Source organism: Methanoregula sp. (assembly GCA_026625165.1).
Lineage (GTDB): Archaea > Halobacteriota > Methanomicrobia > Methanomicrobiales > Methanospirillaceae > MVRE01.
Genome location: CP112999.1, coordinates 1,609,906 through 1,663,772 on the forward strand (window position 1 = coordinate 1,609,906; position 53,867 = coordinate 1,663,772).

The following is a 53,867-nucleotide window of genomic DNA, read 5'->3' on the forward strand; positions in this document are numbered from 1 at the left end:
GCTCTACCAGATCCCGGTCAAGGAGGGAGGGATGATTCAGGTATCATTCCAGAAGAGTGACGGATCAGGAAATCCCCTGGCAGTGGAGCTCTACAAGGACGGTACCCTTATCAAGAGCGATAAGACTGCAGTTCCCAAAGGTGCCGTCGATTTATTGGTCGACTTCAAACCCCCGGCCACTCCCACGGTAAAACCAACCAGCACCCAGACCGCGGTCAATACAACTGCAACCCCGACTGTAACCCCCACAACCTCCCCAACCGGGAATGTGACAACAGTGCAGACCACAACACCTTCATAAACTTATCCCTTTTTATCTCAACGGTAATAGATACTCTGCCGGGGCCGATCCTCCGATATCTTTTTTCCGGCGCGTCCCCGTTTTAAAAAGGACTTATCATGCAGGACTCACATTTTTTGATAAATGCCCCCCTTTAAGCCATTGGCATCGCTCATGCCGTGGTTAAAGCTAGTTTCAGGCTCTTTATCGTTTTTATCGTCGGCTTCTGTTATGTTCCGGTCGCTATACTCAACGAGCCCCGTGGGAGGTCCATTTGTAATTCCCGTGAGTATAGCAACGCTCGTCATTGTATTTTGTGTCTGACTCCTGGTTGGGGAGATTAAAAAAGATTAGGGTTTTTTCTCCTGCTGTTGGGGAGCAGGAGATGTCGCTGCATTTTTATTCTTTTTCCAGCGGTAGATACCATAGGCAGCACCGCCAATGATAATGAGGGGGAGGAACGTGAAGAAGAGGATGATCAGTGCATCGATCATCCCGAGGAACCCGCTGATCCCTTCGTTGATCGCGGTCACAAAGGAATGCCCGGTTTCGCCACCGACCGGCTCGGGCTCCTGCAGGTTCACGGTTATTGTGGAGAGGTCGATCCTGCTGTTGAGGTACCGCATTCTGCCCTCGATCCTGTCCAGCGCGGTCTGCACCTGGTTGATCTGTGCCTGGATTTTGATGACGTCCTCGATTTTGTCGGCCTTCTTCATAATCTGATTGTATTGCGCGAGCTGGTTCTGGTAAGAGGTCTTCTGGGCCTGCAGGTCAACATACTCCTCGGTCACGTCCTGTCCGGAGGTCGAAACGGATTTTATTGTACCGACCGCCTTGACACCTTCCATGGTCGGTTCAAACTGTTCCTGCGGGACGCGGATCACGATTGTTGCAGAGAGCCGGTTGTTGTAATTTTTCTGGATGTTTGAAGACGAAAGGTACCCGCCTTTCTGCACCGCAAGCGCTTTTAACGCATCAACAGATGCTACAACGTCTTTGACTTCAATGGTTGCGGTCCCCGTCTTGACGATTTTTGTCTCGATACCAGTGCCCGGGACGGTGGCGGTATCGCCGGATGCCAATAAAGCGGGAGTGGGGATTGCCATCGGGTACGGGGCAGCAGCTTTCTGCTCGGAAAGCCCCTGCCAGTTTGAGTCCCCCACACTCCCCGCTGATGACGTCCTCTGGTTTGGCACTACGCTGTCTGCAATCCCCATGCAGCCGGTGGCTGCGACAGCACAGCACACCAGAATGAGTGCGACAAGTTTGTAGTTCATACCAATCCATCAACTGCCGGAATATATAGTTTCATGGTAAACTGCGAAGGAATTTGCAGTTATAGGGAGATATATAAAAGCGATCTGCAGGAAATTTCAGCGGTTTGCGGTTCTCCTTTGGGATGTGCATATTTTTACCAATTTGGTGATCGGGCTTAAATAATTCCTAGGAGATGTACCTGTGGAGACAGATGATGCCAGAAAATACCGTACCTGAAAAACCGGAAGGGGCCGAAGAGATAGAGAAAGGCGGACTTGAGAGCATGGTCAAAGCGCTGCAAAACAGCACTGACCCGCAGGTCCGGCAGTATGCTGCATACCTTCTCGGCGAGGCAAAGAACCCGCGTGCCATCCGGCCGCTGATCGAGGCACTTGCAGACTTTGACAAGTCTGTCCGGGAGCAGGCAACACTCGCCCTCTCCACCATTGGCAAGGCAGCAGTCGAACCACTTACCGCTGCGATGAAGGAACCAAAATGGGAGACACGGTACCGGGCTGCGGAAGCGCTGGGAAAGATTGCTGATGAAAAGGCAGTCAAGCCGCTGATTGCAGCGCTCAAGGATAACCGCGACCATGTGCGGTACATGGCAGCAAAAGGGTTGCGTGAACTCGGTGATTCCGATGCGCTCGAACCCATGATCATCCTGCTCAAGGACGAGAACAAGTATGTCAGGATGATGGCGGTGCGGGCACTTGGGGGTATTGGCGGGAAAAAGGCAACCGCAGCTCTTGAGAAGGCGCTTGAAACTGAGAAGAATGCGCAGGTAAGGGAGACGATCTCCGAGGCGCTGCAATAAGAAAAAGGATTAGGATAGAGCCCTATACCTTTTTTATCGTATCTTACTGCCCGGCTCTACCTGTCGTAGCGGCACGAGCAGCGAAGCCGCATCCCCTGCCGCAAGGATCATCCCGTTGCTCTCCACGCCGAAGATTGTTGCGGGTGCAAGGTTGGTGACTACGACAACATCTTTTCCGACTATCTCGTCCGGGTTGTAGAACTGCTGCATGCCGGCAACAATCTGGCGTTTTTCCGGACCGATGTCAATAACCAGTTTTAAGAGCTTGTTTGATTTTGGCACTGGTTCACAGGACAGCACTTTACCTGTCCGAATGTCCAGTTTCTGGAATTCCTCAAATGTAACCACAGGGATCTTCTCCGATTTTTTGTCTGCTTCTTTCACGCGCTTCTGGAGCAGGGCGTCGAGCTCTGCAACCTGCGTATCCTCCATTCTGGTAAAGAGCGGTTTTGGTGCCGGGATACCTGCCGCCCTGATCTTCTCTGTTGCTTCAGAGATCGGGTGACCTGCGAGTGCATCTGAATATCCCAGCATCGCCCAGCACTCCTGCGCTTTTGCAGGCATCACCGGTTCGATAAGAAGGGTGACGGCTTTGATGAGCTGGACGCAGTTTTTAATCACCTGTGCGGCAGCGGCACGGTCGGTTTTAATTAGTTTCCACGGGGCATTGCCCTGCATGTGCGTATTTCCAAACGCCGCAAGGCCCATGATTGCGTCTATCGCACCTTTGAATTCATAGTCCTGCATGAAGCCATGGACCGATTTTGTGCATTTCTCAATTTCAGCGATGATTGCGGGGCCGGCTATTCCTTCTGGTATCCCGCCAAATTCCTTGTTAGCAAAGAAGAGGGTGCGGTACACGAAGTTGCCAAAGATGTTGACCACTTCGTTGTTGATCCGCTCGCCAAAGACCTTCCACGAGAAGTTCAGTTCCTTGGTGTGGTTGGTGTACGAGAGCAGGTAATAGCGCAGGTAATCAGCGGGCAGGCCTTTGTCAAGGTAATCGTCATTTGTCCAGACCACATATCCCCGTGACTTCGAGAACTTGTGGTCGTCCACCTTCACCATCCCGGATGCAACAATCGCGTACGGCACGCCATAGCCTGCTCCTTGTAACAGTGCCGGCCAGAAGATACAGTGGTGGTAGATGATGTCCCCACCGATGAAGTGCGTAACCCGGTTGTTGCCGCACCAGTATTTCTTCCAGTCATTGCCGGTCTTTTCTGCCCATTCCTCGGTGAACGCGATGTACCCGATCGGGGCATCCACCCAGACATACACGACGAGATCGTCACGGCCGGGGAATTTCACGCCCCAGTCCAGGGTCCGGGTTATACACCAGTCATGTAGCTCCTCCTTAATCCACCCGATTGCGTAATTCTTTGCATTGGTGGTGCCTTTCACCGTCTCGAGATAGGGGAGCAGGAAATCCTTGAACCCGCTGAGCCTGAAAAAGTAGTGCTCCTGGTCCCGGAACTCCGCTTTTGTACCGCAGACTTTGCAGACCGGTTCTTTTATCTCGCCGGGTTCCAAGTGCTTGCCGCATCCCTGATCGCACTCGTCCCCACGGGCAGCAGCTCCACAGTGCGGGCAGACCCCTTCGACATACCGGTCGGGCAGGAACCGCCGGCATTTCGTGCAGTACGCCTGGTGGACGACCTGTTTGTACACATACCCCTTTTTGATGAGCGACCCGACGATTTTGGTTGTCCGGTTCTGGTTGGTCGGGTCATCGGTCATGCCAAAGTGATCAAATGTGATTCCCATCCGCCTGAATGTCTCGTCAAAATGCCGGTGGTATTTTTCTGACAGTTCCCGCGGCGACACGCCTGCCTGCTCCGCGGAAACAACGATGGGCGTCCCATGGTTGTCAGACCCGCACACAAAGACGACCTGCTCCCCGGCCCTGCGCATGTACCTGACGTAACAGTCGGCTGGTACATAGGTGCGCAGGTGTCCGAGGTGGCAGGGCCCGTTGGTGTACGGGAGCCCGCAGGTGACGAGCAGCGGTGGCGTGTTCATGACTAGGTTTTTTGATTCTGATGCGTAATAAGATATGACCATGGTCAAACGGCGGCCCCTTCCGACGCGGGCTTTTGGAGCAGAACCGGAAACACCTGATGTTCCGGCGCTTGCGGAATGGATTGCAGAGAACCGCGGGAGGTCCGGCGACCTTATCTCGTTCCAGCTGGACCAGTCGCTCATACACCAGATCTCTGCGGGAATAACAAGCCCCTGTGCCGGGGGAAAATTTTACAAAGACCGGGTAATGAGCTGCCTGATCGGTGTTGACAACACAACTGTTGTTGACGATATCGCGGTTCAGGGTGAACTGGTGAACAGCGATGCACACGCCATTGCATCACGGAAGAAGAACATCTGGTGTGCACTTCCCGCCCCCCACGCGCTCGGGATCACCGATGATTATTACCATGATGAGAACGAATGGCACGACGCGATCGCCAGCGCATACCGCACGCTCATGCGCTCGATGCGTGATGGGGGGATCAGCGGGCATGTGCTGATCTGTGAGACAGCCGGCGAGGTGGAAGTATCTGCTTTCACACGGCAGAAGGTATTCTTCTTTGTACAGGATATGGGCAAAAAGAGCCTCGAAGCCCTGATGGGATACCAGCGGCAGGTTGCGGTGGACAGGAGCCATCTTCCCTTGGTCTTTGACCTCATAAACGAGTACGAGCTCAGCCAGCTCATCATCCTTGACCCGGACAAGAAGTCGATCACTCTCGCTCTGTCAGAGTTCGATCCGGACCAGATCATCGCCGGAGGATATTGTACCGGAAACAGTGAGGAATACTGGAAAAATCTCGTTGCAGCTGCAGGATATACAATCTGATCCTCCCCAGGACCATAGTGCACGGCTAATGCACTTCGGCTATGTTCACAAACGTATCGAAATGCCTGCTCTTTTTTATCAGCCAGAATACAAACCGCTCGAGAACAGAGAAATTGAACGAACCGCCCGCAGCATTGGGATGCCCCCCGCCGGAAAACTCCCGTGCGATCAGGTGACTGACAGGTGGGACTGATCGCAGGGAAAACCTCCCGTCTTTGCCTATGATAACCTCGATGTCAGTCTTTTTCTGGTCACGGATAAAGTGGGCCGTCTCGCTCGGGTACCCATAGAGCGGTGCAAACGCGATCCGGTATTTTTTCCCGAGAATTGTCGTATGCTTGAGGCTCCGTTTCATCATCGCATCCATCTCAGCTTTAATCTCATTATACTCCTGCACAATCATCTCGTCAGAGAAAACACCGGCAAGGAGGCAATCGCGTACATGGTCCCGGTTCTTTTTACGCTGGAGCACCTGCCCGAGCACAGCTGACCGGGGATCGCGGTGCTTCCATAAATCATAATCGCAGACAATGCGTGCAACCTCAGCCGCAACGGTATTATCCGGCACGAGATCGGATGCCACAATGCCTGTAGCGCAGACAGCTGTATCAATATGGAGCAGCGCGACCTCTTTTTTCACCCGTGCAACCTCGTCGTCCCGCCAGCGGTGATGGTCCCGCCATTCCACCCGCCAGCCGTTTGACCGGGCATGGCCTGCGATGTGCTCGATCTCGCGGTGATACCCGAGGTCTGATATGGAGAGCCGGTCGCCATTTCCTTTGCAGGACGCGACCAGAGAGAATAACGCAGGGAACCTGCCCACCGAGCTCCAGATGGTAAAAACCCCGTCGCTCCCGTAATTCATACGGTGGACCGCGTCCGCTCCCACCGCATCAAGGTCGTTATGCGTCAGGTGGATAACGTGTGCAGTGCGGGATGAAACCGCATTTGCCAGAGCTGGTTCATCACCGTGAGGACTCTTCGGGAGCGGCATTGGTTAATACTGACATCGCGTCACATAAAAAAGAACGGTCACCGGCCATACCGGTAACTACTAAAAACAGATCATTTATTAATCGCGAGGGATAACATCTGTACTCCTGCCCTAGTAGCTCAGTTTGGGAGAGCGCTAGACTGAAGATCTAGTTGTCCCCGGTTCAAATCCGGGCTGGGGCATCAGTTTCGTATCCCCATCCAGGCTATTACTCTGCTTATCCGTTCATTCTCCCTGCACCCCGCCAATAATGTTATAAATGGCCGGTCACAATGCAATAACCAGTGAAACCCGTATGTCGAGTGAAACTCTTATCAGAGAACTGTCGGCTGAACTCAAAGAATTCCTTTCCGCCCAGAACGTGATGGGCCAGCCTGTTGATCTTGGCGAAAAGGTTGCCATCCCTATTGCCCGGTTCGGATTTGGGCTTGGTGCCGGCGCCGGGCAGGGAAAAGACGGCAACGGTGATGGTGCCGGCGCGGGTGGCGGTATCGAGCCGGTGGCGCTCATCATCCTGCACAAGGATGTGAAAGGTCCTGAAGGTGTCCAGGTCATGTCCTTAAAAAAAGACAGCGCCATCGCACAGGTCATCTCGGCTCTGGGTGAATCGCTTGCCCCACAGGTCATCGATGCGTTAAAAACCGTAAGTTCAGGACAAAACCGGTCCACTCCGGCAAAGAAAGAGGAACTCTGACGGGTATTCACAGGATCGGATGGACCCCGTCATTCTTGTGATCTACCTGTCCGGGCTCCTTGCCGGACTCATCCTTTTTTCAATCCTTGTACTCTGGCTTGTCCCGGTCCGCGTTTTCATCCGGTACCGGTACGATAGAGGACGGCAGGATCTTGAGGCAACGGCCCGGTGGGGGATCATCGCCATCCGTTCGACAAAACGCGCGGGAAGGTCGCAGACAGTCCTCCTTATCTTCAGCCATGTCCTGTTTTCATTTGACCGGAGACCGGAAAAAAAAGAGATAACGCCACCCCCTTCCTACAGGCCAGCGGACATCCGGGCTGCAACGGATCTTGTCCCGGTTATCCGCAACCTTGCAATGCCCGCCATCAGGATCGGCAGCGTTCTCTGCCGCATGAGCAGGTTTGAGCGGTGCAATGGGAGAGTGCGCATCGGGCTGGGTGACCCGGCAGCGACCGGCATGCTCTACGGGAGCTACTGGGCTACGCGGTTTGCATTCACCGCTTCCCACATCTGCATAGATATGGAACCGGTCTTTGACCACGAGGTACTGGCAATCGATCTCTCGGTCAGGTACCGGATTGGCCAACCCCTGCGGATCCTTCTTTCAGCAGCCCGTGAACTGCTCCGGCCGGATGTGCGGGCCGGAATTACAGCCCTCCGGAGTGCGGGTCTGGGAGCCCTCGTGACATGACGCCCGAATTAACGGTTGCAGCACCGGTTACCATTGGGAAACGAGTATTTTTTCCACTCGTCCGCGAGGAGATTATCTGCAGTGCACATGGTGCAATTGTGTCGAGGAGCCCTGCCGCACTTCTATTTTCCGATGATGACCAATGGTTCTTTGTGCCCTTTGATGAGGGCGTTTTGCCGGATGTTGTCAGAGATCGTCTACGATAAATAATTCTGAACCTGAAAACCGATATCGAATTTTTTATAAAGGTAATCCCCACACTATACTATGCCATGCTATGGCATAGCATAGGGGTATTTCCATGAAAGGTTCAATAAAACTGTCAGTTTTTCTCGTAATTATCGTTCTCCTTGCGGTATTGTGCGCCGGCTGCACACAGCAGGCGCCGGTGTCTGCCAAGCCGACAGAGATCAAGGTCGGCGTGATCGCATCGCTGACCGGCCCGGCCAGCAATGTCGGAAAGAACATGTGGCAGTCCGCGCAGGTTGCAGCGGACGAGATCAATGCCAAAGGAGGCGTGACGCTCAAGGACGGAACAAAGATCCCGCTTAAACTGATCGTAGGTGACGACGAGTCCACCCAGCAGGGGGGACAGAAAGCGGCGACCAAGCTGATCACCGATGACAAGGTGGACATCCTTGTCGGAGGGTACTCAAGCGCTGTCACATCTGCATATGAACAGACCATCGCAGAATACAAGGTACCGTTCATCGTTACCGGCGCTTCAAGCCCGATCATCACCCACCGCACGGACATCGATACCAGTTACGTCTTCCACCACTGCCCGACAACCGACAGCTATGGGATGTATACCACGATGTTCATCGACCAGATCATCCGGCCTGCGGTCAATAAGAAGCTGAACGCTGCTGCCGACCGCCCGTTCCGGCTCGCACTCATATACCAGGACACGGCCTTTGGCAAAGGGGTGCAGTCCGCGGTGAACAATACGATCACAAAGGACAAGCTCAACATCGCGCTCGTCACCCAACAGAGCTTCAAGATGGGTGAAAGCGATTTCAGGACACCGCTGACCGCAATCAAAGCTGCAAATCCCGACGCAGTATATATCGCGGCATTCCCGAACGAGGGAGCTCCGCTCATCACACAGGCGCGGAGGGATATCGGGCTTGACACGATCTTTTTGAATGTTGAGAACAATGACAACGCCCAGTTCTACAAGGACCTCGGGCAGTACGGGGAAGGCGCCATCATTGAGAGCCGGTTCTCACCCTACACTGCTCCCGTTGGCGCGGTAGCTGACTCACAGGCAAAGTTCAAGACAAGCTACAATGCGAAGTGGGGCACGTTCCCGGACATGATGGGCGCATCCACCTACGAGGGCATCTATATTGCAGTGCAGGCGGCCGCGAGTGCCGGGACAAACGACAAGGCAACGGTCAGGCAGGCGCTTGTCGACCTGAGCATGCCGCAGGTGATCGAGGCGATGAAAGGCGGCACGATATCGTTTAATAAAGACTTCCGGGAGTCGCAGTTCGACCTCTGGATGGAGCAGCTGGCATTTGACCAGAGCGTCGGTGAATGCAGGCCGAAGATCGTATGGCCTGATAACCTCAAAGTAACTGAGTTTGTCCTACCATCGTGGTACAAACCCGGCAGCGCATAAAAACCCATCCAAGTCCTTTTTATTTTCCGGCGACTGATTAGCTTACAGGAGAAGATACGGTGGACGTTGGGATCCTTCTGCAAATACTCTTCTGGGGGATCTATGCAGGCTGCATCTACATCCTGCTTGCCACCGGCCTGAACCTGATCTTCGGTGTCATGAAGATCGTGAACTTCGCCCACGGCGAGTTCCTCATGATCGGCGCTTATGTAACGGCAACGGTCTTTTTTTTAACCGGCATCAACCCTTACGTGATCATCCTCTTCTCCATGTTCGCCCTGATCCTGATCGGTGCCGTTGTTGAACGGCTCTGTTTCCGCCCGATTCTTGGCACAGGCAAGCTTAATGAGATCTTCCTTTCGATCGGGCTCATCTACATCATCCAGAATGGCGCAGCTGTGATCTGGGGGGACGAGTGGCAGAGCGTCAAGAGCCCTTATGAGGGCGTAACTGTCCCGCTCGGATCTCTCACGATACCACTGGATTACATCATCATCATGGTCGTGACTGCCGCAATCCTTGTCGGACTGTACCTTTTTTTGAGAAGGACAAAGACAGGGCGGGAGATGCGGGCGACCAGCCAGAACCGGAAAGGGGCGATGCTCGTGGGCATCAATGTCGAGCGGATGGATGTCATGAGTTTTGGTATCGGGTGCGCTCTTGCGGCAGCTGCGGGCACCCTCTGGGTAGTGAGCGGTCAGGTATTCAACCCGTACATGGGCTCCATACCCGCGGTCAAAGCATTTGCCATCATCATCCTCGGCGGGCTGGGAAGCATCCCCGGTGCAATTGTCGGTGGCCTGCTCTATGGCATTGCGGAAAACGGGGCTGCGTATTTCCTTGGCGGGGTCTGGAAGGACGCGATCTCGTTTGTCATCCTGATCGTTGTACTAGTGATCCGGCCGACAGGACTGTTCGGGGAATCAGGAGAGTGAAGGGGCTATGATATTTGACATGCACAGGCTGGCCCGGTACGGGATAATTGCCGTGATTGCTCTTGCCCTTATCATGCCTTTCGTATCCGACAGCATGTACCTTCTCAATCTCCTCTCCCTGATGCTGATCTTCATCATCTTTTCCTCGGCATGGAACCTGCTCGCCTGTTCCGGGCAGGGATCGCTGGGACATGCAGCGTTCTTTGGAATTGGCGCCTATGCCTCGACGCTGATCGCAGTAAAGAGTGGGATTTCTCCCTATGTGACGATCTTTTTTGGGGCTGCTGTCGCCGCGTTCATCGGGATCCTGATCGGGCTTACCTGTGTCCGGCTCAAGGAATGGTTCCTTGCCATGGTCACGTTCGGATTTGCGATCATCGTGCAGACCATCACCGTCAGTATCCTCACCCCGCTCACCGGTGGCTGGGATGGCATTGCATCCCCCCGCCTACTCTCCCCGTCAATTCCCGGTTACCAGCTGATCGAGTACTACTCTATCCTCGCGATCGCGATTGCTTCGGTCGTCTTCATCTGGTATATCATGAAATCCCGGATCGGGCTTGCCTTCTCCGCGATCCGCGAGAACGAGCTCGAGGCCCGGGCGTCCGGAGTAGATCCCATGCGGTACCGCCTCCTTGCATTTGCTCTCTCCGCGTACCTTGCCGGTATCGCCGGGGCACTTGAAATTCACCACATCGGGTACATCACGCCGGAGATCTTCGGAGTCGACCTCTCGTTCTGGCCGATCACCTACGTGATCCTCGGGGGCCTTGGCACAATCGCCGGCCCGGTGATCGGGACCGTAGTCCTCACCGTCATCTGGGAGGGGCTGAAGATGGCCGGGCTCACCTTCTCGCGGTACATCATTGTGGGTGTCATCCTGATCCTTACAATTATCTTCCTGCCAAAAGGGCTTGTGGACCTCCCCAACCAATTGCCGAAATGGCGGGAGGCATTACAGAAGATGCGGGGTAGAATTACCGGTTTGCCGGGGAAGGAATAAGGTAAACTCTGTTAATTTTTTTGCGGTTGTGACCTGGTACGCATGCCGTTAATGAATCCGTCAGGTCACCTTTTCATCTGGTTCAGAAATGGACGGTTGTGACAGGATTTTATTGCGCTAGGGGGTTCGTGGTTCTTCAGGATCACCAGAACTGGAATTATGGATTTGGCACTCACAGCATCAGATTCCGGCCAGGGTTATCCGGGGGCATAAGTGAAATAAGCCCATTTCAGGCTCCGTTTCCCCTGTTTTCAGGATTCGGCAGCCAGGTTTTCGTAAAATGCAGCCATCGGTATTTTGGAACTGGTTGTTTTAGGCGTATTTTGGTTGTTTGAGGTGTGAAATTGGGATATTGGACAGCCAGAAATAGCCACGTTCTGTTTGACAAAAATGCAGGGGATGAGTATTAGGTTGTGGTGGTTTTGGATGGGAAATAAGGAAGGTTTTAAAGCGGATCGTTTTCGGATGTGTTAAAAAAATCCTAAAAAAACCGACAAGAAATACTTTTTACATATCCTGCCGGTCAGATCCCGAGATACGCTTTCTGGATGTGCTTTTCGTGCATGAGGTCTTTTGCCTTTCCCTCAAGCACAATCCTGCCGTTTTCAATGACATACCCCCGTTTGCACATGTCAAGCGCGTGGCGGACATTCTGCTCGAGAAGGAGCACCGTCATGCCCTCGTTGCCAAGCCGCTCCAGGGAACGGAACACCTGTGATACAAGGAGCGGGGAGAGTCCGGTTGAGGGTTCATCGAGAATGAGGAGTTTTGGATCTGACATCAGTGCACGGCTGATGGCAAGCATCTGCTGTTCGCCACCGGAGAGTGTGCCGGCCATCTGCTGCTGCCTGTCCTCCAAGACCGGAAAGAGATTCAAAACATGGTGAAGGCTGTCCTTCCAGCCATGACGGTCGCCCGCACCGAGCATCAGGTTCTCTAAGACCGGCATCTTTGGAAATATCTCCCGCTTTTCGGGGACAAGCGCCAGCCCTTTGCTGAAGATCTCGTAGGGTTTCATCCCGAAAATGTTCTCTTTGTTAAACCGGATCGTGCCGCGACCATTTTTATTGAGACCTGCAATCGTCTCAACGGTCGATGTCTTCCCGGAACCGTTTGGCCCGATCAGGGTCACCATCTCCCCTTCATTGACCCTGAGGCTGATGTCCCAGACGACCTGTGTGTTCCCGTGATAGATATCAAGCCCTATAATTTCCAGCACATTACACATCCTTAAAATACGTCAAGGTCGCCCAGGTATGTATCGATAACCTGCTGGTTGTTCACAACTTCTTCCGGCCTTCCCTCAGCAATTTTCTCGCCATGGTCCAGCACCACGATCCGGTCAGAAACTCCCATGATCACGCTCATGACATGTTCAATGATCAGGATCGAGGTCCCGTTCGAACGGATTTTTTTAATCAGGTTCACCGCTTCGCTGCTCTCTTTCGGGTTGAGGCCGGTTGTCAGCTCATCGAGAAGCAGAAGTTTTGGATTTGACGCAAGTGCCCGGGCAAGTTGCACCCGTTTGAGCTCGACAACGTTTAAATTCCTGTTCAATGTTCCAATTTTTTCTTTGGGAAATCCTACGAAATCAAGGACAGCAGTTGCCTGCTTTTTCCCCTCCTCCATACTTGGCATATGATTGTTGCCAAAAAGTGCACCGACCATTACGCATTCCAGTGCAGAAAGATGCGGGAATGATTCGGCGATCTGAAATGTTTTTGCAATTCCTTTTTTACATATCCGATTAGCTTTGAATCCCGTAATATCCTCCCCGCAGAATGCGACTGTGCCTGCGGTCGGAGAAGTAATGCCGGAGATGATATTAAGCAGGGTGGTCTTCCCGGCACCGTTAGGACCGACCAGCCCGACGATCTCGTCCCTTCCGACGGTAAGACTGACACCGTTTACCGCCAGAAGCCCTCCGATCTGTTTGGTAACATTATTCACGCTGAGGATGGAGATCACCGTGCTGAAAAGTGATATGGTATACGTTGGCAGGAAACATTATATAATTATGCAAAACTCCGTCGTGAATGGATACGTATTTGATTATCCGGGTACGAGTCTGGGGACGATATTAAAACTTTAAGTGTGCCATCCGCACACAGCACACCACCCGTTTTTATTTTCCATCAGGTACCAATCATATCAGGTTATTTCCGATAATTCGGGCACAGGTATTTTTTATGTCTTTGTGTCCGCAGGGGTATCAATGACAGAGATCATCCAGATGTTCGTGCTTGGTTTTCTTATCGGCCTGACCGGTGCTCTAGCCCCGGGGCCGACCCTGATTGCAACTATTAACGCAACATTACGGGGAGGGTGGACAATGGGGCCCCGGGTAACTCTTGGGCACATTGCCGTTGAGATCCTGATGGTGATCCTTATCGTCGCCGGTCTTGCTGTTCTGATTGGCAGCTATTCATGGCTCATCGCAATGATTGGGGGGATGGCACTGGTAATTTTTGGCATCCTCACTGTTGTTGAGAGCCGGCACGCCCGGATCGATCCCTCAGAATTGACTGTCTCTTCGGCAGACAGCACAACACCACGACCGTTTATTTCTGGTGTAGTCACCAGCATCTCCAACCCCTATTTCTGGCTCTGGTGGCTGACCGTGGGCAGTTCCCTCCTGATCGGGGCATATGCCGGCGGCGTCCTGAGCGCGGTTTCCTTCATCCTCGGCCACTGGGGTGCAGACCTTAGCTGGTTTACCCTTGTCTCTGCAAGTATCCACAAAGGGCGGTTTTTTCTGGGCGAAAGGGAATACCGGTGGACCCTTGCCATCTGCGGGGTATTTCTAATCCTCTTTGGCGGGTATTACCTCACAACAATCTGAACAAGTAATTCATCCTGCATTTGATCATGACACTGCAGGAGGGGAGGTTTTTGATGTGACAGGAATGAGAATTTTTAATTTACACATCATCCGGGATGATTGGTTCTCCGGCCAGCCGAAAATATCAGGAAAATCAGATCTGGCTGATTTTCTCATAGAAATGCTGCAGTTCAAAAATTATTGGTGCAATCAAAAAGATTGCACAGGCAATTGGCAGAAGGCTCAAAACCAAAAAAATTCAGCCTTGTTCTTGCAATCGTGGTCATTTTTATGACAATCATTAAATATCGTATCCCATCATAATCGTATATGAAGAGCTATGAGCAGGGAGAAGATTCGCGTCCCACAGAAGGTATATGATGAGCTGGTCGCCCTCCAGCGTGAAATCCATTTCACTCTCGATCACAACGACACCATCAAGAAGGCTGAAGACCGGGGTTATCTCGCAGCAGCTGATTGGATCCGGCGCAATGAAAACGCATACAAGGTAGGCTTCTCATGGGGTTTTGAACCGGCGCCCGAAGAACCGCGGGGCACGCTCCGGGATATTCCTCCACGCCAGGAACCATCCCCCCAGAGGACATTCAGACCCCGTGGTTCTGATACTCTCACAAAGGGAAAAAGGGAGCCCGAGGGCATCGTTGCAAGGATCAGCAACTGGCTTGGCAGATATTTCTAATCTCCTGATACGCCCCCTTTTTTATTCTTTGAGTAATGCCTGCGCAAGGCATGATGTTGTTACCGTATCTGGGGGGGATAAAAAAAATTGTCTCTTCTTTTCGTACCACACAAAAATTGATACTTCTCCCTGCCCTACACTAGTGCAATGGGTTGCTGCAGGGAGTGCATCAGTTATAAACCAAAAACCAGCGATGAAGGAGATTGCCGGATCAACGGAGATGTACCGGCAGACCGTGACAGCGACCGCTGCCCGTCAAGGACATTTGTCAAAAAGCCATCGAAATGACCCCCGTCCGGAATTGACACAATGCCACGCGAACTCTCGGAACAGGACATTGGAATTTTAAAAAAACTTGCCCCGGAATGTGGGGACCTCACCTGTTCAGGGTCTGGTCACCGGTTCCATTCGATCCTGCCACCTGTCTCAAACCATTTTGCTGTTGATAAAAGTGATTTTGCGGAGAGGATCAGCCGGCTCTCCGATGAGGAACTGCGTTATATCGCAGACCTGATCATCAGGGGCGAGGAAAGTGTCGGGTGCCTGCCCGAAGAGGACCTCGAATCCCTGCTTGCATTGATCACGGAGCGGTTCTCAAAAAATGAGACGACCCAAGTAATTGAAGCGTTTGCCTCGTTTGGGGTATGCGAACGATCCTGGGAAGGTTAGCCGCATGACCGAAACACCTGCGTCTGTAAAGGATCTGCACGACCGCCGTGCAACTGTAAGGGCTGCTGCTGTAAAAGCGCTGGGAGTATCCGGGGGAGCCGGAGCAATACCGGTGCTTATAGAAGCACTTGCCGATGAGCATGCGCATGTGCGTACCGAAGCTGCACGTGCACTTGGAAAGACCGGGGACGCGGAAGCGGGACCCTCTCTTATCCGGCTCCTCTGCGATCGGGAGACAGTAGTCCGGCTTTCCGCGATGGTAGCACTCGGGAAGATCAAAGACCGGTCAGCAGTTGAACCCCTGATTGGCTGCCTCCATGACCGGGATATGCAGGTACGGGTCGGGGCGATAGAGACACTGGCAGCACTCGGGGACATCCGGGCAATAACGCCGCTCCGGTTGTTGCTTTCAGACAAATTCTCTGATGTCCGTGAATCCGCACAGCGTGCAATCGCAAAAATATCAAAAGGGTAAGGTGCCGGTTATTTCAGCCGTGATCACTGCCCGGAACCTGACGAAATCCTATGGGAATGTTATGGCAGTGGACGGCGTCAGCTTCTCAGTTACGAGGGGGGAGATCTTCGGGTTTTTGGGCCCCAACGGCGCGGGCAAGACCACGACCATGAAGATGATCCAATGCGTCTCACCCCGCTCTGGAGGCATGCTCAGCGTCTTTGACCTTGATCCCGATGAACACCCGGCTGATATCAAACGCCGGCTCGGGGTTGTCCCGCAAGAGACAAATCTCGACCCGGACTTCACATGCGAGGGCAACCTGCTCACCTATGCCCGGTACTTCGATATCCCTGCGGATACCGCACGGAAGCGGGTAGACGAACTCCTTGCATTTGTCCAGCTCGATGAGAAGCGCAATGTTGCGATCGAGAAGTTGTCCGGGGGGATGAAACGCCGGTTGATCCTTGCCCGAGCACTGGTAAACAACCCGGAGCTTTTGATTCTTGATGAGCCAACGATCGGGCTTGACCCGCAGGCGCGTCACCTTGTCTGGGAGCGCCTGAAAATGCTGCAGGCTCAGGGATGCACGATCGTGCTCACGACGCATTATCTCGATGAAGCCGCACGGCTCTGTGACCGGCTCGTGATCATGGACAACGGAAAGATCCTCGTAGAGGGAGCCCCTGCCAACCTTGTCCGCCAGTACGCAGGTGAAGAGATTGTCGAGGTGGAGAAGAGCGACCGCGTCCTCTCGTACTTAAAGGACCGCAACACACCCTTCGAGGAAGCGGGAGACATGGTGCTGGTTCCGACGGGATCGGCCCAGGAACTTGCCCGGATCCTCTTCGACCGTTGCCAGCCGAAGAAGATCCTTACCCGCCCCGCGACGCTCGAGGACGTATTTTTGAAACTGACCGGCAGGAGGCTCCGGGATTAGATGACTATAAAGCTCCTCTCTGTTCCCCCAGTGTCGCGGAGGTGCTGGTTCGTCTGGCGCAGGAACCTCGTCGTCTTTTTAAAGACATGGCGGGTCAACTTTTTCCCGCCATTCATCGAGGCATTCCTCTACCTGACCGCGATCGGGCTTGGCATCGGCACCTATGTCCAGCAGATCGATGGCATCCCGTACGTCAGCTTCATCGCCCCTGCCATTCTCGCAATTGCAGTGATGAACTCCGCGTTCTTCGAGTGCACGTACGGTTCTTACGTAAGAATGTACTACATGAAGACCTTCGATGCGATGATCGCGACCCCGCTCTCGATTGAGGACGTGATCGCAGGTGAACTCCTCTGGGGTGCGACCCGGAGCACGATGTACGTGGCTATCATGCTGCCGGTGCTCGGGGCATTTGGGGTGATCTCGCTCCCGCTCTCCCTGCTCGCCATCCCGCTCGCGTTCTTTGGCGGGCTCCTCTTTGCCGGGATCGCGATGTGTTTCACGGCAGTCGTCCCCAGCATCGATACGTTGAACTACCCCTCGTTCCTGTTCATCACTCCGATGATGCTCTTTTCCGGCACGTTTTTTCCGCTCACGATCCTCCCTGCCTTCCTCCAGTATATCGCGGTTGCAGTACTCCCGCTCACCCACCTTGTCGCAGTCATGAGGATGCTGACGCTACCGGCATTGTCATGGACAGGTGTGCTGAACCTTGCGTGGATGGCCGCAGCCGGCTCTATCGTCTGTCTCGTTTCCATCAACCTGATGCGGAGAAGGTTGATCGTGTGATGAGGATATGCCATCCTTTTATCTGAGGATGAATTCAGCAGAATGGGAAATAGCGAACCGTTACTTTCCCGGCTGCTCACCGCTTTCCCCGGCCGGATCACGCTCCGGATTGTTCCGGTAATAACGGATATAAGCCGCACAGAACACGACCCCGTCCACCGTCATCCAGGACACAAAGAAGACAAAACCGGAAGATTTCTGAATAGAGAGGGGAATACTGCCGTTATCTGCCAGATGCCATGCCAGAATAAAAAGGGCATTCATAAAGACTGCAATACTGATGAATAAATTTCCTTCAGACCAGGCCCTGCGGGCATCATCCCGGACCTTCGATATCAGAAGTTCCGGTGAACCGTCAACTGAGTACCCGAACCGGGTCCTGTAATAATCTGCCATCGCTACGATGAAAATCAGGATGAAAAAACCGGCAACCGTGATGCCGGTAAGAACATCGTTTCCTGCAAGACTATGCATGACCCCGGGACTTGCAAGGACCGCCACCAGTACCAGAAATAAGCCCACACCGATCGACCATAATACCTGCCTTTCATCTTTTTTCCCGTATGCCATGGCACCCGGTGAATTTTTCAGCTTCATGTAGGCGAAGGCCAGGACAGCATTCACAGTCCCCCAGAGAATGCCCAGTACATCAGGCAGCCGGGTATCTGCTGTATGGCTGATCCGCTCCATAAAGAGGAAAATGCATAGGATCATGACGATGTTGAAAACGATGAACCCGTAGACGATCAGCCTGACACCCGGTGTCTCTTTCTTTGACGGATCCCCGGCCTGGTCCGGGGGGATCAGGCACCACCGGCCATACCGTATCCGAAGGGAACAGAGAAATGATCCAAGGGCGATCGCCATCCCCATGAACAGGAGATAGAGCCGGGTCTCATCAGGAAGCGGCCGGCCCTGCATGAAATCGCTCCCTACAAGGGAGAGATAGGCTATCATAATCCCTATACCTGCTCCGAAAGGCAGGATCTCAGCGGCGATCTCCATTCCGGGAGTCAGTTCAGGGCGTTCAGGCATTTTGGCAGCTTGGTACAGCAATCATTTGCGCTATTATGCCATGAATTTTATTTATCATGCTGAATCTGAAGCATCAAAGGAGAAGAAGGTACCCCACGGGAGGACGTGAGCGGGGGCGCCACCCTGAGCAGAGCTGCCCGCCCGCGCAGTCATTCCCGGCCTCCTCGTGTTCCGAGCCGAAGGTGAGAACAGGAAACCATCAGGCTTCGAGCGTCGCACTGGGCGGGAGCTATCGTAGACAGATCATTTTTTTTATTCCAGAGACAAAAGGCGGATACAGGGGTTCCCATGAAAATGACGATTGAAACCTTCAATGCATGCTATTCCGGTCAGCCGATCTGCCCGCCGCGAGACCCGTCGAGGCGTCGCGCTGGGCGGGTGCCATTGCGGAGATCAATTTTTTTGGCAGGTTAGCAGAGATGCATTTTCATAGTCCGGGTGTGAACCTGAAAGATTCATGTCTGTTTCTACAAAGCCAAAATTTTTGTTCCTCATTCAGAATTCAGTAGTCTGCAGGCCATATCTTCAATCCTTCGTACGAATGAGGTAGAGCACGTATAACTTCTCATCCTCAACGGCCTGCTCGCGGATGACTGTCGCGGAGTACCCGTGGGCAAGGGCAAGCCCGATGATCGCATCCAGCCCGGTCAGCGATGAGACCAGGAGCAGGATCCTGCCTCCCGGTGCAAGCACTTGCCCGGTATTCTCAAGGAATCGCCCGATCACGTCCCTGCCGCTTTCCCCGCCGTCCAGCGCATATTCGAGCCAGTCATCGATCCGTTCGTCAGGCCGCGTGGGAAGGTACGGCGGGTTGAAGACCACAAGGTCGAAAGTGCCCTTTAGACCGGAGAAAAGGTCTGTCCGTACCACTTCGATTCCTGTACCGTGAGCGTAAACCAGTGCATGGGGATTGATATCCGTGGCAATGACCGAAGCTGCGGTCTTTGCGAGAGTGGCTGCGATGATCCCGCTCCCTGTACCGACTTCCAGCACACGATCGATCGGGCGGACTTCGCGTTGTGCAGCAGAAAGAAGGAGATGCGTGTCGTCTGAAGGTGTATAGACCTGGGCGGGATTACCGGACATTGTTGGTGCAATATTTTGCAACCGGTCAAGAAAAAATATCGCCTCCGTCTGCCGGAACAAACTGGTCGGCAGCAACCGGAGTATATGATAAATCATGAAATATTGGGTAAAAGGGCACCATGTGTTTTGTATGTCCGCCTTTTTTTTATCTCGTGGACTCTCTTCCCCTTTTTTTATCCTGCTTTTGTGTCCCCCAGCTCATCACCACAGCAAGTACCAGTGCGGCAAAGACAAGGATTGCCCCGAGCAGGAACACCTCCTGAAATCCGATCACCAGCTGATTAGCTGGGACACTGGCTGGTACAACACCTTTGGCACTGCTGGTCCCAAACACAATCCGCAGTACAGCAGACCCGAAGATGGCAACACCGAGTGCTGAACTGAAGTGACGGATCGTCATCATCACGCTGGAAGAGAGCCCTTTTTCGTTCCCGCTGCCTGCAGAAAGGATCTGGTTCGTGTTCGGTGAGGAATACAGGCCAATGGCTATCCCCTCAAGTGCAAGAGCGGCAATGATAAACGGGAACGCTGTTGCCGCATCGAACATACTGAACATGACAAACGTCGCAAGAGCGATGGTGAGGGCGATAGTTGTGAGAATCCGCGGGCTGTACCGGTCCGACAGGGAACCGGCAACCGGCCCGGTGACCATCAGGGTAACGGCCGGGACTGCAAGCAGTATACCGGTGACAGCGGGGGATAATCCCTGCACATTTTCAAAAAAGAACGGGAATAAAAACTCGGCGCCGTTGATAACAAGCGTCAAGAGAAATGCAATAAGATTTCCCGCAAGGAACGCCCGGTTTTTAAAAATCCGCATATTGATGATTGGGTGCCTGCAGTAATGCTGGCGGACAAAAAACAGGAAGAAAAAAACGAGTGAAACCGTAAAAGTTCCAATAATGGCCGGGGATGTCCAGCCCAGCACGAGCCCGCGGTTAACAGGAAAAAGAAACATAAGCAGGGCAAAAAAGATGAGGACTGCCCCCGCAAGGTCAAATTCTGCAGGCACAGCCGTGGGGATATCTGAGGGAAGGAGCGAGAGTGAGATAAAAAGTACCAAAATTCCGACTGGCACATTGACGAAGAAGATTAAATTCCAGTTCGCGTATTCGGTGATAAAACCCCCGAGGAGAGGTCCGATTGCAACCCCCACCGAGACAATGGTCGTCATAATCCCAAGAGCCCAGCCCCGTTTCCGTGCAGGAAGATGCTCAGCGATCATCGCGGGCCCGATGGCATACAGGGCGGCAGCCCCGATTCCCTGAAGCGCCCGGAAACATATCAACTGTCCGAAGGTTGCCGAGATCCCACAGAGCACTGATCCGGTGATAAAGATTATACACCCTGCGGAAAATACGTACCGGAACCCCTTGATATCCCCGAGTTTTCCTGCAATGGTGAGTGAACTTATCAGGATAAGAAGATAGACCATGATCACCCATGAGACAAGACCCATGTCGATGCCAAATGATTGGGCGATGCTGGGGAGGGCGATATTGACAATCGTGGCATCAATGGAGACCATGAATGCACCGAGCGATACAATCAACAGGACCGCATGTTGCTGCCGTGCTGTTGGCGGGTGCAGGGGATCCATGTACATGGAGGTATATATCACAGACTATTTGAAAGGTGACGGAACGTAATACAACAGGGCGGGTGTAATGCCAAGGTTATTAATGGCGCTCTGGCACACAGAAATTCGCAGGATGCAATCCGTACAAACTGTCGGAATTCAAGATATTGGTGATACAATCCATGTATTTCTGTTGAAATTTGCCGTATCAAAACCGGTTGAAATAAAAAATCAGAATGTAACCAGATTTTTTTCCAGGATCTACATTTACTCAACAATAATTCTCTTGGATCTGGATAAATACCAGATAATGTTCTTTTATTGCCGATAATCTCGGCATTAAGTCCCAAATATTGCTGGTTCACCCTCTGATTATTTCATCGTATTTTTACGCCTTGTTCCAGTACGCCCCTGCCACAGGCAATACTGCTAATATACACCCGCCGGCAGTTTATCCCGATGTAAAATCTGTTCCCTCATAGATCCCGCATACCATATCCCTCGCCCCTGAATCATCTCTGGCACGCCCTTGTGCATACCAAAGAGCATCTATTCAGGTGAGCAATGTGGGATGGAGCAAGGGATCTTTTGTGGTCGTTCACAGTGAGAAAACAACAATTTTTAAAATTGGTACTTGGTACTTTATTCCGAAAACCTTTTTCATTTATTTCCTAAGGATTACTTATGCAGTCGATAGATGGGTATATCGAGTATACGCGTCGGGAATATTGTAATGATGTGAAATGCCCGATACAATTGCTCTTGAATAAAGAAGTCGAAAAATCTCCTAAACATGAAGAAATCCGGGCGATTTGTGCATCCAATTGTCTCCATAGCACCCATGAATTTCACCACTGGTTAACAGGGAAGGGATACCTCGTCGTCAGACCGGAGCACAAATAACCCGAGTTTTTATACAGGTGTGTATCATTAATTCTCGTGAAGTGTCCCCATGGTAAATGCACATCTTGATATTGGAATCCAGAGCCGGATGAACCGGATAATCAATCCGAAAGATAATCGGGTAGTGATGCTTGCGATAGATCATCCCTATTTCCAGGGACCGACAACGGGGCTGCGCAACATGAGCAACACAATAAAAACACTCCTTCCCTATTGCGATTGCCTGATGACGACACGCGGGGCAGTGCGGAGCAATATTGCGCCCGAAGATGCCGGGTCAAAGCCCATCATGTTACGTGTTACAGGGGGAAACAGCGTTTTATTCGAAGAGTTAAGCGATGAAAAGCTCACGGTTACGATTAAAGAAGCCATCCGGATGGATGCGGCCGGTATCGCGGTCAGTGTGTTTATCGGCTCTGCCAACCAGCAACAGACGATTCTCAATCTCACCGACATGATCAATCACGCCGACGAATACGGAATTCCCGTGTTGGCAGTAACAGCTGTCGGGAAAAACATGGCGAGGGATTTGCGCTATTTAGCGCTTGCCTCCCGTATCTGTCAGGATGCCGGGGCCCGGATTATCAAGACCTATTATTGTGAGGAATTTTCCAAACTGGTTGACTGGGTTTCTCCAACTGCTGTCGTAGTTGCGGGAGGTAAGTATACCAGTCCTCCTGACGCTCTCCAGATGGCCTACAACTCTGTCAAGGCTGGTGCTGTGGGAGTTGATTTCGGACGAAATATTTTCCAGGATGACAATCCTATCGGCATGATCAAAGGAATTCGTGCAATTGTCCATGAAAATCATACGGTAAAGGAAGCCCTGGATATCTACAATGCAAATTTACCCGGTGCATGCAAGCTTGACTGAATTTTTTTATCTCTTATAAATTTACTTTCCATTCGTGAACACAATGAAAGCAGCGGTCTATCATAAGAACAGTGACATTCGCACCGAAGATGTTGAAGATCCAATAGTCGGGCCGGGAGAAATCAAAGTCAGAATCATGGCATGCGGAGTGTGCGGGTCAGATGTCATGGAATGGTACCGGATCAAGCGTGCGGGAAGGCCCGGCGGTATCGGGGCGTTCGGGCACGAATGCACAGGAATCATTGCAGAAACCGGTCCCGGCGCAGACCCGAAATGGAGAGTGGGAGACCGGGTCGCATTCACCCATCATGTACCATGTAACACGTGTAATGCATGCATACGCGGGCATACAACCGCATGTGACACACTGCAAAAAACAAAATTCAAGAATGCGTACGGGGCGTTTGCAGAATATGTGGTGCTGCCCGAGATCAACGTGGACCGGGGTATGCTACGCCTTCCCGAATCGGTTTCTTTTGATGCGGGAACATTTGTTGAACCCCTTGGATGTGTGTTGCGTGGGCAAGAACGGGCCCCGGTCTCGGATGGCCGGTCGGTTTTGATCATTGGTGCGGGGATCACCGGATTGTTGCATCTCAAGGCAGCCCGTCTGAATGGTGCGGGATTTATCGCTGTCTCCAACCCGAGTCCTGAACGATTGGGGGTCGCCCGGAAATTCGGTGCCGATGCAACCATTTCCGCCACAGAAGATGTTCCCGGAAGGTTTAAAGAATTAAATGGTGGGCTTGGAGCGGACACCGTCATTATGACCGCACCGGTTCCCGTCTGTGTGAAACAGTCGCTTGACGCAGTCGGACCCGGGGGTACGATCTTGTTTTTTGCCCCCACAAATCCTGAAATACAGTCCGAAATCAACCTCTGGAACCTGTGGCAGAAAGAGATTACGATTACCCATTCATATGCTGCCGATTTCCATAATCTGAGAACGGCCCTGAAATTGATTCAGCATAAAAGAATCAATGTGACCGACATGATAACCCATGTGTTTCCATTACGAGAAACGGTTCAAGGTTTTCTCCTAACTGCCCGGCACCGGGACGGGAGCCTGAAAGTTATTATTCATCCACAGGAATAACATTTTTTCCTGATGTTTTTGCCCGGAATATTTCACAGAATTTATTACCCCCCATGGCTGAAATGAGCTGAGAGATATGGCCAAGTTCGACTGTAACTGGTGCGGGAAATGCTGCCAGAGCTTTGGGGAGTTCATAAAAATTGAAAGCCAGCTCACGGAGAGGGATTACTATTGCCGGTACGGGATCTCCAATGAACTGTTTCTTGTTCATACGCAACCAGAATTTGCGGATGAGATAGCCGAAGACTTTGAGGAGACGGGCGGGAAAGATCCGAACCGCAAGGGATGTTTCTTCAGCAGGAAGAATCCCGAAGGCAAGGGGTTTGCGTGTGCAGTTTATCCCACCCGCCCCACCATCTGCAGGGATTTCCAGTGTTATCGCATGCTGATCCATCATCATGCATCCGGTGAGATCCGTGGAAGGGTCATCGGTATCAATGAGCTCAGGACACATGACGAAGCCCTTGTCTCCATCTGGTCAGAAAAGATAGCACATTTACCTCATCCTATACAAACAAAGCACGATCAGGTCCAGCATACTCACGGCCCTGGTGGACATAACATACACGGGCATGATTCCCATATCCTTGCCCATCTCCAGGATATTCACCATACCGATGATCACGAATGGCTCAATAACGTGATCACGATCCTTGGAGCTCACGGGTATCGCGGGGATCCTGTGGAAGACTAAAAACCTTTTTTTCACGCAAAACACGTGATTTTTTCCCTTCCCGCTCACCGATCCCTGACTGATGGATACACTATTTCCCGGTCTACTCAAGGTTTGCAATTGAAGCAAAATCCTCGAGATACAGTTCTTCCGGCCTGCTTGCAAGGATCTCTTTGGGCAGTATTTCAATAGCCCGATTCACCCATGCAGGATCGAGCATTCCGCCGGAACCCTTCAGGCAGTTCCTGACGGTCTTTCTCCGGTGGGAAAAAAGGGCTCGCACGACATCCGCGTAGCGCCTGTTGTCATTGATATAAAAGATCGGGGGGCGGGGAACAATCTTTACCACCGTAGAATGCACCTGTGGTTTGGGCGAGAAACAGTTGGGCGGGAGCGTGAAGCACTTCTGTGCGGTCGCATAGGTCTGTACCATAATCGAGAGCCTGCCACAATCCTTGGTGCCTGCCGGTGCAACCATCCGTTTTGCAAACTCCATCTGGTACATCAGCACTGCAACCTCGAATCCTTTCTCAAGCAGCCGGAACGTGATCTTCGATGAGATCGAGTACGGGAGGTTTGAAACAACGATTGAAAAAGGGGGAAGGTCACACCGCGACGCATCCCCGTGCATCACGGTAAGTCTGCCATGAGCGATCGCTTCGGAGAACCGGTCATTAAGACCGTCGCAAAGGTCCCTGTCCAGCTCTACCGCATGGACGATTGCCCCGCGATCGAGCAGTGCCTGTGTAAGTGCGCCGTTGCCGGGTCCCACCTCCAGCACTTCGCGGTCCTGGACGTCAGTTACGCTTGCGATACGTCCGACTGCCTGCGGGTCGATAAGGAAATGCTGGTCACAATATGCCTTCATCTCGTAGTAAAGACGTGATACTTCACGTCCTTGTTCTGAAGCTCTTCAAGGATGCGGGCAATAATCATCTTCTCAGGGTGTGGGATCGACTTGATGCGGGTCGAAATGTCCAGAAAATTCTCAAATGGTTTCCGGCTGCGGGTATCTAAGATCTCCCACATCAGTTTTTTACCAATGCCGGGGAGCAGGTGGAGCATGTGCATCTTGGGGGTGATAGGAACTGCGGTGTTGAAGAACTGTACAAAATCATGCTCCCGCTCCTTGACAATTTTTTCGATGATAAAGGGCAGTTCACCGCGGGCAGTCTGGGTCAGCTCTTCGTACCCGATCCTGCGCTTGACCCGCTCGATCTTCTGCCGCTCACCATCACCGATATACAGTTTCTCGTAGAGTTCGATCGGGATACCTTGCTTGGGGACGAGTTCGAGCAGTTTGAACTGTTCAAGCCCCATCGCCTGGACGAGAGGCTCGCGTTTGAACGGGGGGCGGGGGTCGTCAGGATGCCCTTTTGCAAGAACATCGAGTACTATGCAGTTGACCTCCTTCTTCTCAACCTTCATGGCTCCACCTCAGAAATGGGATGAAACAATCTCGAGGATAGAATCGAGTTCTTCTGGAACGAGTGAAAAGCGTTCCTTGGCATAGATCGCGCGCAGTTCGTCCCGGGTCCTGGGCATGATATTTGCTATACGGAACGCGATCTCAGGCTTCATCTTCTCCATTTTCAGGAGTTGTTCCACAAGCGCCACTGATTTTTCCGGAGGTGTCTTTGCGACCTGATTAGCATGCTCTATACTGCGGCGAAACTCGTAGGACATCTCCTTTTCTTCAGCAAGCCGCTGCGCTTCTACGCCCCGCAGGACTTCACGAACCTGAGGGAGCGTGACCTTCTCTTCGCTAATAACACCTTTAACTTTCATGCCAGTCACCTGATAATGGATTTACCGTTGTGCTTTTAGATGTTGTGGTCTTGCGATCACGATCTTTTCGGCGTTGCCGTCAGCGATTGCAAGCATCCAGGCGCGTCCCCGCTGCCCGACAACGGTTCCTGTCTTCCCGTGGAACCTGCGGTGGGGCATGCCCTTCTGGATGGAGGGTTCACAAACGATGTGGACTTTCTCACCGATTTCGAACTTCTGGATGACGGAAGTGACGGGGGGTAGCCCGCGCTTTCTCAATTCTTTCTTGAACTTATACCGTGTCTTTTTTCGCGGTCCGTTATGGTGTGCCATGGTTATTCACTCACTTTTTTTCTCCTCGACCAGCACTACATCGAGGCTGGTTACTCGGGCGGAGAGGCCCAGAACCTCCGACAGGCTCGGTTGCGTCCTCCCGTTGTCCCCTGATATCAGTTCCTTGATGTAGAGTCCGGCTTCTCCCGTCACTTCGACGGTAAACCTGCCGTCTTCCGCACCGGTGCATTCGATAGCAAGGACCCTGCGTTCGCGGATTTTATCAGCACGCCGATGTGCGACCCTTTCCGGTGTGCGCTGGCGTATTATGGCGCCGGATAAGGATTTTACGGCTTTTGCGAACTCGTCAGGTGAGGGTGCACCCTCAACCCCGACTATGATCCTGTATTTTTTATGCGCCTTGTTCGATTTAAGGGTTTCCACCTCATTACGTTCGGTCCAGCGGACAAGTTCCACGGTGATGCGTCCTTGTGCACTCCGGTTGATTGCCTCTTCAACCGAGGGGAGATCCCCCTTCCGTCGCTTTGGTGAGACCACTTCGAGGATGAACGGCCTTCCTGTGCCGATCATACGGGCATCGATGTCCTCGCGCCCCGCTCCATGGAGCACCGCATTCTGCGCACAAAACAGGTCAATTACCGGCCGCCCGATCAGTTCCTCGACCGAGTCCTGGTATTGTTTGCCGGTGAAATTGCACTTTTCGCACCCGGCACCCCGGCAGTGACGGCAATCCCAGTGGGTCTGGGGGATGCCACGCTCATATTTCTGGTACCTGCCATAGAAAAAGACCGGGTTGATCTGCAGGTCAACCATATCATGGCCAAGGTCAAGGAGTGCAACAATGTCGGGTTTTTTGAAGTCCACGTTTTTTCCGGTGATCGCCGATACAGCTTTTCCTACTTCACGGTTCACCTCGGACTTGAATGGTTCAGGGTCGGCTAGTGAAAGGTCGCTCCACACCATCTCCTCGCTCTCGGAGATAAGCGGAGGAACTCGACACCCGATAAGAAACGTCGCATACTCGATCCCCTTCATTTCGTCAACAACACGGTCCGCCCATACAGGAACTGTATCAAAGAAGCTACCACAGACCCAGCATGATCCGGTGAACGGTTCGTATGCGAGGTTGTTGGCAATCGCATGCGAGATCCGGAGCGCCATGCCCCGCTCATCATTGGTCAGGCCATGCCCCCGCTTCCCAAAGAACCTGCCCAGACAATGATCGCAGCAGTCTCCATAGGAAAGTATCTTTTCAACAACACCCGTTATTTCCATCCGCCTACCCTCCGGTCGAGTTCATTGAGCAAAATGACGATTGCCGACTCAGCGTGCAGTATCGTGGGACCTACGGAAAACCTGGGGCACCCGGCTATGAGCGCGTCATCATCCATAGAAAAACTCATATGATCGGAAAGCAGGAATGCGTCCGGCAGACGACCACACGTCCGGATGTCGGCCCCCTGCTCATCCAGCACACCGAAACTGTGTTCCTGCAGCAACCGTTCAAGGCCTCCCTTTCGCACAGCCACTCCTGCAGATGATTCACGGAACTCTGAACCGCACGGGATCTCCAGCGCCTTTTTGATCAGCGAAGCCGGGCTGCGTTCATCAGGATTCAGGGAACGGACACTATCCCCGGAAAATTTTACTGTCTTTGGCGGGACTGGCGGGCCAAGCAGTACAAGGGAACACTCCACGTCCTGCCGAATATTATGGGACAGGAAGAGCGATGCATTCACGCACCGGCAGAGTACGTCCATCCTGCCCCCGCCCGATGGCAGATCATTGAGGCTGAACGCTCCGTCAGTGCGGGCAGTGTGCCCGACAACAGCAAAAAAAGTCATCTCACTGCATTCCCGAAAAACGCTTCATTAAGCGCTGCATATTAAATTTGCCGCCGGCACCACGAAGCCCTTTGATGGTCCGCTGCATCAGCTTATAGTACTTGAGGAGCTCCCGAACCTCATCCGGCTTTGCTCCCGCACCATGGGCGATACGCTGCATACGTGAGCTGTTGATGAGCGCAGGGTCATCGAGCTCGGTGCTCGTCATCGAGTCCATGATGATACGGTACCGGACCATCTTGGTGCTGGTGACATCGTACACACCTTCGGGGAGCTCCATATTGCCCAGCGGCAGCATGTTCATAATCTGCTTGAGCGGACCCATCTTGTTAAGCGCTTCGAGCTGCTTGTACATGTCCCGGAGGGTGAACTTGCCCTTCATCATTGCTTTGACATCCACGTCATCTGCCCGCATCGCCTCTTCGGCCTTTTCTGCGAGAGCCCGCAGGTCGCCCATGCCCAGCAGCCGGGATATAAAGCCGTCCGGGTCAAACCGCTCGAGGTCTTCGATTGTCTCTCCCTGACCGATAAAAGCAATCCCGCTTTTCGTCTCTGCCACTGCTGACATGGCCCCACCACCCTTGGCAGTACCATCCATCTTGGTGATGATGACGCCGTCAATATCGATTGCTTCGTGGAACCGGCGTGCCTGCTCACTCGCCTGCTGTCCGAGCGCTGCATCGATCACAAGCCACCGGTGTGTCGCCTGTGTCATCTGGTTCAGCTCGATGATCTCCTGGATCAGGTTCGCTTCAAGAGCATGCCTGCCCTGCGTGTCAACGATGATGACTTCCAGTTCCTTAAATGCGGCCAGTCCCTGCCGGGTAATTGCACGTGCATCTTTCTCCTGCGGGTTGCCAAAGCAGGGCACATTAATCTTTGCACAGAGAGTTGCGAGCTGGTCGTATGCACCGGGCCGGAACGTGTCTGCACATATGACACCCACCTTAAGCCCCTTTTTCTGGAAGTACCGGGCGAGCTTGGCGGTTGTGGTCGTCTTTCCGCTGCCCTGAAGTCCTGCCATCAGGATCGTCTGGGGTTCAAGTTTCACATCGGTAGATGCCCAGATGAGCCGGACAAGCTCCTGGTATACGATGCGCAACACATGCTCGCGAACCCCAATTGCTTTTAGCGGGGGCTCATCCAGTGAACGGGTGCGGATCGCTCTTGAAAGCTCCATGACCAGCTTTACGTTCACGTCCGCAGAAAGGAGCGCTCTCTGCAGGTCTTTGACCAGTTCGTCGACCGCTGCTCGGTCTACAACAGTCTTTCCTGCCAGCTTCTTGATGGCGTCTTTTAATGAACTGGAGAGAATGTCAAGCATTACACATCACCCAGCAGTTCCTCGACCATCCCTTCAGGAGAGAATGTCACGATATCATCATATGCCTGCCCGGTGCCCAGAAACATGAGCGGTTTTCCAATGGTGTGGGCGATCGAGATCGCTGCACCACCACGGGAATCCATGTCAGCCTTGGTGAGCACAACGGCATCCGCCCCCACAGTCCGGTCAAACTCATATGCCCTCACCACTGCATCGTTTCCTGCGACGGCTTCATCCACATAGACCACAAGATCGGGCTTCATCACCCGTCGGATCTTATCAAGCTGGCTCATCAGGTTCGACTTGGTGTGAAATCTACCTGCCGTATCAGCGAGCACAACATCGATCTTGTGCGACGCAGCATACTGGACAGCATCAAAGAGCACAGCCGAGGGATCGGCACCCTGCTGGTGCTGGATGATCTTGATGCCGATCCGTTCGGAATGGACCTCGATCTGCTCGATCGCACCGGCACGGTACGTATCTCCCGCTCCGATTACAACCGAAAAACCCTTCTGTTTTAAAAAAAAGCCGATCTTCGCGACGGTTGTTGTCTTGCCCGTGCCATTAACACCGGTGAATAGTATCTTGACCGGGCGCTCGTGGGTCCTGATATATTTTTCAAGGTCAAATCCTTTGCCCAGCACGTTGAGCAGTGCCGCTTTTAATGTTCCGACCACAAGAGAATCCACTGACTGCCCGATACGCCGGTGTTTGCCGATGAGGTCTTTTTTTACATGGGTGATGACCGCATCGGTGACAGGAAGCGCCACATCACTTTCCAAGAGCGTGATCTCAAGTTCATCGAGTGCACCGGCGAGCTCTTTTTCTGTGATGATCAGCTCGCGGTCGATAATGAAGGTCCGGACTTTATTGACAAAAGTAGGATCTGAGGGGGAGTTGGGCTGACCGGGCAGGCCCAAAAAAGCAGCCGGTTGCGGAGAGGGATCCCTGTTTTTATCCGAACCGTCCGCAACAGCAGTCTGGATACTCCCGGCAAGCCTCGCACGTGCAGCCTGCAATCGTTCGCGAAGCCCCCCGAACATGCACGCCGTCCTGCCTATTCGTCCTGTTCGCCCAAAGCAGCTGGCTGTGCCATCCGTTCAGACTGGACCGTCTGCTGGTATCCCTGTTCGAGCCGTTTTGCGATCTCGTTCATCTGGGACCGGAGCCGGTTGAGTGCCTCAGCCACTTTCTTTTCCGAGGCTTCCATCTCAGTGACACGGTCTTTTAAAAATTCAACCGTGTCCTTATTCGTCCTTTCTACGATAACATCAGCCCCGATATTAAGAAGGATTGTATCAGGATCCGGCACCTTTACCCGAACACTCGCACCTCCGCCGATCTGGAGCAGCACCGTGCCATCCTCAGCACCGGCTATACCCTGGAGCGCTTCAACTGCGGTAAGCGCCTCCATCCTCCCGTTCTCCATAAGTTCCAGTTGGCCTGCAAAAATTTCCGCCTGCTGGCCGTACTCCTTAAGGTAATGCTCGAGAGTCAGCAGTTCCCGCTGATCCATCTGTTCCACTTTATACACCCTTAATCAGGGTTACGCCATCGATTTTGATATACCTTCGCTTAAGGTTGTGTTTGCTGCCGATAACCGCAAACGTGCGCTCCTGTGCCTGCTTCTCATTGGGCGCCAAGATCACCTTTGTATACGGTTTCCAGTCTTCGCCCATCATAAACGTGCCTTTAACTTCATACTGCTTGTCTTCCATGAAAACTCACTCCAAAATTCCAATTTTTTCTCATTTATTCGATAAAGCCAAATACATCCTCAATCCTGCCAAGTTCAAACCCGCTTGTCTGGGCACCCGCAAGGTACCCCCGGGTGTTCACGAGAAGGCCGGTGCCGATAAGCCCGGAACCCATGTTGATGGTCCCGGTACCGATAGGGATCCCGCAGAATACCTCGAGGCGTGCAATCTCCTGCTCAGTTGACCGGGGGAGCACGATCACGCCCTTGTTGGTGGCTGCGCCTGCCATCCCGACAGTCTTGACTCCTCCAAGGGATTTCTGCAGCACTTCAACCCCGAGGAACTCCCCGATCTCCTGTGCCATCTCCGTCTCCATTTCCGGGTGGATTATTGCAATTTTGTCATTTGCCAGGATCACGTTGCCGGCGGCATTCATCGTGCCGGTCAGGAGCATGACCTCGCGGTAATCGGAAAGTGCCGCGATCTCTTCTGGTGTCGCAAGCCCGCTTACGACGAAACCCCTGCTATTGCCTGCAAGAAGCGATCCGATAATGGTACTTCCCTGTACGAGCGTCTCGACCAGATCGACATTGAGTGCAGCGCGGACTGCCTCTTTAAACTCCCCTGGAGCTTCCGGCGGGACGATTGCGATATCGTCAAAAACACGGCAGAATACACCGATATTCGGGTCGCCGGCGAATGTAGATGTCCTTTCCATATCCTTACGATTCCTCAGCGAGCTCGGCCTGGACCTGCCCGTCTTCCATCTTCATGGCGCGGATACGGATCTTTGTGGGTGGCTTGGTGCTCCCCCGCTCCCAGACCTTCTCGTTGATACCTTTATCGAGCTTGACATCCTCGCTCTTCATATGCTTTGCGAGGTATTTCCTGATGTCCTTGATCGCGGCATTGCTGCGCTTCCACCGCGGTGCCCTGCGGGCGTCCCTTAAGGGAATGATATAGATATGCTCCTGCAACTTCTCTGCCATTGCTTACACCTTTAAAGTGCTTTTACGCCAGTTGCGCCTTTTTGGATGCGCAACAACCGTGCGCTTTGTTCTGACCATAACCCACTGGGGCACGCGCCGGTTCTGGTCGCATGCCTTTGCAAGACGAATTTTTCTTCCTTTACTCAGTTTGCTCATATCGGTCACCTGTTAATTACTACCTGCCTTTTTCCCCACGACCAGGGACTGGTCATGGCGGGGTGGAAACAGCGCTGCGGGATCAATGCCCCTGTTCTGGCATGCTTCCCGGATCTCTGCTTCATAGTCCCCGTTCTCGATTGTCCCCGTTTCACCATACCGGACAACAAGAAAACGCCCGACAAGCCGGTCAATTTCGGGTTTTGTGTACCCCAAGAGAGGGCGGACGTACGAACATTTCATTCGGCCCTCGAGGCTCTGCACCTCCGACTGTGTCAGCATCGGTACGCGGTCATTAAACCTTGTACCGTCAGCAACGATTTTGTACTCGCTGCAGAGAGATTCAACAGCGGTGCGGTGAACAGCATTGATCGCATCGTTGGGAAACCCACGCTGTATCACCAGATCCACCGCCTCGTTCAATAATCCTTCACGAAATATTCTTTTTTTTATAGGATAACCCAGTGCTTTTGCCGCAGCCTCAATGGACGGGATGGCTCGGGCGGAATCGAAAACGAACGTGTTGAGTTCGATCTCATAATACGTACCCAGCATCAGTGATGCAAGGGAACTGTCCTTTCCACCGCTATATAGTACTCCCGCTCTCATTATTTGCGCGTTATTGAGTAATCCCTCTTGGCCGGTGCAAGCTGCCGGAGTAACTCCTTAAGCTGTGCATCGGTGATCTTCTGGCGAAGCCTGCCGTTCTGGGCGAGCATGACCAGCTGCTGCTCGACCGCACCGGCAAAATCCGGCTTGGTCAGCCGGATGGTGTTCAGGCGCTCCCGTGCATCCGGTTCCAGGATCTGCATGAGCACCATCTGTAACTGGGCTTTCTGTCGCTGCTGACGTTCGAGCTCCTCCTGCATACCCTGCTGGTCTGCTGACTGCTGCTGCAGTTGCGCCATCCTCCTCTTCCGGATTTCAGCCAGCTCGTCGTCTCCCATACACGATCACGTCACTCTTTCTTTTTAGGATTTCTTTGCTTCCTTTCCCTCGGCCTTCTTATGTTCGGCCTTTGGCGCGTCAGATTTCTCCGGTTTCTTTGGCTCTGATTTCTTGCCTGACGCTTTCTTCTCATGTTTGCCGGTTTCGGCTTTCTTTGGCTCTGCCTTGTGCGGCTGTAACTTCTTAAGGACCGGCGGCGGAGGGTTTTTCACCGTATCCAGTGCCATTGCATCCATAAACGACTGCCCGTCCGGGGAGACGCGCCGCCCGGTCTTGTCATGCACAATAAATTTGCACGCCTCGAGCTGCTGGAGCGCCTTGCGCAGGATGGAGCCGCTGCCTTTGCGGAATGCGTTTGGCTTGGAGCCACGGTTCTTTTTCCCACCGTAGAAGCTGCGCATCCGCTGGACTCCCAATGGACCGTCCACGTAGACGCGCCTCAATACTGCCGCCGCGCGGACATACCACCAGTCCGGATCTTCGGGCGGCATCTCTTTATGGACACCGGTCTTTGCAAAAGATGCCCATGCCGGCGGCTTGATTTCCTGCCGAGATTTGAGCGCTTCTGCGACCTTTCGGATAAGAAGGTCAGCCGGTACATCGTACACGGTTGTCATATCTGGACCTCACTGTTGCTATAATAAATAACAGTCTTATCTTATTTGCGAAGTAAGTTCATATATATTTCGAGCGAAAAAAAGACGGCGGTTCCGATTGATGTAATTATGGAGCACGCCCTGTTTTTTTGCGCCGGGCAAGCACTAGAGTCCTCCCCCTGACCCCGATGAGGTCTGATCCTGTCCGGTGTGCAATTGCCTCCGGGTCGATATCGGTGTTATGCAGCCATTTGACCTTGATGAGCGTGCGCTTTTTAAGCTGGGCTTTGATCTCATCGATCATCGTATCGGTGCAGCCGGACTTTCCAATCCAGACGGTCGGCTTTAAGTCCTGCATCGACCGGTCATTTTCCATTTTCAGCATCCCTCCCTACCGGGTACCGCCGTTTTTTTTTGCAGGCCAGACAGGTGACCACCACATTGCCACCGCTGATCCGCACCCGCGAGGTTCTTCCCGGTACGAGAAACGAGGAGCAGTTCCGGCAGAACTGCCGCCTGAGGTCACGGTCGATCCGGATCCGCTGGCGCATTGCTATCCTCCGTGCAATCTCTACATACCGGCTGCTCAATTTTGGCTGCGTGGAAAATCCTGCTTCTGCTTGTGAAAAGAGCACCGCTATTCGCTCGCGGGCGATCTTTTTGGTCTGCGGGGTGCGGGAACGCTCTTTCATGGGAAGTCCCTTTAATCTCGCATACGTATCGGTGTCTGATGTAAAAAAGGAAGGGGCTTCCAGAATTTAATGGATACGGACCTGACGCCCCTCGATCACGAGCCGGTCCTCACAGAAAAGGCGGATCGCTTCGGGCAGGCAGCGGTGCTCGTTTTCGAGGATTCTGGCAGCGAGCCGGTCCTCATCATCATTTTCGAGAACGGGGACGCATTGCTGGAGGATGATCGGGCCGCCATCAAGGTTTTCATCAACGAAATGTACGGTGCACCCCGAGATTTTAACGCCATGCCGGATTGCCTGCTGCTGCCCGTGCAGCCCGGGAAACGAGGGGAGCAATGCCGGGTGAATGTTGATCATCCGTCCGGCAAATGCCTGCACGATCTCTCTTCCAACAATCCTCATGTAGCCGGCAAGCACGAACAAATCGGCATTGCAGTCCTGCATGGCATGCAGCAGCGCCCGCTCATAGACATCCCGGGACGGGAATGATGTGTAATCGACAACGGTAAACGGTATACCGGCCGTTTTTGCCCGCTCAATCGCATATGCCTTGGGATTATCGGTGATGAGCCGGACACACGATGCAGGCACCTTTCCGTCCCGTATGGCATCGATCACTGCCTGAAAATTCGACCCCCTTCCCGATGCCAGTACAGCAACCCGTTTTGTCATGGCAGGCTACCTTTCCGGCTCATACCGGCCTTCCTTCACGGCCGCTATCGTCCTGCATCTGGTGTACGACAACCTTCACCTTCACAATCCTGCGCCCGCGCATCTGCATGACCATAAGCGTAAGCCTGCCTTCATCGATTTCCACCTTTTCTCCCGGGTGTTGGGGGATATGCCCAACGCGGTCAAGTAACAACCCCCCAATCGTTTCATATGATTCATCCACCGGAAGGCTGATGCCCAATTGTTCGTTGAGATCGTCGACCCACATCTGTGCGTCCACGACATACACGCCATCGCTTAGCTTCTGGACTTCAGGTTCTTCCTTATCAAATTCGTCCTGTATATCGCCTACGAGCTCCTCGAGAATATCTTCGACAGTAACAATCCCGACAAAACTGCTGTATTCATCGATCACGACCGCGATCTGCACACGTCGCATCTGAAGCTCCTTTAACAGGTCGTCAATCTTTTTTGTTTCCGGTACAAAGGTGGGGTCGTACATGATCTCCGTAATTGAGGCATCTTTCCGGCGGGTGACCATGGCGGAAAAAACGTCCTTTACATTCAGGATGCCGGTGATGTTATCAATCCTGTCATGGAACACAGGGATCCGGGAGAATCCTGTCTCGTTGAAGATCCGTATCGCTTCCTCAAACGTCGCAGTGTCTTCCATCAGGATCACATCAACGCGGGGCGTCATGATCTCCCGCGTTGTCGTATCACCGAACTCAAGTACCGAGTAGAGCATGTCCTGCTCCTCCTGCTCAATGGTTCCTTCCTCGGTCCCTACATCGATCCACTCCTTGATTTCATCTTCGGTCACTGATGCTTCCAAGGGGTTGCGGTGAAGGCGTAGTGAACGGGTTACACGGTCAACTACCCAGATCGCAGGCGAAAGGAGATACGAGAGCCAGAGGATCGGCCTTGCTACAGTAAGGGCAAAACCTTCCGATGCCCGTGCTGCGTATACCTTGGGCCCGATCTCTCCGAAAACGAGCATGATCAGTACCACAAACCCGGTAGCGATGCCTACTCCGATATTTCCAAAGATCTGGATGGCAATTGCTGTTGCAATGGCTGCAGCACCGACGTTGACGATATTATTGCCGATAAGGATCGTAGTGAGCAGGTGGTTGGGGGACTCCTTGAGAAGGGCAAGTGCCTCGGCACCGCTCCTCTTTTCGTTGACGAGCATCCGGACTTTTGCACGGGTGATCGAGATAAGAGCTACTTCAGAACCCGAAAAAAACGCCGAGAGGAGCACACAGGAGATGAAAAGAGCGATATTGAGGGGATCGATGATCATATAATCCCCGCCGCAGCACGGCAATAATAAAGACGGATTTTCATAGAGCAGGTAACAATACTCATAAGGCGGGAAATAAGATAAAATTAGCGGACTTCAGAAGTGCACAGCTCCAAAAAAATTCGATCGGATATGAGGATCGCGATCTTCTCCTGTGCGGTGAGCGGGTGGGAAAAGTTCAGGTCCTCGATCTCAAGAGTGAGCGGACCTGTATACCCGCAATCCCTTATCGCTCCGACAACCCGTTCCATGTCAGGATGGTAGTCAAGCGGGAGGTGAAGGTGCTTATTCTCAACCCTGCTAAGGTGTACATTTGCGAGACGATCACCGCAAAGCTCAATGTAGGTGAACAGATCATCCGGCCGGCGGGACATCGCATGCGATACATCAAGAGTAAAGTAGAGCCATGGCTCGGCATCGAGCAACTCGCGCATTCGTTCCGGAGTGCAGAGCAGGGAGTTAACAAGCGGTTCCATGTTCTCCATGCTGATCATGATACCCGTCTTTCCTGCTTTTTCACGGAGGATAGAGATATAACGGTCGAACCGGATAAAATCCGCATCAGATGGCGGGCGTTTTGCAGTTCGCCTGCCCGGGTGCACTGTCAGGACACCTGCACCCAGGCACTCCGCAAGCCGGATTGACCGTACGATGTAATCAATGGACACTGCTGCAACCGTTGGGTTAATTGAGCAGGGGTTCAGGTCCAGGATTGGGGCATGCACCGTCACTGACGGGATTTCCGGATGGTTCTTTATGCATCCATTCATCTCATCAACCGGGCAGTTCCGGAGCCAGAAATCGGGGGTTTCGATCCAGACTTCTATCCCGGTTAACCCTGATGCACTTACATACGAGAAAATCTCTTCGCACGCATACTCGTGGAAAAACATGCTGGAGACGGCGAAAACAGGCATGATAATACTCATTAATATCTATTTTGCGCATAATAGTTGTTGATGGACTGGTTTTACAGCACAGATAACACGCTGGCGGAAAAACCGGGAGAGAGACACACGGTTGATGGAAAGACTGCTCCGCTGAGGGTATCGGAAGTCTCGGCAATTATAGAGAGTCTGCTTGACGATGAGCGCCTGCAGGAGATCTGGGTAAGAGGAGAAATCACCAAGTACACCCGCAGTTCCCGGGGGCACTGTTATTTCACCCTTGCCGAAGGTAAGGGGGCAAATATCTTGGCGGTGATCTCGTGCGTCATGTGGCGATCCGATGCCGACCGGCTGTCCTTTACCCCTTCTGATGGCATGGAGGTCATCGTATCCGGCTCGGTCGCCGCTTATGCCCCGCAGGGCAGATACCAGCTCAAGGTGCACGAGATTCTCCAGGCAGGGATTGGGGAAAAGTACCTTCTCATCGAGCAATGGAAAAAGGAGCTGGCTGCCGAGGGCTGTTTTGCAGGAGAACGAAAACGCCCGCTGCCACCATTTCCCTTAAAAGTCGGTGTCGTAACATCAGAGACCGGAGCTGTGGTCCATGATATCAGGACCGTCATCTCCCGACGCTTTGCGGTCGAGATCATCATATCTCCGACTCTGGTGCAGGGAGAAGATGCGCACCGCCAGATTGCACAGGCAATCCACCGTCTCAAAGACTCGGTGGATGTTGTGATCATCGCCCGGGGTGGTGGAAGTTTCGAGGACCTGTTCCCTTTCAACCACCCGGATGTTGTCAGGGCGATCGCGGCCTGCCCGGTTCCGGTGGTCTCGGCAATCGGACATGAAGTGGATGTGACCCTTGCCGATCTCGCCTCAGATATCCGGGCAGCTACGCCATCCGCTGCTGCAGAACTTGTTGTCCCCGATAAAAAAGTTCTGCAGGTACAGATAACAGAGATATGGTGTCATCTAGGTACCCTGTTGATTGACCGGATCTCGCAGGCAAAAACGGCAGTAAGCGATCTCAGGGACAGACTCCGTCCCCAGCGTTTTACAAAAAAGATTGATGAGAAACAACAGGTGTGTGCCGATCTTGCAGACCGGCTCGAGCGGGCGTTTGCAACAAGGATCGAACGCGAATGGCTCCTGCTATCGGAAATGACAACATCGCTTGTCGCAAGAAATCCGCTTGCTGTGCTTGCCCGGGGGTTCTGTGTAGCAGAAAAGGACGGTATGCTCGTAAAGAGTGTGGATACGGTGGTTCAGGGGGACCGGCTCAGGATCCGGTTTTATAATGGCAGGAGCCATGTAATCGTGGAGCGTGTGGAGCATGACGGAAACATATGAGCAGAAAATTGAGAGATTAAAACAGATAATCGAAAAGATTGAAGACGGAAGCACAAGCCTTGACGAGAGCATCCGGCTCTATGAACAGGGAGCGGCGCTGGTGAAGCAATGCGAGACGCTCCTTTCCGAAGCACAGGTAAAGATCACCACGCTCAGCCGGGACCCCTGACGGTCATTGTCACAACCATTGGCCGTCCTGCCTTCAGGTGAGTGATAATGGTTATGGGGAGCGTCGCTGCAACATGGTCCGAATGGATACCAATGGTCCTGCCGCAGACAAACGAACTTTTTCTCCACACACAATCAGTCCTGTGATCGAGTACCATCGCGGCACTCCCTTCTGACTGCACCTCGATAATAAAACCTTCACAGGCGAGGGTTGTTGTAAGCTTTGCACCATCACGACAGAGGATATCCCTGAATTCTGTTGAGAGCCCAGCTGCTCCTTTATCCGCTCCCACACCGATGATACAGTGCCCGTTTTCCGATAGCTCCTCTTCCATGGTCACTTCAAATGTTGTCGGGTGGCTCGCTGATACGAGCGGGTGACCCCGGCAGCGGATGATTTCGGTTGCCTCCATGCTTTATTAGGTGAGGGTCGCTATTGATAATCAATGTTTATTACCGGCTACTGCCCTGAATGCAAGGAGGAGTGCGAACACGAGGTTATTGCAGATGCCCGGGACAGGCTGGTCCGGTGCACGACCTGCAACCATGTCCAGCGGCTTAAACAGGAGAGAACTTCCGAACCCATAACCGTCAAGGCGATCGTTTCCCGCGAAGATAGTTCGATAGTATGTGGGATTGACCTTATGCCGGACGACGAATGCTCGATCGATGATCACCTTGTGGCGGAATGTGGCGATGACGCCTTTGGCGTCGAGATCACGGGAATCGAGACTGGTGAACGGCGGGTCCAGCGTGCCCGTGCAAAGGCGATAACATCCCTCTGGACAAGGGTGATCGAACAGGTGGTCGTCAAGATCTCGGTCCATGACGGCAGAAAAACCATCCCGTTGTATAAGGAATGTGAGGGGGAGGATACGTTTGTCGTCGGGGAAATCTATACGGTTCAGCAAAAACGTTTCAAGATAACCCAACTCAAACTGCGGGACGGCCCCCTTATGCGAAAAGAGGGCTGGAAAACTGTTGCGCACCGGATCAAACGGGTTTACGGATACCGGTTATAGGTATTTTTTTATCGCGCCTTCGAGCTGCTCGCGTTGCACCATACCCTCGAACCGCTCTTTTTGTATCCCATCCTTTTCGATTACAATGGTAGGTGTCACCTTGAGGGAATATTTTTTAATATATTCCGGCGCTTTCACTGCATCGATCTCATCAATAGTGACCTGAAGAGCCTGTGATACTTCGCGGTTGATCGGGCTCTGTTCCATGCAGCCCATGCAGCCGGGCTGGAAAAAACAAATGATGCTAACTGCCATAGGTAAAGGAATGCACCAACGGAAATAAAAAGGATGTGGTGGGTTGAATTTAGCGGTTGCTGATAGAAACAACCCGTACATCAATCGTGGGATAACCAAAGTTGATGACGACCCCGTCAGCCGATTTTTTTGTCACTTCCCCGATCCGTATCGAGTACGTGGATGCAGTCGAATTTTTTTCAAGTTCCGGGGAATCGGAGACTCCCATGGCAATCATATCCCCGGTCTGGATCTCGGTCAAGTTCACTCCATTACTCTTCAGCTGGGCGGCAGACCAGGTCTGGGTCATCGAGTCCCGGAAGGGGATACTGATAGATTTTTGTTCATTTGTTTTCATACCTACAATACCCTGACTGATAGCATCGGATTCACTGCCGAAAAGCGCGAAGGTTTTTGTCCATCCACTATCAAGTGAATACACAGGTATCGGGATAACCGCTTTTATCGAGCTCTGGTTTGCCTGGATGGCGAGTTGTTTTGAAAAAAATATTCCCTGACCTGTACCGGCCACCTGTTGGTAAAGTTGCTGGTCCGTGGTGACCAGAGGGGACCCCTGAGCATCACGTATGGTGTAATCTATCGTTACGATCTCGCCCGGCTGTATACCGTGGAGCGAGGTGATCCACCCGGAACCCATGGATGAGACCACCATGAGTACCACAAACAATACGCACCCAACGACAGCGAGCACCTTGTATATATTCCTGACCTGCTCCTGTTTTTTCTTTTTTTCACCCATGGGAAAAATCCTCCTTCTTAGTACATCCTCCTGTTGAGATAAACCATTCTGATTTGGTTTAAAAAAGGGATTGGTTCTGCCAGAGAAATTATGTATATTACTGGAATAAGAAAATTAATTATAAAAAAACTTACCAAAAGTTATCCCAAACGGTGCAGACTGTGGGGAATAATCGTACAGGGAGGGATACATAATGGTATGGAGACGATATCCGTTTGAAACGATGAGACGGGACATGGAGGAGATGAGAGCTGAACTGGAGAACATTATCCATCAGACATATGCAGAAGGAAAACTGCTCCCGCCGGGTGGTGTTGGTGACCGGATGCTCCCTGCACTCCGGGGCGAATTCCGGGTTGATGTCAGGGAACATGACGATGAAGTGGTTGTTGTTGCCGATTTGCCAGGTGTCGGGAAGGAGAATGTATCAATACAGCTCTTAAACCCGCGGGCGCTGGAGATTGCCTGCGAACACAAAGGGGAGAAAGAGGAGAAATCCGAGGGTTATTATATGCGGGAACGTATCTATGGTTCGATGCGACGTATTGTTGCGATGCCTGCTGACGTCACCGAACATGCCTCAAATGCAAGCTTCAAAAATGGGGTGCTCGAAATCCGGCTCCGGAAAGCAACAATCCAGCCCGGGTCACGCATACAGATCGAATAAATCGTTTTTTTTTTCGATGAATTCAAGTAATCTGCGCCGCAAGCTGTAGTGATGGATAAGAAAAAGGTCAGAGACTACATGACCTACGATGTCGTGTGCGTCGATCTCGACGGCACGGCCCATGATGTCATGGAAAAGATCCAGACCACGCACCACGATGGATTCCCGGTTGTTTCTGGAGATGAGGTCGTCGGTTATATTTCAGCACGGGACCTTCTGTTTGTCCAGCCCCAGACCCCTGTTGAAAAGGTAATGTCCGGCAACCTGATTGTCGCAGATCCCGATATGAGCATCAGTGATGCAGCTCGGGTGATCTTCAGGTCAGGGATCCAGAAGCTGCCGGTGGTTGACGAGAAAAACCACCTCTTGGGGATCATCTCAAACTCCGATGTTATCCGTTCCCAGATCGAACGGGTTTCCCCGGAAAAGGTCTTCAATTTTATTACAACATTAAAAAAACTGTATGGCGTCGACCCTGCACTCAACCGGGGCACCGTGCCGATTTCCGATCTTCTCCCCACTCAGTCAAAGATTTATGAAGACGAACTTGAGGGAAGGATTTACGAGATCAAAAAAGGGCTCGCCGAACCGATTATTGTGGTAAAGCGCCCGAACCGCATCATCCTTGTCGACGGGCACCACCGGGCTGTTGCCGCAAAAAAACTTGGGATTACCGCACTTGATGCTTATATAATCGAGATTTCAGAAGATGTGGAACTGGGGATGGAACGGACTGCAATCTCGATGAACCTGCACACACTTGACGATATACAGGTTCTCGACTATGCCCGCCATCCGCTTGTCGCGCTCACGCACCGGCTTGGGAAGAAAAGTTAGGAGCCCTCATATCTGAGGTCGAATTTTTCATTCAGCACGTGCTCTTTGACAATACTCCCATCCGGAATGATCACTTCTGGCCAGATCCGGGTCTTTGAATGCACAACAACATTGTCCCGGAGCACCACGCGTGGCCCGATCACCGTGTCGTTCTCGATGCTGCAATCCCCACCGATATGGGTGTCGATATCGATGATACTACCGGAGATAGTGGAATTCGCACCGACGATCACCCTGTTATAGAGGGATGATGAAAAGATCTTGACATTATTTCTCAGGATGCATTTTTCCCCGATTGTCGTATAGGGCCCGATAAGAACATCATCCCCTACAGTTGTTCCGGCACCGATTGCAACCGGACCTATGATGCGGGAGTTCCGGCCAAGTGTAATTGCATCGCCAAGCTCAACAGGGCCCTGCACATGCGCTCCCCGCATGGAGAGGTCCCCGTTGATCGTGGTCGACGCCATATCAGCAAGCTTCCAGCGTTCTGCCTGACGCAGCGACTGCGGGCTCCCGACATCAGTCCAGTTCCCCCGGGCAAGCCACCCTTTGAGGGGGTGCCCCTCCTCCATGATCCGGGGGAACAGATCCCGGGCAAAATCAAACTTTTTTCCAGCAGGGATATGGTCAAAGACTTCAGGAGAGCAGACATACATCCCGGTACTTGCGAGGTTTGAAAATATTTCCCCGGGAGCGGGTTTCTCTTTGAACCTTTTAATATCGTAACTGACATCGATCTCAGCGATACCATATTCACCCGGGTCATCGATGGATATCAATCCGATAGATACTGCTGCTTTTTCAGTTTTGTGGGCACGGTAAAATTCCAGTACATTCAGGTCGGTGACATGATCCCCGCCCACAACAAGGAAATCCTGCCCGTCCAGATATTTCTGGGCATTTTTCACGCTCCCTGCCGTACCAAGCTTAGTCTTCTCGCGAACATATGTGATTGTGGTATTAAATAACGAGCCGTCGCCAAGTGCTTCTTCAATTGCCGTCCCAAGATATCCGAGAGTGATGACAATATCACGGAACCCAAGGTTGGAAAGGTGTGTGACCAGATGTTCAATAGATGGTCGGTTGACAATCGGGATGCAGGGTTTTGGCCGTTCGAACGTGAGGGGGCGCAGCCGCGTTCCCTCTCCCCCGCACATAATACACACCTTCATACCAGTGTTTTTTGTGCTGAATTGTTTTAATTATAGTGTTGAACATAACATCCATGACCAGTCGCAGCCTCAAAAGAGGCCAAAATTGGTCTGTATAGGAGTTGGTTGTGTTAACATTAAGGTAGAAAACCCAGAGTTTTCGACCAAATACTGATGTCTGATTATTACAGGGAAGATCAGGGATGAAAGATAACCTGTACCGGATAATTCCGGTAAAGAACGGGAAGGTGCAGTGCCTTGAAAAAAAAGAAGAACCGGTCGATCATTGCCGGTTCTGCATACATGCACGGGAATTTTGTATCGATGGGAGATTTGTAAAATCCCCCTCGCTTGCCTATTGCACAAAATGCCATGTGACAGATGAAGTCGATTTAAAAAAAGCCGAGTCCGTAAATTGTGCTGACCGTCAGGGCGAGGGTTTTCACAGCATCGCCAATATTATCGGTTAACCTTTAGTGAGAGTAATCTCTGCTTTTTACCATTATTTATTATAATTTTCCGTTGTCAGCCTGACGATCTCATCTACATCGACATATCTTTCATAGATTTCAGCAAGTTCGTCATAGGGGTCTTTTTTCCGCGCACTTATTGGTGTATACTTCTCTTTTTTCTTCACAGAGAGATATGAAAGGAGTGCATTTGCTGCAGACAGGTTCTGGAACAACCCGTGCATATATGTCCCAAACACCAGACCATCTGCACTCACCCTGCCGTCTCCGGCAAATGCTTCACGGTTGCTGCCCGGATCGGTTTCACCCATATGGATTTCATAACCGGTGACTTCACCCATCCCCGAAAGAATGGGGGGAACATTACGTGCACAGCGGGTGACCTGCCGTGTGGTCTTGTTATAGGAGATAAACCGGGTTACACCATCGAGCAGACCCAGACCCGCGTATGTCCCTTTTTTCGATTCGAACCCATCATCAATAAGCGTTTTTCCAAGCATCTGGTACCCGCCGCAAATCCCGATAACCGGAACGCCACGCGACCGGGCATAAAGGATCCTTTTATCCATCCCGCTTTTTTTCAGGTCATGCATATCTTCAATGGTATTCTTTGTCCCGGGAATGATAATGCAATCATAACCTTCAAGCGAAGCCCCCAACGGCACATACTCAACCGCTGCATACTGTTCGAGCAGCTCGAAATCCGTGAAGTTGGAGATCCGGGGGAGCCTCAAGACTGCAATCCGGATACCAGCATGCCCCGCTTCCTTGTCGTTGATGGAAAGCGAGTCCTCGCTGGGGAGAGGTAAATCAAAGTACGGGACGACCCCGAGTACCGGGATCCCTGCCCGCTGCTCAATCAATGAGATCCCCTGTTCAAAGATCAAGGGATCTCCCCGGAACTTGTTGATAATAATCCCCTTGACCAGTTGTCTGATATCGTCTGGCAAAAGATCGAGTGTCCCGAGAATCTGGGCAAAGATTCCCCCACGTTCGATATCGGCGACGAGGACCATTGGGATCTTCAGCGCCCGTGCCAATCTTACATTTGCGATATCCCGGTCATAGAGATTAAGTTCGGCTGCACCTCCAGCACCCTCGACAATGACCTGCCCACATGTTGCGAGGAGCCGTCTGTACGCTCCCACGGCCTGATCCAGCAGATTATCAGTCTCCCGGTAGTAGTCCGAGATCGGCACATCCTTATACGGGCGGCCGAAAAGGACAATCTGTGAAACACAGTCCCCTTTAGGTTTGAGAAGGACTGGGTTCATGTCCGTGTGCGGGAGTATTTTTGCCGCTTGTGCCTGCATTGCCTGCGCCATGCCAATCTCCCCCCCTTCATCAGTCACAAAGGAATTCAGGCTCATGTTCTGGGACTTGAACGGAGCCACAGCAATTCCCCGGTTCACGAAGCATCGGCAGATAGCAGCAGCGGTCACACTTTTTCCCACATGTGAGGCGGTACCGATCACAAACAATGACATTTATCAAAATATACTTGAGCCGGGCGGTGTAAAAAGGCACCAGTCCGGCCTTATACACAAAGAAACAAAGAGAAGAACTGTCAGGCAATGCCAAGGAATAAATAAGCAGAAAAGATAAAAAGTAGTCATAATGATTGGTGGGATTTGCCCGACGTGTGGTCTACCGAAAGAACTTTGTATTTGTGAGGAGGTAGCAAAAGAACAGCAAAGGATCAATGTAAAGGTCAATAAACGCCGGTACGGGAAAGAAGTCACCGTAATCGAAGGGCTCGACCCGACCGATATTGACCTTGAAGACCTCTCAAAATTCATGAAAAGCAAGCTTGCCTGCGGGGGAACTGTCAAGGGAAACTCGATCGAACTGCAGGGCAATCACCGGGACCGTGTCAAGGAACTGCTCACCGTAAAGGGCTATTCTGTCGATAATATTTCCTGATGATTTTATATTTTTTCTTCTAAAAAATTGTTTTTATTATTTACTGTCCCTTATTTTGGGACGGGTTTATCGCATTTTTATGGGATGTCTCATTTGGGCTTCCACAAATAAGACTGACACTGGCAGTACGGTAACATAACCTGCGGAATCTTTCTTCAATAGGAAAAGATTGTGAAACAGGGAATGATTGAAGTCCCGAAAAAAATTAAATGAAGAACCGGAACGTCACCCATGCGATGATGAGCATTATAGCAGAATATTTAAGTCCGGCAATAATCCTTCCTTCGCCCATTACCCCTGCCATGAACCCGGAACAGAACCCTTGGATCATCGCTCCATGGGAAAAGAGCCTCTTGTAGGTTGCAATATTAACGCCGCCCATAAACGATCCCCCGGCACCGGATTTGGCGGCTGCTTCACCGGCGGTTGCCATCGTTGTAAGGAATGTACTGACAAGGATTGCGATAACAAACAGGAACACAGCAAATGAGACCAGGACGATGACTACATAGATCATCATGTTGTTGCGCCGTTCCTGGGCAAGGTTAACAACTTCAAAAAGGTCGTTTGCCGCAGCCCGCAATACCTCGCTCACATCGCCCCCTGCTTTGCTTGCCTTTGCTATAAGATCCACGCTGCGATCGGCAAGTTTGGTGCCAAGACCACTCCCGAAATGATGGAGCGCCTCGACAAAACCAACACCCCATGACATCTCGTTGTCCAGTTTCTTGATGTGCGGGGTTAGTGTCCCGTACTCGGCTCCTGCGACAAGGTGAACGGCATTGGGGAGCGTCATACCGGAATCGTTCATTCCGGCAAGATCACGGAAGAAGTTGGGTAACGATTCCTCGAGTCTTTTTACACGGAAGTCCTCTTTCAAATCGAGCAATGCAAGGGGTACAATTGCAATCAGGATTGCAAACACAAGAAAATCATCAATGATAGTGGTGTCAAAGAGTACGGAAATCCCGTATGTCCGAACTTCTGTAATAAAACCCCCGAAAAAGACGATTATCGATAGAGGGATACACACAATCAGAATATTAACCGGTTTTTCAGTCAATACCTTGACCGGGTGTTTGAAAAACCGCCCGATACCCTCGCGGGTTTTGTGTTCCTGATCGATTTTTTTGGTGATCTCGTGGACTTCTTCCTTGACCTTTACAAGATCCTTATCAGGGAGTTTTGTCCCTTTGAACTTCCCGCGGTTGAGCAGGTTATTAATAGTCTCCTTCATTCCCATGTTATGTCTCCGGGGTCATGGAGTCGATCATAATCACAAACATCATCGTGCCAAACGGGATCATCAGGTAAATGACTGCATATAGCATCAGCGGGGTCTTTTCTCCACCGAGCACCGACATGATCGACTGGAGGATGATCAAAAACAGCATGCCGGCAACAATTGCCGTCACATAGGATTCTGCAATCAGCCCAAGCGTGTCCAGAAACTGTTTCTGGGACTGGCGGTTCTCAAGTGCGTACTGTTTTGCCTTTGTCCGGAAATACTCGGTGAGGTTTCCGCCCGATGAGATGCTCGCCATTGCTCCCTGAAGGAACTCTTTCATCCGCGGGCTTGGGGTGCTTGCGGATACAAGACGCAGGGCGTCAATAAGATCCCTCCCGAATATATCAATCTCCCGGGCTATATACCGGGCTTCTACGGCACTCTCGCCATAGATAGGGCTGTCCCCAAGCAACCTGAAAACTTCTGCCGGGGTGATACCGGCTGTGGACATAGAGGTAATATAATTGATCGCATACGGGATGCTTGAATCTATGCTTCTTCTTCGGTTCCCTGCGGTAATATTCGGGTAGATCAGGAAAGCGATATAGGTAAAACCCCCGAAAAAGGCGAGCGAAAATATGACGGCAAAAAGGGTTCCAAGGATAAGGCTGTATGCTGAAAGTCCAAAAATAACATCTGGGACCTGTCCCTTGTACATTTTGGCGATTAATGTTGGGAGGTCAAGCAGGTACGTCACTGAACCGAGCACCACCGCCATGCCGATTCCCACGATAAAGGAACTCACCAGTGCAGTGGATAGGTAGACTTCGAACGGTGTTTTGGAACGGGAGGACAAGAGATCGTTTCTCAGGCTCGCGTACTGTTCCCGCTGTGCCTTCATCCTTTTGCCTAACAGGTTAAAGCAGAACCGCTCGTAACTATTCATAGAGGTCTTTCCTCACCTTTTCAATGACCGCTTCCGGATCCCGGTGGTACGAGATCAGGATCTTTGCCACGTCCTTGTAGTGCCGGATTTTCTTGATCCGCATCCATTCCAGTACTTCCTGCCTCCGTTTGAGCTCCTCACGCATCCGGTTTTCGCTCCAGCCTTTCGCCTCCATGATCTCTTCGAGGAGGTAGGATTTTCCTGAATAGTTGATCTCATCAGTAGCCGACCGCCATTTGAAGACCTCGTTCGTGATCAGTTCGTTCGTCCTCGGATCGATATCAAGAATTTCGACGATCTGCTTATTCCTCCTTATCCGTTTGCCGCCGACCCGCGCCTGCACCTGGATACAGATGAAATCAAGGGCGGACAACATGTTCCTCGGGACGTCCATCGGCGGGTTTTCGAAACGGTGCACAACACTTGAAACCGAGTCCGCATGCGTGGTAGAATAGGTAGTATGGCCGGTACTCATCGCCTGGAAGAGTGTCTGGCATTCCTTGCCACGAACCTCACCCACGATGATGTATTCAGGACGCTGTCGCATTGCTGCTCGCAGGAGTTCGTACATGTTGATCTCCCCCCGTCCCGCCGCATCGAATGAGTCCCGTGTGACGCTTGGTATCCAGTTGGGATGGGGGAGTTTGATTTCACGGGTATCTTCCAGCGAAACGATTTTCGCCATCGGGGGGATGAAGAGTGCGATAGCATTGAGCGATGTGGTCTTCCCTGATGCGGTTCCACCCGCAAAGATGGCAGACTTCCCGTGTTCAACACAGAGCCATATATATGCAATCGACAGCGGGGCAAATGTATGCCATTCAATGAGATCGGTGGGCGTGATAGGTTCATCCTTGAACTTACGGATAGTGAACGTCGAGCCATGAGCGGTGACTTCCTGCCCCAAGGTCATCTGGATACGGGAACCGTCGCTCATTGTTGCATCAAGGATCGGTTCCGCAATAGAGATGTATTTTCCTGCCCGCTGTGCGAGTTTTGTAACAAATGAGTCCAGTTCCTCAGCATTATGGTATGAGAGGGTTGTTTTCATCGATTCGTAGCTGGCATGGTATGCAAAGATCACGCTGTTCACACCGTCGCACGAAATATCTTCGATATATTTGTCGTGCATGATCGCATCGATCAGCCCGTCGCCGATAAAATCCTTGGACATGTTATAGAAAATTTTTTCGCGCTGTATCGGGGATAGCTTGAGCCCGTAATCATGTATGATATCGTCGGTGACGGCACGAAGACGGTTCCGGGCGTCATCTTTGGAAATATCCTTGGTATTGATATCAAGGGTTTCAAACAGACGTTCCTTGAGCTCTTTTAACAGGTCTTTTTCAGGTTCGGTAAGAAGCGGTTCGAGCACCATGTAGGTATATTCATGGGTGGCATGGTCATAGATAATCCGGACATACGCATAGGGTTCGTTAACAGGGTAGACCTCAATCTCCTCTAATCCGGGTTTCGGCTGGAACGCAAGATCAACCAGAGGACCATGAATCTTGGCATTATACTGCTCCTGGTCTGATTTAATGCCTTTAAAAAGGCTCGAGAGACCGAACTTTTTAAAAGGAGTGATCCCTGATGGTTTTTCCGAGATGACATCCCCTTCAAAATCGATATCCTTAAAGCCCGAACTTGAGAATTCACGCTGCCAGATCTCGTTGATCTCGGGGGGGAGTGATCCGGTGCCTTTGCCTTCAAAGACATTGACACGCCCGTGGAGTTTGAGTTCTTCGATCTTGAACGTAGCTCCTTTGGGGAGGATCAGCCCTGACAGATCTGAAATCTGGTCAACCGATATGATCTTTTCATCGCTTTCAGTCTTTGGTGCGGTGCCCATGGCTCCGGCCACTTTTCCTGCCGGGGGAGTGGTATCGGGTTGAGCCCGGGGGGGCTGAAGGATTTTTTCAGGCTCATCAAAAATGTCGAATTCTACAGGAGGGGGAGAGGGGGAAGGCTTTTCACCGGGAACAGGCTCCGGTGAACCAATTTCTGCCATGATCTTTCCCATAGAATCGCGAACATCCTGTACACTCAATTCCTTGACGCTTCCGGTAGTACTATTACCTTTAGTGCCATCCTTTGAAAGGGGAACAGTATCAGGAGCGGCCTCCGGTGACATGGGTTGTGAGGTACTCTGAAGGTGGGATTCTGTGCCAAGGGGGACTTTCTCCGGAGAGTGAGTTGTCGCTGACTGCAGGTCCTGTTGTCTTGACTCGTTTATCTTTTTGATAAGGTCGCTCAAGTCGCCGGTACCTGAACCAGCAGTCTCTTGTGCAAACCCGGCAGGTTTTTCCTGTTCAGCCTTCTTTTCTGGTTCCTTTGGCTTTTTTAAAGCGCCAAGGATCTTCATCAGCGATGAGTCCTCTGGTTCTTCCTGATCTGTCATACTTTATTCCCCCCGTTAATCGCAACTGGTAATGAATAATCTGCCTAATTGATAAATCTCCATTTTAGTATATCTATTCTCTGGAAGTAACCGGATTTTTGTTTTTTGCATATTCTTTTGATAAAAAAATATTCATCAAGCATCATGTCTTTTGGATGCATAACCTTAAAGCCAGAATTCAGGCTACTCCCCCAAGATCCGACTGGAGATTTTTTATCGCCACCCGGACCAGCCCTAGCTGAGCGTCGTTATGGGTAAACACACATAAAAACAGGTCACCACATGGCGCAATGATGATCTTGTTTGTGGCAGTCTCAAGGATAAGCTGGTCAAGCTCGCCCATATCCATCTCCCTGGTGATCTTGAACCCTGCACGCAGCAGGTCTTCTGCGAGTGCAGCAACATGCTCGAAATCTGCTTCTCCCAGCGACTGGACTGAAAAACCCTCAAAAAACGCTGATATGGCGATAACCCCGGGAAGGGTCAGCATCTTTTTGAGTTTTGTTTCGTCAAGTAGATGCGGGAGGTGCGCCACCGGTTCTTTTTTTTGTATTCCAAGCATCAGTCCTTCGTTGTCGCATACTTCAACCGCTTTCTGGAATTCGTCTTCACTATACAAGCGGAGCTTGAATGTCTGATGATATCCTGCCTCATCGGATTGGACGGAACCCATGTGGTCGAGGGCTGATTTTCCCTTAAACGAACCACTCATATCCTTAAAATATGCAGCAATCAGGGTACCGTGATTGGTGAGCAGGAAGCCCTGCCCCAGCTGCGTATCGATCTCAACTGCTCCCCTGAATCCCATCAGCTGCTGGTTTGCTTCCTCACCCTGCGGGTCTGTAATAACCCCGCCATCGGTCCCTGCTGGAAGTTTCATGATTATAGGGCAGCGATAATCCGTTCCTTATTTTTCTTTAATTCGTACCGGATCCTGCCAATATTGGAGGAGCTGTCAGCAACTATCGCAATCAGTTCATCTGCGGAGAGTGGTGAAAGGATGATTGGACCTTTTTCCAGCTCAACGAGCATCTGGGATAGTTCTCCTTTCCCAAGCGTTGTGCCCATTGCTTCCGATGTGCCAAGACCCGTCGATGCCATGGCGCCAAGTGCTTCTATATCGACCTTTCCCGAGACCGCACTCTCAATAACAAACCCATCCCTTCCAACAACCACTGCTGCTGATACTCCTTCAACTTTCAAAAATTCCTCGAGTAACGGCTTTAACATCGTATCACCACTGATAATTGAATTGTTCTCGTCTTGTTCTATTAATACTTTAGGCTAAACGATGAAATGCAGGATTTATTTTAAAAAAAGAAGGAAAATCTGCACGGTTTTCCTGGTTTCAATAAATTGGCTGCTAATTAGGTCTCTTTAAAAAAAGATTTTTTCCGGCATTTTTTAAAAAAAACTCATAAGATTTAAACCCAAAAACGATGACAATAGAGTGACTATGCAGCTCCCACGCGGAAAATTCCGCTCAATAAAAAAAGAAGTCCCTTTGGGAGAGATCCTTAATGAGATGGCAACATCAGGTTTTTCCGGCATCTGTTCGTTTTCATCAAACACGGTCAATGGCACTATGGTATTCAAAGGAGGGGCAATAATCCTTGCAAAAGTCCAGGAGCAGTATGGTGACCCTGCGATCGATGAGGCTCGGTCGATTGTGGATCAGGTGATTGATGCAGTGCTTTCCGATCTCGATGGTACACAGATGCAGCTGGCACTTGATTTCAATAAACATGCCTATGTGCGGAAGGGAGGGTGGCAGGGAGCCATTCAAAAACCTGAACCGGAAAGCAGGACGGTGCCAAAAGAAAAGAATTTCATGAAGACCCTGCCCGTAGCACCGCCCGGTGCACCAGTGCCTGCAAAACCTGGTAAAAATCTGACAACAGGTAATTCATCGGATGCCCAAAAACAAATCCGGGAGGAACAGGGCACGTCGCAAGAACCTCCGCTCACATCAGCGGAGAAGGAGTTCGAAACCTTCGACTCCATGGACATCGAGGACGTTACACAAAAAATCCGAAGGGATTCTAAAGTTATTCTTAAACAGCTCGAGCTCGACCACCTGATGGAAAAATAAAACCTTGTGAGGGATTTTTATCGAATTCAACATTCTCGAGATTACCGATATCATCACCATAATCATTGTCTGTATCATCATCGCGCTTACCATACTCATTGCATGGTTCCAGATAAAAAAATTCAAAAAACAGCGTGAACAGGTTATTGAAGCGCCTCCTGCAGACGAGATCTTTAAACTTGTATCAAAAGTGAAATATCCCGCAAGTGATACGGCAAAATTCAGTCAGGCACCGGAAAATCCGGTAAAACCCGTGCTCCAGGAACCTGAAAAAAACCGGAAAAAAATCGAACTTTTAAAAAACCGCGTTAATATCACAGACAGCCTGCGGGCACTTGCTGAAAAATATTCGATTCTTGAAATTACTCTTGCTTCTGATGACGGACTTGTCATTGCATCTTCCACTGACCGCGATGTTCAGGCAGATGCCGCACGATACAGCCAAATCGTCAAACACCAGGAAGCAACCGGTGAGTCCGGGGTCAGCCTGTTTGAACTCTATCACAAGAAGGCGCATATAATCGGGATCATCCGAGAGGAACAGGATCTGCCTCAAACCTGGAAAAAAGAAATACGGGAAGATACAAAAGGTATTTTACAGTGGTGGTTATAACTGAATTATGAAGATAAATTGGATAATCTTATATAAATCTGGCATAAAAT

General features: G+C 51.7%; 68 protein-coding genes and 1 tRNA gene (1 of these 69 running past the window's edge). 30 read left to right on the top strand and 39 right to left on the bottom strand.

Annotated elements, in window-relative coordinates; translation table 11 throughout:
• A protein-coding gene (locus OS112_08380; GenBank protein ID WAC04473.1) for a hypothetical protein crosses the window boundary here: on the top strand, positions 1-301 show its end. 1,427 nt of this gene lie to the left of the window's left edge; the window shows 301 of its 1,728 coding nt (coding positions 1,428-1,728); its start codon lies off the left edge, out of view; the stop codon is at positions 299-301.
• A 329-nt stretch (positions 302-630) separates the two neighbouring features.
• Here the strand turns inward: OS112_08380 and OS112_08385 are convergent, their stop codons facing one another.
• Positions 631-1,557, bottom strand: coding sequence for a DUF4349 domain-containing protein (locus tag OS112_08385; GenBank protein ID WAC04474.1), 927 nt, complete (start codon positions 1,555-1,557; stop codon positions 631-633).
• Between the two features lie 191 nt (positions 1,558-1,748).
• Here OS112_08385 and OS112_08390 point away from each other — a divergent pair, with 191 nt between their 5' ends.
• Positions 1,749-2,354 (top strand): HEAT repeat domain-containing protein, encoded by a 606-nt coding sequence (locus tag OS112_08390; GenBank protein WAC04475.1) that lies wholly within the window; start codon positions 1,749-1,751, stop codon positions 2,352-2,354.
• 33 nt (positions 2,355-2,387) lie between these two features.
• Here the strand turns inward: OS112_08390 and metG are convergent, their stop codons facing one another.
• The gene (gene metG / locus OS112_08395) at positions 2,388-4,376 is read right to left on the bottom strand and encodes a methionine--tRNA ligase (protein ID WAC04476.1); all 1,989 of its coding nucleotides are present in this window, start codon (positions 4,374-4,376) and stop codon (positions 2,388-2,390) included.
• A 40-nt stretch (positions 4,377-4,416) separates the two neighbouring features.
• Here metG and OS112_08400 point away from each other — a divergent pair, with 40 nt between their 5' ends.
• Positions 4,417-5,208, top strand: coding sequence for a hypothetical protein (locus tag OS112_08400; protein WAC04477.1), 792 nt, complete (start codon positions 4,417-4,419; stop codon positions 5,206-5,208).
• A gap of 25 nt (positions 5,209-5,233) precedes the next feature.
• On the opposite strand, the gene OS112_08405 is transcribed toward OS112_08400, so the two are convergent.
• A complete protein-coding gene (locus OS112_08405; GenBank protein ID WAC04478.1) occupies positions 5,234-6,202 on the bottom strand; it encodes a phosphoesterase in 969 nt (322 codons plus the stop codon).
• A gap of 108 nt (positions 6,203-6,310) precedes the next feature.
• On the opposite strand from OS112_08405, the gene OS112_08410 reads away from it, so the two are divergent.
• The 7 genes from OS112_08410 to OS112_08440 all read left to right on the top strand — a co-directional run bounded on the left by OS112_08410 (position 6,311) and on the right by OS112_08440 (position 11,155).
• Positions 6,311-6,384, top strand: a tRNA-Phe gene (locus tag OS112_08410).
• Positions 6,385-6,497: 113 nt separating this feature from the next.
• Entirely contained in the window at positions 6,498-6,896 is a 399-nt protein-coding gene (locus OS112_08415) for a spore germination protein GerW family protein (GenBank protein WAC04479.1), read from the top strand.
• Between the two features lie 19 nt (positions 6,897-6,915).
• Positions 6,916-7,590, top strand: a complete 675-nt coding sequence (locus tag OS112_08420) for a DUF2953 domain-containing protein (protein WAC04480.1) — start codon at positions 6,916-6,918, stop codon at positions 7,588-7,590.
• On the top strand, positions 7,587-7,796 hold the full coding sequence (locus OS112_08425; GenBank protein WAC04481.1) for a hypothetical protein: 210 nt from the start codon (positions 7,587-7,589) through the stop codon (positions 7,794-7,796). The genes OS112_08420 and OS112_08425 overlap by 4 nt, the downstream gene beginning before the upstream one ends.
• 95 nt (positions 7,797-7,891) lie before the next feature.
• Complete coding sequence (locus OS112_08430) at positions 7,892-9,217, top strand: ABC transporter substrate-binding protein (GenBank protein WAC04482.1); 1,326 nt, start codon at positions 7,892-7,894, stop codon at positions 9,215-9,217.
• A gap of 59 nt (positions 9,218-9,276) precedes the next feature.
• Positions 9,277-10,152: a branched-chain amino acid ABC transporter permease gene (locus tag OS112_08435; protein ID WAC04483.1), complete on the top strand. Its 876-nt coding sequence runs from the start codon at positions 9,277-9,279 to the stop codon at positions 10,150-10,152.
• A gap of 7 nt (positions 10,153-10,159) precedes the next feature.
• Positions 10,160-11,155: a branched-chain amino acid ABC transporter permease gene (locus tag OS112_08440; GenBank protein ID WAC04484.1), complete on the top strand. Its 996-nt coding sequence runs from the start codon at positions 10,160-10,162 to the stop codon at positions 11,153-11,155.
• A 523-nt stretch (positions 11,156-11,678) separates the two neighbouring features.
• On the opposite strand, the gene OS112_08445 is transcribed toward OS112_08440, so the two are convergent.
• A complete protein-coding gene (locus OS112_08445) occupies positions 11,679-12,374 on the bottom strand; it encodes an ABC transporter ATP-binding protein (GenBank protein ID WAC04485.1) in 696 nt (231 codons plus the stop codon).
• 11 nt (positions 12,375-12,385) lie between these two features.
• Complete coding sequence (locus OS112_08450) at positions 12,386-13,105, bottom strand: ABC transporter ATP-binding protein (protein WAC04486.1); 720 nt, start codon at positions 13,103-13,105, stop codon at positions 12,386-12,388.
• 265 nt (positions 13,106-13,370) lie between these two features.
• Here OS112_08450 and OS112_08455 point away from each other — a divergent pair, with 265 nt between their 5' ends.
• The 8 genes from OS112_08455 (at position 13,371) to OS112_08490 (ending at position 17,528) form a co-directional block, all read left to right on the top strand.
• Entirely contained in the window at positions 13,371-13,997 is a 627-nt protein-coding gene (locus OS112_08455; GenBank protein WAC04487.1) for a LysE family transporter, read from the top strand.
• Positions 13,969-14,271, top strand: a complete 303-nt coding sequence (locus OS112_08460; protein ID WAC04488.1) for a hypothetical protein — start codon at positions 13,969-13,971, stop codon at positions 14,269-14,271. Before OS112_08455 ends, OS112_08460 begins: the two co-directional genes overlap by 29 nt.
• Before the next feature lie 45 nt (positions 14,272-14,316).
• A complete protein-coding gene (locus OS112_08465) occupies positions 14,317-14,676 on the top strand; it encodes a hypothetical protein (GenBank protein WAC04489.1) in 360 nt (119 codons plus the stop codon).
• 147 nt (positions 14,677-14,823) lie between these two features.
• Entirely contained in the window at positions 14,824-14,964 is a 141-nt protein-coding gene (locus tag OS112_08470) for a hypothetical protein (GenBank protein WAC04490.1), read from the top strand.
• A 21-nt stretch (positions 14,965-14,985) separates the two neighbouring features.
• Positions 14,986-15,345, top strand: a complete 360-nt coding sequence (locus tag OS112_08475; protein ID WAC04491.1) for a hypothetical protein — start codon at positions 14,986-14,988, stop codon at positions 15,343-15,345.
• A gap of 4 nt (positions 15,346-15,349) precedes the next feature.
• Positions 15,350-15,820, top strand: a complete 471-nt coding sequence (locus OS112_08480; protein ID WAC04492.1) for a HEAT repeat domain-containing protein — start codon at positions 15,350-15,352, stop codon at positions 15,818-15,820.
• Between the two features lie 10 nt (positions 15,821-15,830).
• A complete protein-coding gene (locus OS112_08485; GenBank protein WAC06161.1) occupies positions 15,831-16,739 on the top strand; it encodes an ABC transporter ATP-binding protein in 909 nt (302 codons plus the stop codon).
• Complete coding sequence (locus OS112_08490) at positions 16,740-17,528, top strand: ABC transporter permease (GenBank protein ID WAC04493.1); 789 nt, start codon at positions 16,740-16,742, stop codon at positions 17,526-17,528.
• Positions 17,529-17,588: 60 nt separating this feature from the next.
• On the opposite strand, the gene OS112_08495 is transcribed toward OS112_08490, so the two are convergent.
• The 3 genes from OS112_08495 to OS112_08505 all read right to left on the bottom strand — a co-directional run bounded on the left by OS112_08495 (position 17,589) and on the right by OS112_08505 (position 21,255).
• On the bottom strand, positions 17,589-18,563 hold the full coding sequence (locus OS112_08495; GenBank protein WAC04494.1) for a hypothetical protein: 975 nt from the start codon (positions 18,561-18,563) through the stop codon (positions 17,589-17,591).
• A gap of 525 nt (positions 18,564-19,088) precedes the next feature.
• Complete coding sequence (locus tag OS112_08500) at positions 19,089-19,649, bottom strand: class I SAM-dependent methyltransferase (GenBank protein ID WAC04495.1); 561 nt, start codon at positions 19,647-19,649, stop codon at positions 19,089-19,091.
• A 145-nt stretch (positions 19,650-19,794) separates the two neighbouring features.
• Positions 19,795-21,255, bottom strand: coding sequence for an MFS transporter (locus tag OS112_08505; protein WAC04496.1), 1,461 nt, complete (start codon positions 21,253-21,255; stop codon positions 19,795-19,797).
• A gap of 925 nt (positions 21,256-22,180) precedes the next feature.
• On the opposite strand from OS112_08505, the gene lsrF reads away from it, so the two are divergent.
• The 3 genes from lsrF (at position 22,181) to OS112_08520 (ending at position 24,795) form a co-directional block, all read left to right on the top strand.
• Positions 22,181-23,005: a 3-hydroxy-5-phosphonooxypentane-2,4-dione thiolase gene (gene lsrF / locus OS112_08510; protein ID WAC04497.1), complete on the top strand. Its 825-nt coding sequence runs from the start codon at positions 22,181-22,183 to the stop codon at positions 23,003-23,005.
• A gap of 43 nt (positions 23,006-23,048) precedes the next feature.
• Positions 23,049-24,101, top strand: coding sequence for an alcohol dehydrogenase catalytic domain-containing protein (locus tag OS112_08515; GenBank protein WAC06162.1), 1,053 nt, complete (start codon positions 23,049-23,051; stop codon positions 24,099-24,101).
• Between the two features lie 76 nt (positions 24,102-24,177).
• A complete protein-coding gene (locus OS112_08520) occupies positions 24,178-24,795 on the top strand; it encodes a YkgJ family cysteine cluster protein (protein ID WAC04498.1) in 618 nt (205 codons plus the stop codon).
• An 82-nt stretch (positions 24,796-24,877) separates the two neighbouring features.
• Here OS112_08520 and rsmA read toward each other — a convergent pair whose 3' ends face one another.
• The 21 genes from rsmA to OS112_08625 all read right to left on the bottom strand — a co-directional run bounded on the left by rsmA (position 24,878) and on the right by OS112_08625 (position 37,979).
• Positions 24,878-25,642, bottom strand: coding sequence for a 16S rRNA (adenine(1518)-N(6)/adenine(1519)-N(6))-dimethyltransferase RsmA (gene rsmA / locus OS112_08525; protein WAC04499.1), 765 nt, complete (start codon positions 25,640-25,642; stop codon positions 24,878-24,880).
• Positions 25,639-26,202: a DUF655 domain-containing protein gene (locus tag OS112_08530; protein WAC04500.1), complete on the bottom strand. Its 564-nt coding sequence runs from the start codon at positions 26,200-26,202 to the stop codon at positions 25,639-25,641. The genes rsmA and OS112_08530 overlap by 4 nt, the downstream gene beginning before the upstream one ends.
• Positions 26,203-26,211: 9 nt before the next feature.
• Positions 26,212-26,562 carry an RNA polymerase Rpb4 family protein gene (locus tag OS112_08535; protein WAC04501.1) on the bottom strand — a complete coding sequence of 117 codons (351 nt, stop codon included), beginning with the start codon at positions 26,560-26,562 and terminating at the stop codon, positions 26,212-26,214.
• Between the two features lie 21 nt (positions 26,563-26,583).
• Positions 26,584-26,874, bottom strand: a complete 291-nt coding sequence (locus OS112_08540) for a 50S ribosomal protein L21e (GenBank protein WAC04502.1) — start codon at positions 26,872-26,874, stop codon at positions 26,584-26,586.
• Between the two features lie 6 nt (positions 26,875-26,880).
• Positions 26,881-28,110, bottom strand: a complete 1,230-nt coding sequence (locus tag OS112_08545; protein WAC04503.1) for a tRNA pseudouridine(54/55) synthase Pus10 — start codon at positions 28,108-28,110, stop codon at positions 26,881-26,883.
• On the bottom strand, positions 28,101-28,679 hold the full coding sequence (gene trmY, locus OS112_08550) for a tRNA (pseudouridine(54)-N(1))-methyltransferase TrmY (protein WAC04504.1): 579 nt from the start codon (positions 28,677-28,679) through the stop codon (positions 28,101-28,103). The genes OS112_08545 and trmY overlap by 10 nt, the downstream gene beginning before the upstream one ends.
• Position 28,680: 1 nt before the next feature.
• Positions 28,681-30,003, bottom strand: a complete 1,323-nt coding sequence (locus tag OS112_08555; GenBank protein ID WAC04505.1) for a signal recognition particle protein Srp54 — start codon at positions 30,001-30,003, stop codon at positions 28,681-28,683.
• Positions 30,003-31,049, bottom strand: a complete 1,047-nt coding sequence (gene ftsY, locus OS112_08560; protein WAC04506.1) for a signal recognition particle-docking protein FtsY — start codon at positions 31,047-31,049, stop codon at positions 30,003-30,005. The genes OS112_08555 and ftsY overlap by 1 nt, the downstream gene beginning before the upstream one ends.
• Positions 31,050-31,063: 14 nt before the next feature.
• Positions 31,064-31,522: a prefoldin subunit alpha gene (gene pfdA / locus OS112_08565; GenBank protein WAC06163.1), complete on the bottom strand. Its 459-nt coding sequence runs from the start codon at positions 31,520-31,522 to the stop codon at positions 31,064-31,066.
• A 10-nt stretch (positions 31,523-31,532) separates the two neighbouring features.
• Positions 31,533-31,724 carry a 50S ribosomal protein L18Ae gene (gene rpl18a / locus OS112_08570; GenBank protein ID WAC04507.1) on the bottom strand — a complete coding sequence of 64 codons (192 nt, stop codon included), beginning with the start codon at positions 31,722-31,724 and terminating at the stop codon, positions 31,533-31,535.
• A gap of 34 nt (positions 31,725-31,758) precedes the next feature.
• On the bottom strand, positions 31,759-32,421 hold the full coding sequence (locus tag OS112_08575) for a translation initiation factor IF-6 (GenBank protein ID WAC04508.1): 663 nt from the start codon (positions 32,419-32,421) through the stop codon (positions 31,759-31,761).
• Positions 32,422-32,425: 4 nt separating this feature from the next.
• Positions 32,426-32,692, bottom strand: coding sequence for a 50S ribosomal protein L31e (locus OS112_08580; GenBank protein ID WAC04509.1), 267 nt, complete (start codon positions 32,690-32,692; stop codon positions 32,426-32,428).
• 3 nt (positions 32,693-32,695) lie between these two features.
• A complete protein-coding gene (locus OS112_08585; GenBank protein ID WAC04510.1) occupies positions 32,696-32,848 on the bottom strand; it encodes a 50S ribosomal protein L39e in 153 nt (50 codons plus the stop codon).
• A gap of 12 nt (positions 32,849-32,860) precedes the next feature.
• Entirely contained in the window at positions 32,861-33,457 is a 597-nt protein-coding gene (locus OS112_08590) for an alpha hydrolase (protein ID WAC04511.1), read from the bottom strand.
• Complete coding sequence (locus tag OS112_08595) at positions 33,457-33,795, bottom strand: DNA-binding protein (GenBank protein WAC04512.1); 339 nt, start codon at positions 33,793-33,795, stop codon at positions 33,457-33,459. The genes OS112_08590 and OS112_08595 overlap by 1 nt, the downstream gene beginning before the upstream one ends.
• A gap of 24 nt (positions 33,796-33,819) precedes the next feature.
• The gene (locus OS112_08600) at positions 33,820-34,413 is read right to left on the bottom strand and encodes a 30S ribosomal protein S19e (protein ID WAC04513.1); all 594 of its coding nucleotides are present in this window, start codon (positions 34,411-34,413) and stop codon (positions 33,820-33,822) included.
• A 106-nt stretch (positions 34,414-34,519) separates the two neighbouring features.
• Positions 34,520-34,768, bottom strand: a complete 249-nt coding sequence (locus tag OS112_08605; GenBank protein WAC04514.1) for a YhbY family RNA-binding protein — start codon at positions 34,766-34,768, stop codon at positions 34,520-34,522.
• Positions 34,758-35,084, bottom strand: a complete 327-nt coding sequence (locus OS112_08610) for a ribonuclease P (GenBank protein ID WAC04515.1) — start codon at positions 35,082-35,084, stop codon at positions 34,758-34,760. The genes OS112_08605 and OS112_08610 overlap by 11 nt, the downstream gene beginning before the upstream one ends.
• Before the next feature lie 66 nt (positions 35,085-35,150).
• Positions 35,151-35,756, bottom strand: a complete 606-nt coding sequence (purN, locus tag OS112_08615; protein ID WAC04516.1) for a phosphoribosylglycinamide formyltransferase — start codon at positions 35,754-35,756, stop codon at positions 35,151-35,153.
• Positions 35,757-35,775: 19 nt separating this feature from the next.
• On the bottom strand, positions 35,776-37,062 hold the full coding sequence (locus OS112_08620; protein WAC04517.1) for a hemolysin family protein: 1,287 nt from the start codon (positions 37,060-37,062) through the stop codon (positions 35,776-35,778).
• 86 nt (positions 37,063-37,148) lie between these two features.
• Positions 37,149-37,979, bottom strand: a complete 831-nt coding sequence (locus OS112_08625) for a sugar phosphate isomerase/epimerase (protein WAC04518.1) — start codon at positions 37,977-37,979, stop codon at positions 37,149-37,151.
• Positions 37,980-38,021: 42 nt separating this feature from the next.
• Here OS112_08625 and xseA point away from each other — a divergent pair, with 42 nt between their 5' ends.
• Positions 38,022-39,302, top strand: a complete 1,281-nt coding sequence (gene xseA / locus OS112_08630) for an exodeoxyribonuclease VII large subunit (protein WAC04519.1) — start codon at positions 38,022-38,024, stop codon at positions 39,300-39,302.
• A complete protein-coding gene (gene xseB, locus OS112_08635; GenBank protein ID WAC04520.1) occupies positions 39,286-39,471 on the top strand; it encodes an exodeoxyribonuclease VII small subunit in 186 nt (61 codons plus the stop codon). The genes xseA and xseB overlap by 17 nt, the downstream gene beginning before the upstream one ends.
• Here the strand turns inward: xseB and OS112_08640 are convergent.
• Complete coding sequence (locus OS112_08640; GenBank protein WAC04521.1) at positions 39,455-39,883, bottom strand: DUF371 domain-containing protein; 429 nt, start codon at positions 39,881-39,883, stop codon at positions 39,455-39,457. The genes xseB and OS112_08640 overlap by 17 nt on opposite strands.
• Before the next feature lie 33 nt (positions 39,884-39,916).
• Between OS112_08640 and OS112_08645 the strand changes: the two genes are divergently transcribed.
• Entirely contained in the window at positions 39,917-40,492 is a 576-nt protein-coding gene (locus OS112_08645; protein ID WAC04522.1) for an HVO_0476 family zinc finger protein, read from the top strand.
• Here OS112_08645 and OS112_08650 read toward each other — a convergent pair.
• Together OS112_08650 and OS112_08655 are read right to left on the bottom strand one after the other, a co-directional pair.
• Positions 40,487-40,747, bottom strand: coding sequence for a thioredoxin family protein (locus tag OS112_08650; protein WAC04523.1), 261 nt, complete (start codon positions 40,745-40,747; stop codon positions 40,487-40,489). The genes OS112_08645 and OS112_08650 overlap by 6 nt on opposite strands.
• Positions 40,748-40,796: 49 nt before the next feature.
• A complete protein-coding gene (locus OS112_08655) occupies positions 40,797-41,486 on the bottom strand; it encodes a hypothetical protein (protein WAC04524.1) in 690 nt (229 codons plus the stop codon).
• A gap of 193 nt (positions 41,487-41,679) precedes the next feature.
• On the opposite strand from OS112_08655, the gene OS112_08660 reads away from it, so the two are divergent.
• Both OS112_08660 and OS112_08665 read left to right on the top strand, forming a co-directional pair.
• Positions 41,680-42,153: an Hsp20/alpha crystallin family protein gene (locus OS112_08660; protein ID WAC04525.1), complete on the top strand. Its 474-nt coding sequence runs from the start codon at positions 41,680-41,682 to the stop codon at positions 42,151-42,153.
• A 51-nt stretch (positions 42,154-42,204) separates the two neighbouring features.
• Positions 42,205-42,990 (top strand): CBS domain-containing protein, encoded by a 786-nt coding sequence (locus tag OS112_08665; GenBank protein WAC04526.1) that lies wholly within the window; start codon positions 42,205-42,207, stop codon positions 42,988-42,990.
• Here OS112_08665 and OS112_08670 read toward each other — a convergent pair.
• On the bottom strand, positions 42,987-44,165 hold the full coding sequence (locus OS112_08670; protein ID WAC04527.1) for an NDP-sugar synthase: 1,179 nt from the start codon (positions 44,163-44,165) through the stop codon (positions 42,987-42,989). The two genes, OS112_08665 and OS112_08670, sit on opposite strands and share 4 nt — an antisense overlap.
• 182 nt (positions 44,166-44,347) lie before the next feature.
• Between OS112_08670 and OS112_08675 the strand changes: the two genes are divergently transcribed.
• Complete coding sequence (locus OS112_08675) at positions 44,348-44,614, top strand: hypothetical protein (protein WAC04528.1); 267 nt, start codon at positions 44,348-44,350, stop codon at positions 44,612-44,614.
• A 32-nt stretch (positions 44,615-44,646) separates the two neighbouring features.
• Here OS112_08675 and OS112_08680 read toward each other — a convergent pair whose 3' ends face one another.
• Positions 44,647-46,101: a cobyric acid synthase gene (locus OS112_08680; GenBank protein WAC04529.1), complete on the bottom strand. Its 1,455-nt coding sequence runs from the start codon at positions 46,099-46,101 to the stop codon at positions 44,647-44,649.
• Between the two features lie 130 nt (positions 46,102-46,231).
• Between OS112_08680 and yciH the strand changes: the two genes are divergently transcribed.
• The gene (yciH, locus tag OS112_08685; protein WAC04530.1) at positions 46,232-46,537 is read left to right on the top strand and encodes a stress response translation initiation inhibitor YciH; all 306 of its coding nucleotides are present in this window, start codon (positions 46,232-46,234) and stop codon (positions 46,535-46,537) included.
• A 205-nt stretch (positions 46,538-46,742) separates the two neighbouring features.
• Here the strand turns inward: yciH and OS112_08690 are convergent, their stop codons facing one another.
• The 5 genes from OS112_08690 to OS112_08710 form a co-directional block, all read right to left on the bottom strand.
• Positions 46,743-47,780 carry a type II secretion system F family protein gene (locus OS112_08690; GenBank protein WAC04531.1) on the bottom strand — a complete coding sequence of 346 codons (1,038 nt, stop codon included), beginning with the start codon at positions 47,778-47,780 and terminating at the stop codon, positions 46,743-46,745.
• Position 47,781: 1 nt separating this feature from the next.
• Positions 47,782-48,711: a type II secretion system F family protein gene (locus tag OS112_08695; GenBank protein ID WAC04532.1), complete on the bottom strand. Its 930-nt coding sequence runs from the start codon at positions 48,709-48,711 to the stop codon at positions 47,782-47,784.
• Positions 48,704-51,112 (bottom strand): type II/IV secretion system ATPase subunit, encoded by a 2,409-nt coding sequence (locus tag OS112_08700; GenBank protein ID WAC04533.1) that lies wholly within the window; start codon positions 51,110-51,112, stop codon positions 48,704-48,706. Before OS112_08700 ends, OS112_08695 begins: the two co-directional genes overlap by 8 nt.
• A 178-nt stretch (positions 51,113-51,290) precedes the next feature.
• The gene (locus tag OS112_08705; GenBank protein WAC04534.1) at positions 51,291-51,992 is read right to left on the bottom strand and encodes a roadblock/LC7 domain-containing protein; all 702 of its coding nucleotides are present in this window, start codon (positions 51,990-51,992) and stop codon (positions 51,291-51,293) included.
• A gap of 2 nt (positions 51,993-51,994) precedes the next feature.
• Positions 51,995-52,342 (bottom strand): roadblock/LC7 domain-containing protein, encoded by a 348-nt coding sequence (locus OS112_08710; GenBank protein WAC04535.1) that lies wholly within the window; start codon positions 52,340-52,342, stop codon positions 51,995-51,997.
• Positions 52,343-52,568: 226 nt separating this feature from the next.
• On the opposite strand from OS112_08710, the gene OS112_08715 reads away from it, so the two are divergent.
• Together OS112_08715 and OS112_08720 are read left to right on the top strand one after the other, a co-directional pair.
• Positions 52,569-53,204, top strand: a complete 636-nt coding sequence (locus OS112_08715) for a hypothetical protein (protein WAC04536.1) — start codon at positions 52,569-52,571, stop codon at positions 53,202-53,204.
• Between the two features lie 190 nt (positions 53,205-53,394).
• The gene (locus OS112_08720) at positions 53,395-53,817 is read left to right on the top strand and encodes a hypothetical protein (protein ID WAC04537.1); all 423 of its coding nucleotides are present in this window, start codon (positions 53,395-53,397) and stop codon (positions 53,815-53,817) included.
• The last annotated feature ends 50 nt before the right edge of the window (positions 53,818-53,867 follow it).

What these genes read in the sequence shown, in the direction of transcription:
- OS112_08675 (WAC04528.1), top strand. Translation starts at nt 44,348, where the DNA reads ATGAAAGATAACCTGTACCGGATAATTCCGGTAAAGAACGGGAAGGTG.
- OS112_08545 (WAC04503.1), bottom strand. Translation starts at nt 28,110, where the DNA reads ATGGAAATAACGGGTGTTGTTGAAAAGATACTTTCCTATGGAGACTGC.
- rpl18a (WAC04507.1), bottom strand. Translation starts at nt 31,724, where the DNA reads ATGGAAGACAAGCAGTATGAAGTTAAAGGCACGTTTATGATGGGCGAA.
- OS112_08440 (WAC04484.1), top strand. Translation starts at nt 10,160, where the DNA reads ATGATATTTGACATGCACAGGCTGGCCCGGTACGGGATAATTGCCGTG.
- OS112_08585 (WAC04510.1), bottom strand. Translation starts at nt 32,848, where the DNA reads ATGAGCAAACTGAGTAAAGGAAGAAAAATTCGTCTTGCAAAGGCATGC.
- OS112_08665 (WAC04526.1), top strand. Translation starts at nt 42,205, where the DNA reads ATGGATAAGAAAAAGGTCAGAGACTACATGACCTACGATGTCGTGTGC.
- OS112_08480 (WAC04492.1), top strand. Translation starts at nt 15,350, where the DNA reads ATGACCGAAACACCTGCGTCTGTAAAGGATCTGCACGACCGCCGTGCA.
- xseA (WAC04519.1), top strand. Translation starts at nt 38,022, where the DNA reads ATGGACTGGTTTTACAGCACAGATAACACGCTGGCGGAAAAACCGGGA.
- OS112_08645 (WAC04522.1), top strand. Translation starts at nt 39,917, where the DNA reads ATGTTTATTACCGGCTACTGCCCTGAATGCAAGGAGGAGTGCGAACAC.
- OS112_08680 (WAC04529.1), bottom strand. Translation starts at nt 46,101, where the DNA reads ATGTCATTGTTTGTGATCGGTACCGCCTCACATGTGGGAAAAAGTGTG.
- OS112_08430 (WAC04482.1), top strand. Translation starts at nt 7,892, where the DNA reads ATGAAAGGTTCAATAAAACTGTCAGTTTTTCTCGTAATTATCGTTCTC.
- OS112_08690 (WAC04531.1), bottom strand. Translation starts at nt 47,780, where the DNA reads ATGGGAATGAAGGAGACTATTAATAACCTGCTCAACCGCGGGAAGTTC.
- OS112_08600 (WAC04513.1), bottom strand. Translation starts at nt 34,413, where the DNA reads ATGACAACCGTGTACGATGTACCGGCTGACCTTCTTATCCGAAAGGTC.
- OS112_08605 (WAC04514.1), bottom strand. Translation starts at nt 34,768, where the DNA reads ATGGAAAATGACCGGTCGATGCAGGACTTAAAGCCGACCGTCTGGATT.
- OS112_08520 (WAC04498.1), top strand. Translation starts at nt 24,178, where the DNA reads ATGGCCAAGTTCGACTGTAACTGGTGCGGGAAATGCTGCCAGAGCTTT.
- OS112_08385 (WAC04474.1), bottom strand. Translation starts at nt 1,557, where the DNA reads ATGAACTACAAACTTGTCGCACTCATTCTGGTGTGCTGTGCTGTCGCA.
- OS112_08650 (WAC04523.1), bottom strand. Translation starts at nt 40,747, where the DNA reads ATGGCAGTTAGCATCATTTGTTTTTTCCAGCCCGGCTGCATGGGCTGC.
- OS112_08555 (WAC04505.1), bottom strand. Translation starts at nt 30,003, where the DNA reads ATGCTTGACATTCTCTCCAGTTCATTAAAAGACGCCATCAAGAAGCTG.
- OS112_08610 (WAC04515.1), bottom strand. Translation starts at nt 35,084, where the DNA reads ATGAAAGAGCGTTCCCGCACCCCGCAGACCAAAAAGATCGCCCGCGAG.
- OS112_08465 (WAC04489.1), top strand. Translation starts at nt 14,317, where the DNA reads ATGAGCAGGGAGAAGATTCGCGTCCCACAGAAGGTATATGATGAGCTG.
- OS112_08515 (WAC06162.1), top strand. Translation starts at nt 23,049, where the DNA reads ATGAAAGCAGCGGTCTATCATAAGAACAGTGACATTCGCACCGAAGAT.
- OS112_08455 (WAC04487.1), top strand. Translation starts at nt 13,371, where the DNA reads ATGACAGAGATCATCCAGATGTTCGTGCTTGGTTTTCTTATCGGCCTG.
- OS112_08660 (WAC04525.1), top strand. Translation starts at nt 41,680, where the DNA reads ATGGTATGGAGACGATATCCGTTTGAAACGATGAGACGGGACATGGAG.
- OS112_08625 (WAC04518.1), bottom strand. Translation starts at nt 37,979, where the DNA reads ATGCCTGTTTTCGCCGTCTCCAGCATGTTTTTCCACGAGTATGCGTGC.
- OS112_08420 (WAC04480.1), top strand. Translation starts at nt 6,916, where the DNA reads ATGGACCCCGTCATTCTTGTGATCTACCTGTCCGGGCTCCTTGCCGGA.
- metG (WAC04476.1), bottom strand. Translation starts at nt 4,376, where the DNA reads ATGAACACGCCACCGCTGCTCGTCACCTGCGGGCTCCCGTACACCAAC.
- OS112_08590 (WAC04511.1), bottom strand. Translation starts at nt 33,457, where the DNA reads ATGAGAGCGGGAGTACTATATAGCGGTGGAAAGGACAGTTCCCTTGCA.
- OS112_08595 (WAC04512.1), bottom strand. Translation starts at nt 33,795, where the DNA reads ATGGGAGACGACGAGCTGGCTGAAATCCGGAAGAGGAGGATGGCGCAA.
- OS112_08695 (WAC04532.1), bottom strand. Translation starts at nt 48,711, where the DNA reads ATGAATAGTTACGAGCGGTTCTGCTTTAACCTGTTAGGCAAAAGGATG.
- OS112_08530 (WAC04500.1), bottom strand. Translation starts at nt 26,202, where the DNA reads ATGAAGGTTGAGAAGAAGGAGGTCAACTGCATAGTACTCGATGTTCTT.
- OS112_08670 (WAC04527.1), bottom strand. Translation starts at nt 44,165, where the DNA reads ATGAAGGTGTGTATTATGTGCGGGGGAGAGGGAACGCGGCTGCGCCCC.
- OS112_08535 (WAC04501.1), bottom strand. Translation starts at nt 26,562, where the DNA reads ATGAAAGTTAAAGGTGTTATTAGCGAAGAGAAGGTCACGCTCCCTCAG.
- xseB (WAC04520.1), top strand. Translation starts at nt 39,286, where the DNA reads ATGACGGAAACATATGAGCAGAAAATTGAGAGATTAAAACAGATAATC.
- OS112_08575 (WAC04508.1), bottom strand. Translation starts at nt 32,421, where the DNA reads ATGGAAAGGACATCTACATTCGCCGGCGACCCGAATATCGGTGTATTC.
- trmY (WAC04504.1), bottom strand. Translation starts at nt 28,679, where the DNA reads ATGACTTTTTTTGCTGTTGTCGGGCACACTGCCCGCACTGACGGAGCG.
- OS112_08425 (WAC04481.1), top strand. Translation starts at nt 7,587, where the DNA reads ATGACGCCCGAATTAACGGTTGCAGCACCGGTTACCATTGGGAAACGA.
- OS112_08580 (WAC04509.1), bottom strand. Translation starts at nt 32,692, where the DNA reads ATGGCAGAGAAGTTGCAGGAGCATATCTATATCATTCCCTTAAGGGAC.
- ftsY (WAC04506.1), bottom strand. Translation starts at nt 31,049, where the DNA reads ATGTTCGGGGGGCTTCGCGAACGATTGCAGGCTGCACGTGCGAGGCTT.
- rsmA (WAC04499.1), bottom strand. Translation starts at nt 25,642, where the DNA reads ATGAAGGCATATTGTGACCAGCATTTCCTTATCGACCCGCAGGCAGTC.
- OS112_08415 (WAC04479.1), top strand. Translation starts at nt 6,498, where the DNA reads ATGTCGAGTGAAACTCTTATCAGAGAACTGTCGGCTGAACTCAAAGAA.
- yciH (WAC04530.1), top strand. Translation starts at nt 46,232, where the DNA reads ATGATTGGTGGGATTTGCCCGACGTGTGGTCTACCGAAAGAACTTTGT.
- OS112_08710 (WAC04535.1), bottom strand. Translation starts at nt 52,342, where the DNA reads ATGTTAAAGCCGTTACTCGAGGAATTTTTGAAAGTTGAAGGAGTATCA.
- OS112_08390 (WAC04475.1), top strand. Translation starts at nt 1,749, where the DNA reads ATGATGCCAGAAAATACCGTACCTGAAAAACCGGAAGGGGCCGAAGAG.
- OS112_08705 (WAC04534.1), bottom strand. Translation starts at nt 51,992, where the DNA reads ATGAAACTTCCAGCAGGGACCGATGGCGGGGTTATTACAGACCCGCAG.
- OS112_08500 (WAC04495.1), bottom strand. Translation starts at nt 19,649, where the DNA reads ATGTCCGGTAATCCCGCCCAGGTCTATACACCTTCAGACGACACGCAT.
- OS112_08495 (WAC04494.1), bottom strand. Translation starts at nt 18,563, where the DNA reads ATGCCTGAACGCCCTGAACTGACTCCCGGAATGGAGATCGCCGCTGAG.
- OS112_08475 (WAC04491.1), top strand. Translation starts at nt 14,986, where the DNA reads ATGCCACGCGAACTCTCGGAACAGGACATTGGAATTTTAAAAAAACTT.
- OS112_08700 (WAC04533.1), bottom strand. Translation starts at nt 51,112, where the DNA reads ATGACAGATCAGGAAGAACCAGAGGACTCATCGCTGATGAAGATCCTT.
- OS112_08620 (WAC04517.1), bottom strand. Translation starts at nt 37,062, where the DNA reads ATGATCATCGATCCCCTCAATATCGCTCTTTTCATCTCCTGTGTGCTC.
- OS112_08490 (WAC04493.1), top strand. Translation starts at nt 16,740, where the DNA reads ATGACTATAAAGCTCCTCTCTGTTCCCCCAGTGTCGCGGAGGTGCTGG.
- OS112_08640 (WAC04521.1), bottom strand. Translation starts at nt 39,883, where the DNA reads ATGGAGGCAACCGAAATCATCCGCTGCCGGGGTCACCCGCTCGTATCA.
- lsrF (WAC04497.1), top strand. Translation starts at nt 22,181, where the DNA reads ATGGTAAATGCACATCTTGATATTGGAATCCAGAGCCGGATGAACCGG.
- OS112_08505 (WAC04496.1), bottom strand. Translation starts at nt 21,255, where the DNA reads ATGTACATGGATCCCCTGCACCCGCCAACAGCACGGCAGCAACATGCG.
- OS112_08655 (WAC04524.1), bottom strand. Translation starts at nt 41,486, where the DNA reads ATGGGTGAAAAAAAGAAAAAACAGGAGCAGGTCAGGAATATATACAAG.
- OS112_08470 (WAC04490.1), top strand. Translation starts at nt 14,824, where the DNA reads ATGGGTTGCTGCAGGGAGTGCATCAGTTATAAACCAAAAACCAGCGAT.
- purN (WAC04516.1), bottom strand. Translation starts at nt 35,756, where the DNA reads ATGACAAAACGGGTTGCTGTACTGGCATCGGGAAGGGGGTCGAATTTT.
- OS112_08715 (WAC04536.1), top strand. Translation starts at nt 52,569, where the DNA reads ATGCAGCTCCCACGCGGAAAATTCCGCTCAATAAAAAAAGAAGTCCCT.
- OS112_08400 (WAC04477.1), top strand. Translation starts at nt 4,417, where the DNA reads ATGGTCAAACGGCGGCCCCTTCCGACGCGGGCTTTTGGAGCAGAACCG.
- OS112_08540 (WAC04502.1), bottom strand. Translation starts at nt 26,874, where the DNA reads ATGGCACACCATAACGGACCGCGAAAAAAGACACGGTATAAGTTCAAG.
- pfdA (WAC06163.1), bottom strand. Translation starts at nt 31,522, where the DNA reads ATGGATCAGCGGGAACTGCTGACTCTCGAGCATTACCTTAAGGAGTAC.
- OS112_08405 (WAC04478.1), bottom strand. Translation starts at nt 6,202, where the DNA reads ATGCCGCTCCCGAAGAGTCCTCACGGTGATGAACCAGCTCTGGCAAAT.